Here is a 57,671-nt window from a genome sequence, read left to right as displayed (position 1 = left end):
CGCCGATCGCGATCCTCGACGAGGCCACGGCGGAGGCGGGCAGCGCGGGCTCGAAGGTCCTGGAATCGGCGGCCGCGGCGGCCCTGGAGGGCCGGACGGCACTGGTGGTCGCCCACCGCCTCACCCAGGCGGCGGCGTCGGACCGGATCGTGGTCCTCGACGAGGGCGCGGTCGTGGAGTCCGGAACCCACGACGACCTGGTCGCCGCGGGTGGCCGGTACGCGAAGCTGTGGGAAGCGTGGTCCGGCCAACGCGCCTGATGCCACGGTGCCGGCCGATCCCGGCCGGCACAGCGAACACGGTCAGGCGATGGCGAGCTGCCACTTCTGCCAGTTCGCCGGGGAAGTGCGCTCATAGGTCGAGATGTTGCCGCCGCCGCTCGGCGTGAGGTAGGTCCCGCCGGCGACGTTGCGCACCCGGAACGTGCCGATCAGGTCCGGCTCGACCTGCCACTGCTGCGCCGGGTCGTCGGAGGCGCAGGCGCTCACCAGATCGACGCGCGGCGATCCGGACGACCCGGTGCGCAAGCAGGTGCCGGTGGTGAGGTTGCGCAGCTGGACCACGCCCCCGCCGAGCTCGACCCGCTGGAACTTCTGTTCCGCCACGGCGGCGCAGTCGGCCTGCTTCGCGGCGGTGCCGACGGCCGCGACGCACTTGTGTTCCGACACGCTCTCGATCCGGACCACCCGGCCGCTGGTGTCCGGCGGCGGGACCGGCGCGCTCCCGGTGACCCGGAACTGCCACCGCTGGTAGTCGCTGCGGCCGGCGTTCTGCAGGAAGACGCCGAAGTTGTCGTACAGGACGGTGTCGGCCACCCGGCCCGTCTTGGCGTGCGTCAGCTTCTCGCCGGCGAGCACCCAGTACTGCTCGGCGTCCTCGTCGTCGCATTCGTAGCGGACGACGTTGTCGATTCCTTTCACGCAGGTTCGGTCGCCGAGGTTGCGGAGAATCACTTTCTCGCCGTCCACGGGGATGCGCTCCCACTGCTGGGTTTGGGCGCCGGTGCAGGTCTCCACCGTCACCCAGGCATAGGTCGGCGCCCCGACGCCGAGGCATTTGCCCATGGCGACGTTCTTGATTTCGAGCGTCTGATTGGTTTCTGCCATCGCCGGAGCCGTGACTCCCGTTCCCATTGCCCATGCTGCCGCGATGACGACGAAGATGCGCGATCCGAGTTTCACCTGGCGGACGATAGCGACTCCGCGAGGAAGGGGGACACCGAATTGATTCGTGACAGGGCTGAATGGACGACACGCCGGGAGCCATTCGGCTTCCGGCGTGTCGTGCGGGAGGGTGGTCAGGCGTCCATGGCGTCGGCCAGGGACTTGGGGCGCATATCCGTCCAGTTCGCCTCCACGTGGTCCAGGCACTCCTGGCGGGAGGACGGGCCGAAGGCGACCGTCCAGCCCGCCGGGACGTCGACGGACTGCGGCCACAGGCTGTGCTGGTTCTCGGCGTTGACCAGCACCAGGTACGTCCCGGCCGGGTCTTCGAACGGGTTGGTCATCGCGGGCCTCCTCAGGCGGTGATGTCCGTGCGGGCACCCTTGACCAGCGCGGTCAGCTTCTGGATGACCGGCGTGGCGAGCAGGTGGTTGAACCGCGGCTCGGCCGACCAGTCGCCGAGCTGGTTCGCCTTCACCGCGGGCAGCTGGTTCCAGGTCGGGAACTGCGTCATCTGGGCGCGCGGCATCGCGTACGAGCGCGAGTCGGTCAGGATCAGGTCGGCCGGGTACTTGCCCGCCTGCTCCCAGGACAGCTGCTCCCAGTAGTCCTCGCTGCCGCCGCCGGAGACGATGTCCAGGCCGAGCTCGCGGTAGTACGCCAGGTCGGCGAAGAAGTCCGGCTTGGCGATGTACAGGCCGTCCTTGTCGCCGTAGAGCACCAGGACCTTCAGGCCGGCCTTCTCCTTGGCCGCCGCGCGCAGGTCCTCGGACGCTTTGTCGAAGTCCTCCTTGGCCTTCTTCATGGTGTCCGAATTCGCGTCGCCGCCCAGGGCGACGGCCAGCTGCGCGTAGCGCTCGATCACCTTGGGCAGCGTGACCTTGTACTCCGACAGCGCGACCACCGGCGCGACCTGCTGCACCTTGGGGCCGAGGTCGCCGGTGAGCACCCACATGTCCGTCGGCTTGGTGCCGGTGAGGCCGGTGACCACCAGGTCCGGCTTGAGGGCGGCGAACTTCTCCATGCTGAAGTCGTCCCACGCGTTGCCGATCGAGGTGACGGCGTTCAGGTCGATGTTGCCGGCCTGGATCTCCTTGCCGCCGTCGGCGGTCTTCTGCGGGCCGAACACGCCGACCGGGCGGACGCCGTAGTCCCAGAGCGCCGCGGCCGAGCTGGCGTAGGCCACCACCCGCGTCGGACGCTGGTCGCGCGCGGCCTTCTGGCCGCGGTCGTCGGTGAACTCCCACGGGCCGGAAGAGCCCGCCGCCGGCTTGTCGCCGCCGCTGCCGCACGCGGTGAGGGCCGCGGCGGCCGCGAGGCCACCCGTCCCGATCAGGAAGCCACGCCGGCTGAGCCCGGCATTGGGGAACACGGACATGAGCACCTCTCGCAGACCAGCAGTTACTTAGGCATACCTTATTTAGGTAAGCCTCTCAAAAGCAACTGTGTCAGCGCCCACGGCCGGACAGCTGCCCGACCGCACCCGGCACCGGCTCGGCCGGGTCGTGTCCGAGGTGGACCTGCCGGTTGTCCGCGTCGACGTGCACCACCCGCGGCCGGTGCCCGGCGCGCTCGGCCTCCTCCACCTGGGCGTAGGTGATGATGATGACGAGGTCGCCGGGGTGCACCAGGTGCGCGGCCGCGCCGTTGACGCCGATCACGCCGGACCCCGGCTCGCCGGTGATGGCGTAGGTCTCCAGCCGGGCGCCGTTGGTGATGTCGACGACCTGGACCTTCTCGCCTTCGACGATGTCCGCGGCGGCCATCAGGTCGGCGTCGATGGTCAGCGAGCCGACGTAGTGCAGGTCGGCCTGGGTGACGGTGGCGCGGTGGATCTTGGCGTTCATCAGGGTGCGCTGCACGACTGGTCCTCGTCTCGGGTCACCAGCGCGGCGAGGCCCGCCGCGGTGGGGGTGCGGAAGAATTCGGCGATCGGCAGCTCGGTCCCGAACCGCTCGGTGATCCGGTTGCGCAGGACCACCAGCAGCATCGAGTGGCCGCCGAGGGTGAACAGGTCGTCGTCGGCGCCGACGGCGGCGACGTCCAGCACCTCCGCGAAGATCTCGCAGAGAGCCTTTTCCAGCGGCGTTTCCGGCGCCCGCCCGCGCGTGGAGAACTCCGGCACCGGCAACGCCGCCCGGTCGAGCTTCCCGTTGCGTGTCACCGGGAACGCGTCCAGGGGCACGATCGCCGCGGGCACCATGTACTCCGGCAGTGACCGGGCCAGGAACTCCCGCAGCTCCCCCGGATCCGCGGTCGCCGGGGTCGTGTAGGCGACCAGCCGCTCCTCGCGGACGACGACCAGTGCCTCCGTGACGTCGTCGTGCCGGGTCAGCGCCGTCTCGATTTCGCCCGGCTCGATGCGGAAGCCGCGGATCTTGACCTGGTCGTCGGTGCGGCCGAGGTACTCCAACTGCCCGTCCGGCCGCCAGCGCACCAGGTCGCCGGTGCGGTACATCCGCTCCCCCGGCTGATGCGGCGAAGCGACGAACCGTTCGGCGGTCAGCGCCGGCCGCGCGTGGTAGCCGCGGGCCAGCCCGGCGCCGGCCAGGTACAGCTCGCCCGGCACCCCGGCCGGGACCGGCGAAAGACCACCGTCGAGGACGTACGCGCGCGTGTTGTGCACCGGACGCCCGACCACCGGCCGGTCGGCGTCGCCGAAGCGGCCGACCAGAGCGTCCACAGTGGCCTCGGTCGGGCCGTAGAGGTTGTACGCCTCCGTGCCCGGCATCGACGACAGCGTCTCCCACAGCGCCTGCGAAACGGCTTCGCCGCCGACGCCGACGACACCCAGCGCACACGCGCCGTCCGCGATCACCCCGGCCGCGGCCAGCTGCGCGAAGTGCGACGGCGTGAGTTCGAGGAAGTCGAGCTCACGCTCGCGCACCACCGCCGCCAGCCGCGCAGGGTCGCGGCGGGTCTCGTCGTCGACGACGTGCACCTCGTGCCCGTCGAGCAGCCACAGCTGCGGCTGCCAGGACGCGTCGAAGAAGAACGCCCACGCGTGCCCGACCCGCAGCCGCCGCCCGCCCGCGGCGGCGACGGCCGGGCGGTAGAGCGTCTCGCGGTGGCTGTGGAACAGGTTGACCAGCCCGGAGTGCGGGACGACCACGCCCTTCGGCTTGCCGGTGGAGCCGGAGGTGTACAGCACGTACGCCGGGTTCGCGGGCGACGGCGGGACGAGGGCAACGGAACTGTCCACGGTGTCCTCGTGCATGTCCTCGACGCACAGAGCGCCCGGAACGGCCGAAGCCAGTGAGCGGCTGGTGAGCACCAGCGAAGCGCCGGAGTCGGCCAGGATCGCCGAGATCCGCTCCGAGGGCTGGTCCGGATCGATCGGCAGGTACGCCGCTCCCGTCTTGAACACGCCGAAGATCGCCTCGACGACCGCCGCCGATCGCGGCAGCACCAGCGCCACGACCTTCTCGGGAGCTGCACCTCGCGAAGCCAGCCACCGGGCGAGGCGGTCGGTCCGTGCCGCGAACTCCGCGAACGTCAGACTCGAGGAGGCGTCGCTCAGCGCCATCGCGTCCGGGGTCGCGGCCACCTGCGCGGCCAGCCGGTCGACGACCGTCGGAGCCGCGAGCGTCAGCGGCGCTCCCGCACCCCAGTCGCGCAGGATGCGGTCCCGCTCGACGGTGTCGAGGACGTCGATCCGGCTCAGCGGCCGGTCGGGGTCCGCGACGACCGCCGCCAGCACCCGGACCAGGCGCTCGGTGAGCGTCCGGGCGGTCGGCTCGTCGAAGAGGTCGAGGCTGTATTCGAGGTCGCCGTCGATGCCCTCGGCCGTCTCGACCAGGTCGAAGGACAGGTCGAACTTCGCCTGCCGCAGCCCAGTGTCCCGGTAGGCCGCGTCGAGTCCCAGCAGCCGTTCCGGCTCCGAACCCGAGTGGTAGACGGCGAGCATGACCTGGAACAGCGGGTGCCGGGCGAGCGACCGCGGCGGGTTGAGCAGTTCGACGAGGTGCTCGAACGGCAGGTCCTGGTGGGCGTAGGCGGCCAGGTCGGCTTCGCGGACGCGGGCCAGCAGCTGCCGGAACGTCGGGTCGCCGCCGGTGTCGGTCCGCAGGACGAGGGTGTTGACGAAGAACCCGGCGAGGTCTTCCAGCGCGTGGTCGGAGCGGCCGGCGACCGGTGTTCCGAGGGGGATGTCGGTGCCGGCGCCGAGCCGGGTCAGCAGCGCGGCCAGCGCCGCCTGCAGGACCATGAACGTGCTGGTGTCGCTGCGGTGCGCCAGCTCGCGGAGTCCGCTGTGGACGGAGCAGGGCACGGTGAACGGCACGGCGGCGCCGCGGTTGGTCGACCGCGCCGGGCGGGGCCGGTCGGCCGGGAGCGCCAGTTCGTCGGGGAGCCCGGCGAGGGTGTCCCGCCAGAAGGCCGCCTGACGGCCGAGGAGGCTGTCCGGGTCGCCGGCGTGACCGAACATTTCGCGTTGCCACAGCGTGTAGTCCGCGTACTGCACCGGCAACGGCGTCCACTGTGGGGGCCGGCCGCGCAGCCGGGCCGCGTAGGCGGTGTCGAGGTCCCGCTTCAGCGGTGGCAGCGACCAGCCGTCACCCGCGATGTGGTGCACGAGCAGCACCAACACGTGCCGGTCCGGCCCCGCCGAGACGAGGGTGGCCCGGATCGGGATTTCCGCGTCGAGGGTGAAGCAGTACGACGCCGCCGCGGTGACGCGCTCGTCGAGGTCGGCTTCGGCCACGGATTCGGTGACCAGCACCGGGACGGCCCGGTCGAGCACGACCTGCCGCGGTGTGCCCCGCTCCTCGACCAGGAGGGTCCGGAGGACCTCGTGCCGGGCCACGACGTCCCCCAGCGCGGCCCGCAGCGCGTCGATGTCGACCGGACCGGTCAGGTCCCACGCCCACGGGATGTTGTAGGTCGCGGACGGCCCGTCGAGGCGGTCGAGGAACCACAGCCGCTGCTGGGCGAAGGACAGCGGCAGGACGTCCGGCCGCTCGGCCCGGACCAGCGCCGGACGCACGCCCCGGCCCGGGTCGAGGGCCTCGGCGAGCCGGGCCGGCGTCGGCGCGTCGAACACCGCCCGGATCGGCACCTCGACGCCGAGGAGCGCGCGGATCCGGCTGACCAGCCGCGTCGCCAGCAGGGAGTGCCCGCCGAGGGCGAAGAACCCGTCATCCGGGCCCACCGACGGAACACCGAGGACGTCGGCGAACAGTCCGCACAGCGCCTGCTCGGCCGGGGTCCGCGCGAGCCGTCCGGAGGCGCGCACCTGCGGGTCGGGCAGGGCGGCGCGGTCGAGCTTGCCGTTGGCGTTCAGCGGCAGCGCGTCGAGCACCACGATCGCCGACGGCACCAGGTACTCCGGCAGGCGCTCGGCCACCCGGGCCCGCAGCGCGCCGGGGTCGCCCGACGGCGCCACGTAGGCGATCAGCCGGTTCTCCCGGGCGAGCACGGCCGCGCGCGCCACCGAGGCGTCCGCCATCAGCACGGCCTCGACTTCGCCGGGCTCGACGCGGAAGCCGCGGATCTTGAGCTGCTGGTCGGCGCGACCGAGGAACTCGTACGCCCCGTCGGCGCGGCGGCGGACGAGGTCGCCGGTGCGGTACATCCGCTCCCCCGGCTGGTGCGGCGAGGCGACGAACCGTTCGGCGGTGAGCGCCGGACGGCCGAGGTAGCCCCGGGCGAGCCCGGCGCCGGCGAGGTACAGCTCGCCGCGCACGCCCGGGGGCACCGGGCGCAACGCGGCATCGAGGACGTACGCGCGGGTGTTGGCGATCGGCCGTCCGATGGCCACCGGCCCGCAGACCTGGGCCAGGCTGTCGCCGGCGACTTCCGAGCAGCCGTAGAGGTTGACCAGTTTCGCCGACGGCCACCGGGCCGCGACCTTCTCGGCCAAGGCCTCGGAAAGGGGCTCGCCACTGGTGATCCAGGTGGTCACCGAATCGAACGCCCCGGCCGGGGCGTCCTCGGCGAAGGTGTCGAGGAGGCTCGGGACGACGGTGAGCACCTGCGCGCCGGTCTCGCGCACGAATTCGGCCAGCTCGAGAGGGTCGGTGGCCGTCGTGTCGTCGGCGAGGACCACCGGGTCACCCGCGACGAGCCCGCCGAGCAGTTCGGTGGAGCCGTCGATGAACGTCAGTGCGCTCTTGGCCATGCGCACGCCCTGGGCGAGTTCCCGGCCCCAGTGCAGCCGGTTGGCCAGCGCCCGCTGGGTGCCGGCGACCGCCTTCGGACGTCCGGTCGAGCCGGACGTGAAGATCACGTACGCCGGGTGGTCCGGGTGGATCGTCGGCCAGGCCGGTTCGGGCCCGGTGTCGCCGGGCCGGACGAGCCGGTCTCCGAAGCCGTCCGACGCGATGACGAGGTGCGGTCCGGCATCGGTGAGCATCAGCTCGATGCGGTCGGCCGGGTGGTTCAGGTCCAGGGGGAGGTAGGCGGCGCCGGTCTTGAGCACCGCCAGAAGGGCGACGACCAGGTCGACCGACCGCGGCAGCGCGACCGCCACCACGCGTTCCGGGCCCGCGCCGCGGGCGAGCAGCGCCCGGGCGAGAGCCGTGGCCCGTGCGTCCAGCTCGGCGTAGGTGAGCCGCTCGGAGCCGAACACCAAGGCCGGCGCGTCCGGCGTTCGCGCGACCTGGGCCGAGAACAGCCCGGCGGCCGTCTCCGCGGGCAGCGGGGTCGCGGGGTCGGCGGCCGGCTGGTCGTGCTCGGCGGCGGTGAGCAGGTCGACCGCCCCGATCCGGGTGTCCGGGTCGGCGACGACCGCGGCCAGGAGGGTCCGGAGCCGCCCGAGGATCGCCTCGACGGTCGTGCGGTCGAAGACGTCGCTGTTGTACTCGGCCGTGCCGCGGATCCCGGCCTGGTGCCCGGGCCGTTCGCCGACGAAGAACGTCAGGTCGGCGCGTGCGGTACCGGTGCGGACCGGCTCCTCCACGACGGTGAGACCCGGCAGCACGAGGTCGGCGACGGCGTTGTTCTGCCAGGCGATCATCGTCTGGAACAGCGGGTGGTAGGCCAGCGACCGCGCCGGGTTGAGGGCTTCGACCAGCCGCTCGAACGGGACGTCCTGGTGGGCGTAGGCGTCGAGGCTGCGCTCCCGCACCCGGGACACCAGGTCGCGGAACGACGGATCACCGCCGGTGTCCACGCGCAGCACGAGGGTGTTGACGAAGAACCCGACGAGGTCGTCGAGGGCGGCGTCGGTGCGCCCGGCGATGGACGTGCCCAGCGGGATGTCGGTGCCCGCGCCGAGCCGCGTGAGCACTGCGGTCAGCCCGGCGTGCACGACCATGAACACGCTGGCGCCGCAGGCGCGGGCCAGCTCGACGAGTCCACTGTGGAGCTCGGCGTCCCAGCCGAAGGCGAACTGTTCGCCGCGGTAGGACGCCTCCGCCGGGTGCGGCCGGTCGGTGGGCAGCTCGATCCGTTCCGGCAGCCCGGCGAGGGTCTCCCGCCAGTAGGCCAGCTGCGGCTCGATCACCGGCTCGCCGAGGACGTCCCGCTGCCACAGCGTGTAGTCCGCGTACTGCACCGGCAATGGCGTCCACTGCGGACGTTCACCGCCGCACCGCGCGGTGTAGGCGGTCGCGAGGTCCCGCCACAGCGGCGCGGTCGACCAGCCGTCGGAGGCGATGTGGTGGAACACCAGCACGAGGACGTGCTCGCGGGCGCCGAGGCGCAGCAGCTGCGCCCGCAACGGCAGCTCCGACTCCAGCACGAACACCGTGCCCGCCGCTTCCGACACCGCGTCGGCGAGGGCGGCCTCGGTCACCGTGCGGACCGGCAGCGGGATCGTGACGTCGTCGAGGACGTGTTGCCGGGCTTCCCCGTCGATCTCGGGGAAGACCGTGCGCAGGGCTTCGTGGCGGTCCACCACGTCGGACAGCGCCGTGCGCAGCGCGTCGACGTCGAGGACGCCGGTCAGCCGGACCGCCGTCGGCATGTTGTAGGTGGCCGACGGGCCTTCGAGGCGGTGCAGGAACCACAGCCGCTGCTGGGCGAACGACAACGGCAGCACGTCCGGCCGCGGGTCGGCGCGCACCAGCGCCGGCCGGGCCGAGGTGTCCGAAGTGGCCAGCGACGCCGCCAGCCCGGCCACGGTCGGTGTCTCGAACACCGACCGGACCTGCAGTTCGACGCCGAAGACCGCGCGCACCCGCGCGACCAGGCGGGTCGCCATCAGCGAGTGCCCGCCGAGGGCGAAGAAGTCGTCGTCGACGCCGATCGACGCGGTGTCGAGGACCTCGGCGAAGAGACCGCACAGGACTTCCTCGACCGGGGTCCGCGGGGCGCGGCCGGCGGTGACCGCCTGCTTGCCGGGGCTCGGCAGCGCGCGCCGGTCCAGCTTGCCGGACGCCAGCAGCGGCAGCCGGTCGAGCACCACGAACGCCGAGGGCACCATGTACTGCGGCAGCCGGTCGCGGACGTGCGCGCGCAGGGCCGTGACCAGCGCGCTCGTGTCCCGCTGCCCGGACGGGTGGTTGCCGAGCGTGTCGAGGGCGGCCCGGGCCGGGCGGCCGCGGTGGATCCGCTGCGGCTCACCGGTGGTGAACACGACTTCCAGCTCGCCCTCGTCGGCGGTGAGGGTGGCGTACACCCGGTAGCCGTGCCGCTCGCCGAGTTCGTGCAGCGTCTCGGGGTCGACTCCGGACCGCTCCGCCAAAGAGGACAGTGCGGTCTCGGCGTCGCCCGCAGCCAGCGCGGCGACGGCGGCGAGTTCACCGGACAGCCGGGCGTTGGGCACGCCGGTCACGCGCAGCCGGGCCGGCCGGGCGGCCAGGGCCGGTTCCAGCTCGTCCAGGGCGACGACCTGCTCTTCCGGAGTGTCGGGGCGCGGTGCCTTGCGCAGGACGACGTCGTAGCGGTGGCGGGTCAGCTCGTTGTGGGCGCGGCCGCGCTTGACCCACACGTCGACGTCGGCGAAGCCGTCGAGTTCCAGGGCCCGGAAGAAGTCCGGGTCGAGGACCAGCTCGCCCTCGCGCGCGATCGCCTGGTCCACCGCGGCGACGTCCCGGCGGCCGTGGCGCAGTTCGGTCGCGGTCCGGAACGCCCGCAGCGACCGGAGGTTCCGGATGTCGCCGAGGAAGATCACGCCGCCCGGCCGGACGTGCGCCGCGGCCGTGCGGAGGACTTCGGCGAGGTAGCCGACGCTCGGGAAGTACTGCGCGACCGAGTTGATGATCACCGTGTCGAAGTCCGGCAGCTCGCCCAGGTCGTGGGCGGGCCGCGCGGCCAGGTGGACCTTGCTCGCCAGCGGCGTCGCCGCGAGTTCGCGCCGCAGGTTGGCGATGGCCTTTTCGGACAGGTCGACGCCCCAGTACTCCTCGGCGTCCGGCGCGATCCTCGAAAGGATCAGGCCGCTGCCGACACCGATCTCCAGGACGCGCTTCGGCCGCAGCGAGCGGATCCGATCGATCGTCGCCGCGTGCCACTCGCGCATCTCGGCGAGCGGGATCTCCGAGCCGTCGTAACTGGAGTTCCAGCCGGTGAAGTTCTCCTCCAGCCCGCCGGAGGCGGCTTCGGTGAAGACGTTCTCGTGCAGCTCACGCCACTCGCCGACGTGGTCCAGCTCGGCTTCTTCGTCGCGCCCGGCCGCGGGCACGGCGTAGGCGATGAGCCGTCCGTCCTGGGCGACGACGACGGACTGCCCGACGCCCGGGTGCTCGGCCAGCACGGACTCGATTTCGCCGAGTTCGATCCGGTAGCCGCGGATCTTGACCTGGTCATCGGCCCGGCCCAGGAACACCAGCCGCCCGTCCGGCAGCCACTTCACCAGGTCACCGGTCCGGTACAGCCGCCCACCCGAACCGAACGGGTCGGCCACGAACCGCTCCGCCGTCAGCCCCGGCCGCCCGAGATAACCGCGGGCCAAGCCGGAGCCCGCGAGGTACAGCTCCCCCACCACGCCGGGTGGCACCGGCCGCAGGCCGGCGTCCAGGACGTAGGCGCGGGTGCCCGGGTCGGGGACGCCGATCGGGACGACCGTCGCGTCCGCCAGCTCGGCAGGGTCGCTCTCGCCGAGGGTCGAGTTGGTGGTCGCTTCGGTCGGGCCGTAGGCGTTGAACATCCGGCGGCCCGGCGCCCAGCGGCGCACCAGCTCGGGCGACACGCGTTCGGTGCCCGCCAGCAGCACGCTGTCCCGCGGCAGGTCGAGGTCCGCCGGCAGGGCGTCGAGCAGGGCCGGCGGGAGGATCATGAAGTCGACGCCGTGGGCGTGCGCGTACTCGGTGAGTGCCGGGCCTGCGACCCGCCGCTCGGCCGGGACCACGACCAAGCGGCCACCCGAGAGCAGGCCGAGGCACAGGTCCCAGAAGGCGACGTCGAAGCTCGGCGACGCGAACTGCAGCACCCGGCTGTGCGGGCCGACGCCGAAGCGTTCGACCTGGGTGGCGACCAGCTTCGCGACGCCGGAGTGCTGGAGGACGACGCCCTTCGGCCGCCCGGACGAGCCGGACGTGTAGAGCACGTACGCCGCGTTCTCCGGCACGATCGCGACCTGCGGGTCCTTTGTGGACGCCGTCTCGAGCGCCGGGTCGTCCAGGAGCACCCGGGGCAGTGGCGCGGGCAGTTTCGCCTCGACGTCCCGGGTCGTCACCACGCAGACCGGGGCCGCGTCCTCGACCATGAAGGCGATCCGGTCGCCCGGGTAGTCGACGTCGATCGGCAGGTAGGCGGCACCGGCCTTGAGCACCGCCAGCTCGGCGACGATCATCTCCGCCGACCGCGGCACGGCCAGCGCGACGACCCGCTCCGGCCCGGCACCGCGGGCGAGCAGCAGGTGCGCGAGGCGGTTGGCGCGGGCGTTCACCTCGGCGTAGGTGAGTTCGACGTCCTCGAAGACGAGCGCCACCGCGTCGGGCGCCTCGCCGACACGCCGGGCGAACAGGCCGGGGAACGTCTCCGTGCCTGCCGGGTCGATGGAGCCGGCCCATTCGGTGAGCACGCGGTCGCGCTCGTCGCCGTCGAGCAGGTCCAGGGCCCCGACCGGGCGGTCCGGCTCGGCCACAGCCGCGCGCAGCAGCACTTCGAGGCGGCGCAGGATGGCGTCCGCGCCGGCGTGGTCGAAGACGTCGGCGTTGAACTCGAGGACCCCGGCGATGCCGGCGTCGCGCTCGGTCAGCGAGATCGACAGGTCGAACTTCGAGGTCCCGGTGGTCACCGGCACCTCGGTGACGGCCAGGCCGGGCAGCGTCGCTTGCGCGCGGACATTGTTCTGGCCGGCGATCATCACCTGGAACAGCGGGTGGTACGACAGCGACCGCGCCGGGTTGAGCAGCTCGACCAGGCGCTCGAACGGGACGTCCTGGTGGGCGTAGGCGTCGAGGTTGCGCTCGCGGACCCGGGCCAGCAGCTCCCGGAACGTCGGTTCGCCGCCGGTGTCCACGCGCAGCACGAGGGTGTTGACGAAGAACCCGACGAGGTCGTCGAGGGCGGCGTCGGTGCGGCCGGCGATGGGCGAGCCGATCGGCACGTCCGTGCCCGCCCCGAGGCGGGTGAGCAGGGCGGCGAGGGCCGCGTGCACGACCATGAACACGCTGGCGCCGCTCTCGCGGGCCAGTTCGGCCAGGTGCGCGTGGAGCCCGGCGTCCCAGGTGAAGGTGTGCAGCTCGCCGCGGAAGGTCGCGGTCGCCGGGTGCGGCCGGTCCAGCGGCAGCTCGATCCGGTCGGGCAGGCCGTCGAGGGCGTCCCGCCAGTAGTCCAGCTGTGCGCTCAGCACGCTGTCCGGATCGTCTTCGCGGCCGAGCAGATCCTGTTGCCACAACGTGTAGTCCGCGTACTGCACGGGCAGTGGCGTCCACTGTGGAGCCTCGCCGGACCGGCGGGCGGCGTAGGCGGTGGCGATGTCACGCCACAGCGGCGCCATCGACCAGCCGTCGGAGGCGATGTGGTGGAACACGAGGGCGAAGACGTGCTCGCGAGCACCGAGCCGCAGCAGCTCCGCGCGCATCGGCGCGTGCCGCTCCAGGTCGAACGAGCCGCGGACCAGACCGGTCAGGGCCGCGTCGACGTCGGCGACCTCGCGGACCGGCAGGTCGACCTCGCTGGGCGGGAGGATGTCCTGGCAGGGCACGCCGTCCCGCTGCGGGAAGCGGGTGCGCAGGGCCTCGTGGCGGGCGACCACGTCCGACAGCGCCCGGCGCAGCGCTTCGACGTCGAGGTCGCCGTCGAGCCGCATGACCAGCGGGACGTTGTAGGTGGCCGACGGCCCTTCGAGGTGGTGCAGGAACCACAGCCGCTGCTGGGCGCCGGACAGCGGGACGAAGTCCGGGCGGCGCGCGGGGACCAGCGGCGGCCGGGCAGTGCCGCGGGCGGTGGCGAGCGCCTCGGCCAAGCCTGCCGGGGTCGGCGTCTCGAAGACTGCCCGCACTTCGAGTTCGGCGTTCAGGGTCGTGCGGACGCGGGCGATCAGCCGGGTGGCCAGCAGCGAATGCCCGCCGAGAGCGAAGAAGCTGTCGTCCGGCCCGACCCGCGGCAGGCCGAGGACGTCGGCGAACAGCGCGCACAGCTGTCGTTCGACCGGTGTGCGCGGTTCGCGGTCCGAGACCGGCGCGCTCACGTCCGGGGCGGGCAGGGCACGGCGGTCGAGCTTGCCGTTCGCCGTCACCGGCAGCGCGTCGAGCACGACGATCGCCGAGGGCACCATGTGCTCGGGCAGCCGTCCGGCGGCGAAGGTGCGCAGGTCCGCCGGGAGCGCCGAGCTCCGGCGCGAGCGCCGCGGGTTGCCGGTGTAGCTCAGGATCGAGCCCGGGCCGGGGCGGAACGCCCCGGCCGGGTCGTCGGTGAACAGGACGTCGACCGAGCCGTCACCGGATGCGGACCAGGTGACGACCGCACCGAGTGCGTACCAGTCCTCCGGATCCACGCCTTCCGTCAGCCGCCCGTTGGGGACGCCGTCGACGCGCAGGCCGTTGCGGCGGCGCGCGGCCACCTCCTCCACTGTGGACACATCGGTGCCCCACGTCAGCATCTCGGCTTCCGAAGGTCCGGCGGTCCCCGGACGGAGGACGACGTCGTAGCGGTACCGGGTGAGTTCGTTGACCGCCCGGCCGCGCTTGACCCGGATGTCCGCGGCGACCCCGTCGATGCCCGCGAAGAACTCCGGTGCCACCAGGAGTTCCTTCTCCCGCAACAGCCGCTGTTCGACGTCACCGCCGCGGGCCTCGGCCACGGCGGTGTGGAACGCCCGGACCTGACGCAGGTCACGGACGTCCCCGACGAACAGCGAGCCACCCGGCGCCAGGAGGTCCAGGGCCTTGCGCACGACGTCGAGCAGGTAAGCCCCGCTCGGGAAGTACTGGACGACGGAGTTGAGCACGATCGTGTCGAAGAACCCCGACGGCAGGCCGGTGACGTCGGCGGCGTCGCCGGTGCGCAGCTCGACGCGCCCGGCGAGCGCCGGGTCGGCCGCGACCCGCTCCCCCAGCGACGCGATGACCTCGGCGGAGAAGTCCGTGCCCCAGTACGTCTCGCAGTCCGGGGCCAGTCCGGTCAGCAGCAGGCCGGTGCCGACGCCGATTTCCAGCACCCGCTTCGGCCGCAGCTCGCGGATCCGCGTGACGATCGCGTCCCGCCACTCGCGCATCTCCGCGCGCGGGATCGGTTCCCCGGTGTAGCTGGAGTTCCAGCCGGCGAACTCGTCCTCGGCCGCCGAGTACATCGAGTCGTAGAGCTCACGCCACTCCCCGACCTGCTCGGTTTCCTCTTCGGCCGAGCCGGCGGTGTCGGCGGGCACGACGTACCCGACCAGGCGGACGTCGCCGGGCCGGTCTTCGCGGGCGACGACGACGGCGTGGGCGACGTCGTCGTGCGCGGCCAGGGTCGCGGCGATCTCGCCGGGCTCGACGCGGAAGCCGCGGATCTTGACCTGCTCGTCGCCGCGGCCGAGGAATTCGAGGACGCCGTCGGGGCGGAAGCGGGCGAGGTCGCCGGTGCGGTACATGCGCGTGCCCGGCGCGCCGAACGGGTCGGCGACGAACCGCTCGGCGGTGAGCCCGGCCCGGCCGAGGTAGCCGCGGGCGAGCTGGACGCCGGCCAGGTACAGCTCACCGGGGGTGCCCGGCGGGACCGGGCGCAGGGCGGCGTCGAGGACGTAGGTGCGGGTGTTCCACACCGGACGTCCGATGGGGACAGAAGTGTCCTCGGTGGACGTCCTTTGTGCGGTGACGTCGATCGACGCTTCGGTGGGGCCGTAGAGGTTGTGCAGCTCGGCGTCCAGGACCTGCCCGAACTGCGCGACAGCGTCGAGGGGCAGGGCTTCGCCGCTGCAGAGCACCCGGCGCAGGCTCGTGCACTCCCCCGCCGCCGGTTCCTGCAGGAAGACCTGGAGCATCGACGGGACGAAGTGGACGGTCGTGATGCCGCGCTCGCGGATCAGCCGGGTGAGGTAGGTGGGATCCTTGTGCCCGTCCGGCCGGGCGAGCACCTCGGTGGCGCCGGTGAGCAGCGGCCAGAGGAACTCCCACACCGAGACGTCGAAGCTGGACGGCGTCTTCTGCAGCACGCGGTCGTCGGCGGTGAGGCCGTACTCGTCCTGCATCCAGAGGAGCCGGTTGACGATCCCGGCGTGCGGGACGACGACCCCCTTGGGCCGGCCCGTCGAGCCGGACGTGTAGATGACGTACGCCGGGTTCTCCGGCCGGAGGACGACGTCCAGGGACGCGTCCGACACTCCGGCCAGGGTTTCGGGGTCGTCCAGAAGCAGGGCACCGTCGACGGCGGTGCCCGCGACGGCCAGCACCAGGGCCGGGGCGGCGTCTTCGAGCATGAACGCGATGCGGTCGGCCGGGTAGCCGGGGTCGAGCGGGAGGTAGGCCGCGCCCGTCTTGAGCACCGCGAGGATCGCGGTGACCAGGTGCGTCGAGCGGGGCAGGGCCAGCGCGACCACGCGCTCGGGCCCGGCTCCCCGCGCGGCCAGCACGCGGGCCAGGCGGTTCGACAAGGCGTCGAGCTCGGCGTAGGTGAGTTCCTCGTCCTCGAAGACCAGGGCCGGGTGATCGGGCGTGCGCGCGACCTGGGCGGCGAACAGCTCGGGCACGGTGACCGCGGGGACGTCCTCGACGGCTCCCGACCAGCTCTGTTCGAGGCTGTCGCGCTCGGCCGGGGTGAGCACGTCGAGGCTGCCCAGGCGGCGGTCCGGGGCGGCGGCGACCTGCCGGAGCAGGGTTTCCAGGCGGTCGAGCAGGCCGGTGACGGTCGTCCGGTCGAACACCTCGGCGTTGAACTCGGCCTGGCCGTGGAGGCCGTCGGCCCCCTCGGTGAAGGAGAACCAGAGGTCGAACTTGGCCGTGCCGGTGCCGACCGGCTGCTCGGTGACGGTCAGCCCCGGCAGCTCGACGCCGGCGCCGGGGGTGTTCTGCCAGGCGAGCATGGTCTGGAACAGCGGGTGGTGCGCCGGCGAGCGCGCCGGGTTGAGCGCTTCGACCAGCCGCTCGAACGGGACGTCCTGGTGGGCGTAGGCGTCGAGGCTGCGCTCGCGCACCCGGGCGACCAGGTCGCGGAACGCCGGGTCGCCGCTCGTGTCGACGCGCAGGACCAGGGTGTTGACGAAGAAGCCGACGAGGTCGTCGAGGGCCGGGTCGGTGCGGCCGGCGATCGGGGTGCCGATCGGGATGTCGGTGCCCGCGCCGAGCCGGGACAGCAGGGCCGTCAGGCCCGCGTGCACGACCATGAACGGGCTGGCGCCGCAGGCGCGCGCGAGGTCGGCGATCGCCGTCTGCAGCCCGGCGTCCCAGGTGAAGGTGAAGAAGCCGCCGCGGTAGGCCGAGACCGGCGGGTGCGGCCGGTCGAGCGGGAGCGCGATCCGGTCGGGCAGCCCGGCCAGGGTTTCCCGCCAGTAGGCGAGCTGGGCGGCTTCTTCGGTGTCCAGGAGGTCACGCTGCCAGAGCGTGTAGTCCGCGTACTGGACCGGCAGCGGCGTCCACTGGGGAGCATCGCCGCGGAGGCGGGCGCGGTAGGCCGCGGCGATGTCCCGCCACAACGGGGACAGCGACCAGCCGTCGGCGGCGATGTGGTGGATCACCAGGACCAGCACGTGCCGCCGCGGGCCGGCGGTGAGCAGCTCGGCGCGTACCGGCACGCCGGCGTCGAGCTCGAACACCCCGCGTACCAGAGCGTCCACTTCGGAGTCCACATCGGACACGGCACGGACGGCGAGCGCCACCGTCCCTTCGGGCCGGATCTGCTGGTACGGGACGCCGTCGACCACCGGGAAGACCGTCCGCAGGGCCTCGTGCCGGGCCACGACGTCGTTGAGCGCTTCGCGCAGCGCGTCGACGTCGAGCTCCCCGGCCAGCCGCATGACGAGCGGGACGTTGTAGGTCGCGGAGCCGCCTTCGAGGCCGTGCAGGAACCACAGGCGCTGCTGCGCGAACGACAGCGGCAGCCGTTCCGGCCGCTCGGTGACCCGCACCAGCGGGCGCCGCTCGCTGGCGGTGACCTCCCCGGCGAGCAGCTCCGCGAGCGCGGCCGGCGTCGGCGCGTCGAACACGGCCCGCACCGGTACCTCGGCACCGACGGCCGCGCGGATCCGCTGGATCAGCCGGGTGGCCAGCAGCGAGTGGCCGCCGAGGGCGAAGAAGTCGTCGTCCGGCCCGGCCTGTGGCACGCCGAGGACGTCGGCGAACATTTCGCACAGCAGCTGCTCGACGGGATGGCGCGGCGCACGGCCGGGCCCCGCGGTGAACCGTTCCGGGCTCGGCAGGGCCTTGCGGTCGAGCTTGCCGGAGGCGAGCACCGGCAGTTTGTCGAGCACGACGAACGCCGACGGCACCATGTACAGCGGCAGCCGGTCCCGCACGTGCGCGCGCAGCGACGCCACGAGGGCCCCGGTTTCGCGGCGGGCCGCGGGGTTGTTGGCGTACGACCCCGGTGCACCCGTCGGCCGCACCGGGCGGTAGGCCGGGCCGTCTTCGCCCCTCGAGAAGACGGCTTCGAGGCCTTCGGCCGCCAAGGTGACCGCCACGCGGTAGCCGGCCCGCTCGCCGAGCGCGTACAGCGCTTCCGGGTCGATGCCGTCCCGCCGGTCGAGCGCGGCCGAGGCGGCCGAGGCGGCCGATGCGTCCCCGGTGTCCAGGGCGCGGACCGCGGCCAGCTCGCCGGCCAGGCGGGCGTCCGGGATCGCGGTGACCCGCAGCCGCTCCGGCGTCTCGGCGGCCAGGAACCGTTCCACCGCGTCGAGGCCGCCGAAGGCGACGACCTGCTCGTCCGCCGGTTCCGGCCGAGGTGCCTTCCGCAGCACGACGTCGTAGCGGTGGCGGGTCAGCTCGTTGTGGGCGTGGCCGCGCTTGACCCACAGGTCGACGTCCCCGAAGCCGTCGAGGCCGCGCGCCAGGGCCGGGAAGAAGTCCGGGTCGAGGACGAGCTCGCCCTCCCGGGCGATCGCCTGGTCCACCGCGGCGACGTCGGCCCGGCCGCGGTGCAGCTCGACCGCGGTCCGGAACGCCCGCAGCGAGCGGAGGTTCCGGATGTCGCCGAGGAAGATCGTCCCGCCCGGCGTGAGCAGGCCTGCGGCGGTCTTGACGACTTCGGCGAGGTAGTCCGCGCTCGGGAAGTACTGGGCGACCGAGTTGATGATCACCGTGTCGAACCGCGGCAGCTCCCCGAGATCGTGCGCGGGCCGGGCCGCCAGGTGCACCTTGTCCGCGAAGGGCATGGCGGCGACTTCGCGGCGGACGTTCTCGATGGCGCTCTCGGAAAGGTCGACACCCCAGTAGGTTTCGGCGTCCGGGGCGATCCGCGACAGGATCAGCCCGCTGCCGACGCCGATCTCCAGCACCCGCTTCGGCCGCAGGGCGCGGATCCGGTCGATCGTCGCCGCGTGCCACTCGCGCATCTCGGCGAGGGGGATCTCCGAGCCGTCGTAGCTGGAGTTCCAGCCCGCGAAGTTCTCTTCGATGCCGCGAGAACCGGCGAGCATCTCTTCGTGGACGTCGTGCCATTCGTCGACGTGCCCCTGCTCGGCCGCCGGGTCGCGGTCGGGCACCGGCACGGCGTAGGCGATCAGCTGCCCGTCCTGCGCGACGACGACCGACTGGCCGACCCGCGGGTGCTCGGCCAGCACCGACTCGATCTCGCCGAGCTCGATCCGGTAGCCGCGGATCTTCACCTGGTCGTCGGCCCGGCCTAGGAACACCAGCCGCCCGTCCGGCAGCCACTTGACCAGGTCACCGGTCCGGTACAGCCGGCCACCCGAACCGAACGGGTCGGCCACGAACCGCTCCGCCGTCAACCCGGGCCGCCCGAGATAACCGCGGGCCAAGCCGGATCCGGCGAGGTACAGCTCCCCCACCACCCCGGGCGGCACCGGGGCCAGGTGCGCGTCGAGGACGTACGCGCGGGTGCCGGGGTCCGGCACGCCGATCGGCACGGCCGAGCCGGGGGCGATCTCCGGGTCGCAGAGCCCGAGCGTGGAGTTGGTCGTGGCCTCGGTCGGGCCGTAGGCGTTGAACATCCGCCGCCCCGGCGCCCAGCGGCGCACCAGCTCCGGCGACACCCGCTCGGTCCCGGCCAGCAGCACGCTGTCCCGCGGCAGGTCGCAGTCCTCGGGGAACTCGGCGAGCAGGGCGGGCGGCAGGATCATGAAATCGACGCCGTGGGCGTGCGCGTACTCGGCCAGTTCCGGGCCGGGCACCCGGCGTTCGGCCGGGACGATCACCAGCCGGCCACCCGAGAGCAGCCCGAGGCACAGGTCCCAGAAAGCCACGTCGAAACTCGGCGACGCGAACTGCAGCACCCGGCTGTGCGGGCCGACGCCGAACCGCTCGGACTGCGTCGCGACGAGCTTCGCCACCCCCGCGTGCGAGACCACGACACCTTTGGGACGGCCGGTGGAACCCGACGTGTAGATCACGTAGGCGGCGTTGGCCGGGACGATCGCGGCGGCCGGGTCCGTCGCCGGGCCGTCGGCCAGGTCCACCTCGTCCAGCAGGAGGAGGTCGCCGTCGAAGCGGTCGGCGAGTTCGCCGGTCGTCACCACGCACACCGGGCGCGCGTCGGACACCATGAAGGCGATCCGTTCGGCCGGGTAGTCCTGGTCCAGCGGCAGGTACGCGGCCCCGGCCTTGAGCACCGCGAGCTCGGCCACGATCATCTCGATCGAACGCGGCACGGCGAGCGCGACCACCCGCTCGGGCCCGGCACCGCGGCCGATCAGGACGTGGGCGAGCCGGTTGGCGCGCGCGTCCAGCTCGGCGTAAGTGAGCTCCTCGTCTTCGAAGACGAGCGCGACGGCGTCCGGGTTTTCGCGGACGCGGGCCGCGAACAGCTCCGGGAACGTGGCCGGCGGCGTGGCCAGGTCCGTGGCGTTCCAGCCGGCCAGGATCTCGTGTCGTTCCTCGGCGGTCAGCAGGGCGAGCCGGTCGACCGGCCACTGTGGACGCTCGGTCGCCTCGGCGATGAGGTGGCCCAGGTGGCCGAGCATGCGCTCCACAGTGGACTCTTCGAGCACGTCGGCGCGGTAGCGCAGCCCGTCCGCGGTCAGGTTCAGATCCAGCGGCAGGTCCGTTTCGGCACCGAAACCGACGTTGACGAGCAGCGAGCCCCCGCGACCGGGCTCGGGGTCCAGTTCGGCGACCAGGTCGGCGAAGGGCACCTCGTGCGCCAGCGCTTCCTCGCGTGCCTCGCGCACCCGGGCCACGACCTCGGCGAACCCGGGCGAGCCGCCCAGGTCCACCCGCAGCGGCACCAGCGAGCCGATTCCCAGCCGGACGTCGACGGTTCCCGTGTAGCGGGACAACAGCACCGTGAACGCCGCCAGCAGGGTCGGCTCGTCGGCCTCCGGCACCGGGCGGCCGAGCACCACCGGGGCGGCGGGCTCCGCCGGGTACGGCCGGTCGACCGGCAGCGGCAGCTCCTCGGGCGCCGATGCGAGGCGGTCCCGCCAGAACCCGAGCCTCGACACCTGCTGCTGCACAGCGTCACCGTTGCTCACCGGTAGACCAGCCTCCCGCTGCTCACGGCGCCCTGATCGGGGCGCGAACTTAGGTGACCCTAACAAACGGATGGTGAGGATGCACTCCTGTACCATCGGTTAGCCTTACCTAAAATCAGTACCAGTCGGAGGTGCGGTGCGAACAGACCCCGGAGGGATCGCTCTCAAGCGACGCCCGCCACACACGGGCCGCGCGCTCGGTCTGCTGGCCGCTCTCGGAGTGCTGGTTTTCCTCTGCCTGCTGAGCATCTGGCTGGGGTCGAAGGAGATTTCGTTCGGCGCCGTGTGGCAGGTGCTCCGGCACGACGACGGCTCGGCCGACGCGGTGATCATCCACAGTGTCCGGATGCCGCGGACCCTGCTCGCGGTGCTGGTCGGTGCGGCACTGGGCCTGTCCGGCACCCTCATGCAGGCCCTGACCCGCAACCCGCTGGCCGAGCCGGGCCTGCTCGGCATCAGCGCCGGCGCCGCGTTCGCCATCGTCTTCTCCATCACCGTGCTCGGCGTCAGCTCGCTCTACGGCTACGTCTGGTTCGCCTTCGCCGGCGCGCTCGCCGCGACCGTCGTCGTCTACTTCCTCGGCACCCGCGGCCGCAGCGGCTCGAGCCCGGTCAAGCTCGCCCTCGCCGGAGCCGCCGTGACGGCGCTGCTGGGCTCGTTCACCAGCGCGATGGTCCTGTCGGACCCGGTGGCGCTCAACCGCTTCCGGTTCTGGTCGGCCGGGTCGCTCGCCGGGGTCGACGGCGGTTCGCTGCTGCGGGTCCTGCCGTTCCTGCTCGCCGGGTTCGTGCTGGCGATCGCCAGCGGGCCCTCGCTGAACAGCTTGGCGCTCGGCGACGACGTCGCGGTCGCGCTCGGACGGCGGCTCGGCCCGCTGCGGCTGCGCGGCGCCTTGGCGGTCACGCTGCTGACCGGCGCTTCCGTCGCGGTCGCCGGCCCGATCGTGTTCCTCGGCCTGATCGTCCCGCACGCCGTGCGGTTCGTCATCGGGCCCGACCACCGGTGGCTGCTGCCCTACACCGCCGTGCTCGCCCCCTGCCTGCTGCTCGCCGCGGACATCCTCGGCCGGATCATGGCGCGGCCCGGCGAAGTCCGCGCCGGTGTGATCGTCGCCTTCCTCGGCGCGCCGTTCTTCATCTGGCTGGTCCGCCGCCGCAAGCTGGTGGAGTCCTGATGAGCCTGCTGCAGCTGCGGCGTGACCGCGTCACCTTCCGCCTGGCGAAACCCCCGGTGTCCGGGCAGGTCCGGTTCCGGCTGGTGGCCGTCTCGCTCGTGCTCGCCGTGCTGGCGTTCGCGTTGTTCTGCGTGGGCATGACGATCGGGGACGTCCCGCTCGGCGTGTCCGACGTCCTGTCGGCGGTGTTCGGCGGCGGGGACAGCGGCACCGGGTACATCGTGCAGGAGCTGCGGCTGCCGCGGGCGCTGACCGGACTGCTGGCCGGGCTGGCGTTCGGCGCCTCCGGCGCGGTGTTCCAGACCGTCACGCGCAACCCGCTGGCCAGCCCCGACATGATCGGGATCAACGCGGGCGCGGCCACCGCCGTCGTCGCCGGGATCTCGTTCGGCTTCGGCGGCGGCCTCGGCACCACCACGCTCGGCCTGCTCGGCGGGCTGCTGACCGGCCTGCTCGTGTACGTCCTCGCGTGGCGGCGCGGCACCACCGGCTACCGGATCATCCTGGTCGGCATCGGCATCTTCGCCATGTGCACCAGCCTGACCGACTACCTGCTCAGCCGCGCGCAGATCACCGAAGCGCAGGCGTCGATCGGCTGGCTGGTCGGCAACCTCGCCAACCGCGGCTGGGAGCACGTCGTCCCGCTGGCGTGCGCCTTGGCGGTGCTGCTGCCGCTCGTGCTGGCCCTGTCCCGGTGGATGCGCACGCTGCAGCTCGGCGACGACGTCGCGGCCGGGCTCGGCACGCCGGTCCAGCCGGTGCGGCTGGGCCTGCTGCTGGCCGGCGCCGGGCTGGTCGCCTTCGCCACGGCTTCGGCGGGCCCGATCTCGTTCGTCGCACTGACCGCACCGCAGATCGCGCAACGCCTGGCGCGTCAGCCGTCCCCGCCGCCGGCCGCGTCCGCGCTGACCGGCGCGGTCGTGGTGCTGGGCAGCGACATCCTGGCCCGCACCGTCACCGCGTCCCCGCTGCCGGTCGGCATCGTGACCGGCGTGCTCGGCGCCCCGCTGCTGCTCTGGCTGCTGGCCAGGGCCAACCGATCCGGCTCCGGAGGCTGAGAAGATGACACCGTCGTTGCGGGTGCAGGACCTGCGCGTCGCCTACGCCGACCGGGTCGTCATCGACGGCCTCGACCTCGAGATCCCGCCCGGCCGGATCACCGCGATCGTCGGCGCGAACGCGTGCGGGAAGTCGACGCTGCTGCGCACGCTGGCCCGGCTGCTGACGCCGAAGTCCGGCGGGGTGTACCTCGACGGCCGGTCGATCCAGGACCTCCCCACCCGCCAGGTCGCCCAGCAGCTCGGCATCCTGCCGCAGTCCCCGGTGGCGCCCGAGGGCATGACGGTGGCCGACCTGGTCGCCCGCGGCCGCGCCCCGCACCAGAGCTGGTGGCGGCAGTGGTCCACATCGGACGAAGGCGCGGTCGCCGCGGCGCTGGCGGCGACTTCGCTGACCGAGCTGGCCGACCGGCCGGTGGACGAGCTTTCCGGCGGCCAGCGGCAGCGGGCGTGGATCGCGATGGCCGTCGCCCAGGCCACCCCGGTGCTGCTGCTCGACGAGCCGACGACGTACCTGGACCTGGCCCACCAGATCGACGTGCTGGACCTGGTGGTCGACCTCAACCGCGGCGAAGGCCGCACGGTGGTGATGGTCCTGCACGACCTCCCGCAGGCGTGCCGCTACGCCGACCACCTGATCGCGATGAAGCAGGGCCGCGTGGTCGCCGCCGGCGACCCGGCCTCGGTGATCACCGAGGAGCTCGTCGAGACCGTCTTCGACATCCGCTGCCGAGTCACCCCGGACCCGGTGAGCGGGACCCCGCTGGTCGTCCCGATCGGCAGGCACCACCCGGCACCGGTGCACCCGGTCTGATCCTCGGGCAAGCTGGCCCCATGTACGCGCTGCCCGAAAAGACCACCGGCTCCGAGCGTGAACTGCTCGAAGCCATGCTCGACCGCAACCGGCTCGCGCTCGTCGAGAACGCCAGGGGCCTGTCCGAAACCGACGCCCGGCGGCGGCTGGTCTCGTCGCTGACCACGCCGATCGCCCTGGTCAAGCACGCCGCCGTCGCCGAGCGCCGCTGGTTCCAGTGGCTGATCGCCGGGCTCGACGAGGCCGAGATCGACGGCCCGTCGACGCCGGGGGACCCCAGTTTCGTGGTGTCCGACGAGGAAACGGTCGACGACGTGATCGCCGAGTACGAGCGGACCAGCGCCCGCTCCCGCGAGATCGCGGCCGGCTTCTCACTCGACGACCGGTGGACGCACCCGGTCGTCGGCGAGGTGACCCTGCGGTTCGTCTACCTGTTCCTGATCGAGGAATTCGCCCGCCACACCGGCCACGGCGACATCCTGCGCGAACAGATCACCGCGGGCTGACGGCGTGGCCCAGGTCGCCGAGCGGCTGCTGACGATCCCGCCGGAGAAGCTGCGCGTCGAGCGGCTCTGCGTGCTCGAGTGGTCCGGCGGACCGGTCGAGGGCTATCTCCGCATCGCCGAACCCGGATCGTGCTGGCACTTCGAGATCGTCGCGGCGGCGTACCGGGAGAACGGGCCGGACGAGCGGCAGTACGCGCTCTCCGCCGCGCCGGACGACGTCTTCGACCGGCTCGGGCGGTTCCTCGAGCCGCCGTCGACGGGACGCGTCTGGGTGCCCACCGGATCGGGCGGCGCCGCGGCGAGCGACCGGGCACTGGACGACCTGAAGCAGGCCCTTCCCGGCCCGGCGCTCGTCGTGCGCTCGACGTACCTCTACACCGTCACCGCGGTGTGGCCGTTCACCGCGCGCTGACCGCGAACTCCCCCGCGGGCTCCGCGACCACCCGCCGGTCCACGACGGACTGCAGGATCTCCCCCACCCGCACCGCGGTGTTCGACAGCAGCGACGACGTGATGCCGTGCGTGTGCTCCGTGCCGCCCTGCAGGTAGATCCCGCCGCGGACGGGCGCGTCCGTCACCAGCCGGTAGTCGCGTTCGACGCGCAGGCGGCCTTCGTCGTCCCGCAGGCACCGCGGGCCCAGTTCGCCGAGCAGCGGCGTCGGGTCCGCGGGCCGGTAGCCGGTGGCGTACACGACCGCGTCGGCTTCGAGGACCGTGCGCTCGCCGGTGGTCAGGGACTCGACCGTCACCGTTCCCGCGTCGGTCACCTCGGCCGGGCGCGAGACGTTGAACAGCCGCAAGCGCGGCACACCGAGGACCTTCTCGCGGTAGACCCGCCGGTACAGCTCGTCGATCAGGTCGATGTCGACGGCCGAGTAGTTCGTGGCGCCGTGGTAGCGCATCAGGCGGTCCTTGACCGGCTCGCCCGCGCGGTAGAACTGGTCGACGGCTTCGGGGTCGAAGATGCGGTTGGCGAACGAGCTGTCGTCGGCCGGGCTGTAGCCGTAGCGGGCGAACACCGCGCACACCTCGGCGCGGGGGAACTCGTCGTGCAGCAGCGCGGCGACCTCGGCGGCGCTCTGGCCGGCGCCGACCACGACGAACCGCTGGGGATCGCTCTCGCGCATTGCGTCCACCCGGAACAGCAGCTCGCTGTTGTGCCAGATCCGCGGCCCGGCCGTGACACCCTCGGGCAGCTGCGGCCGCAGACCCGTGCCCAGCACCAGGTTCCGGGCGCGCAGGGAGGACCCGTCCGACGCCCGGACGTCGAAGTACGCGACCTCCGCGCCGTCGTGGACCGGTGTCACCGCGACGACCTCGGTGCTGTAGGAGACGACGTCGTCGACCTTCGCCGCGGCCCACTCGAAGTAGTCGTGGAACTCCACGCGCAGCGGGAAGAGGTTCTTGTGGTTGATGAAGTCGACCAGCCGCCCGGCCGCGTGCAGGTAGTTGAGGAAGCTGAACTCGCTGGTCGGGTTCCGCATGGTGACCAGGTCCTTGAGGAAGGACACCTGCATGGTCGCGGTGTCGATCAGCATGCCGCGGTGCCAGCCGAAGCGCGGCTGCCGCTCGAGGAAGTGCGCGGTCACCGGCTCCCCGGGGCCCGAGTTGTGCTCGGCGAGGGCGATCGCCAGCGCGAGGTTCGACGGTCCGAAGCCCACGCCGACGATGTCGTAGATCGGGACCTCTGCACTCATGTTGCTCCCTCGCGCGCTCCGGTACGGTTCAGGGAACCCTAACCTAACTTAGGCGAGCCTCGCCTAGTACGTTCGTGGTGATGTTCGTCCCCCGATCATGAAAGGCACTCTCGAATGCGCGTGGCGATGTTCGGCTACCAGACCTGGGGGCACCGGACCCTGCAGGCGCTCATCGACGCCGGCCACGAGGTCGCGCTCGTGGTCACCCACCCGAAGAGCGACCACGCCTACGAGCGGATCTGGGCCGACTCCGTCGCCGACCTCGCCGCCGAGCACGACATCCGCGTGCTGCTGCGCAACCGCCCGGACGACGCCGAGCTGCTGGCCGAGCTGAAGGCCGCCGACCTCGACCTGATCGTGGCGAACAACTGGCGCACCTGGCTGCCGCCGGAGATCTTCGAGCTGCCGCGCCACGGCACCCTGAACATCCACGATTCGCTGCTGCCGGCGTACGCGGGCTTCTCGCCGCTCATCTGGGCGATGATCAACGGCGAGCCCGAGGTCGGCGTCACCGCCCACATGATGGACGGCGAACTCGACGCCGGCGACATCGTGCTGCAGCGCGCGATCCCGGTCGGGCCGGCCGACACCACGACCGACCTGTTCCACCGCACGGTCGACCTCATCGCCCCGATCACCGCCGAAGCCATCTCGCTGATCGAGACCGGCTACACGCCGGTGCCGCAGGACCGGTCGAAGGCCAGCTTCTTCCACAAGCGCGCCAAGCGGGACAGCCTGATCGACTGGACGCTGCCGCCCGCGGACCTCGAACGGTTCGTCCGCGCGCTGTCCGACCCGTACCCGAACGCCTTCGCCTACCACCGCGGCGAGGAGCTGCGGATCCTCAAGGCGTCGGTGTCGCAGGGCCACTACGGCGGCACCCCGGGCCGGATCTTCATCCGCGAGGGCGACGGCGTGGTGATCGTCGCCGGGCCGCACGCGCGCAGCGGCCGGGCGCCCGGCCTGCTCGTCGAGCGCGTCCGCACCGCCGACGGGACCGACCTGCCCGCGCACGAGTATTTCAAGACGATGGGCGGCTACTTGACCGACCGTCCGTGACCGGTCAGCGGGACATCCCTTGGCGGCGGGCGCGCCGGTGAGCAGGATGTCCCGCATGGCCGGGATCAGCTTCCTCGAGGACCACCGCACGTGGGTGCTCGGCGGGGGTTCGAGCACGTACGCGCTGCGGCTCGACGAGGACGACGTCCCGGTGCACGTCCACTGGGGACCGCCGCTGGCCGACACGGACGTGGCCGAGCTGGCCGGGAAATCGCTTCCGTGGTGGGACGGGTTCAACGACCCCAACGAAGGGCTCGACGAGCTCGCCGCCGACGGCGGCACCCGGTACTGGACGCCCGCCCTGCAGGTCCGGTTCGCCGACGGCACGCGGGCCCTCGAATGGCGGTACACCGGCTTCGAAGCGGCCGACGATCACCTGCGGCTGTTGTTCGCGGACCGGCACTACCCCCTGCGGATCACGCTGCACTACCGGCTGCGCGGCGCCGTCCTCGAACGCTGGACCGAGCTGAGCGCGGACACCGACGTCGAGGTGGTCCGGGCCGACTCGGCGACCTGGGCGCTGCCGGTATTCGAGGACTACCGGCTCAGCCACGTCACCGGCCGCTGGGCGGCGGAGACGCAGCTGCACCGTTCGCCCGCGGCGCACGGTGAAACCGTGTTCGCGAGCCGCCGCGGGATCACCGGCCACCACGCGAACCCGTGGGTGATGGTCGACGACGGCACGGCGACCGAGCGCCACGGCGAGGTCTACGGCGTCGCGCTGGCGTGGAGCGGGTCGTGGCGGCTGACCACCACGCGCTCGTCGACCGGGCGGCTGACGGTGAGCGGCGGCTTCGGGCAGGACGGCGTCGTCCACCGCGTCGGGCCGGGACGTCCGCTGGTCACCCCGGTTTCGGCCGGGCTGTACACCGACGGCGGGTTCGGCGCGGCGAGCCGCGCGTGGCACGCGTACGTCCTCGCGCACGTCCTGCCGCACCCGGAAGAGCTGCGGCCGGTGCTCTACAACTCGTGGGAGGCCACCGGGTTCGACGTCACCGAGGCCGGGCAGCGCGCCCTCGCCGAGCGGGCGGCCGCGCTCGGTGTCGAGCTGTTCGTGATGGACGACGGCTGGTTCGGCGCCCGCACCGGCGACCACGCCGGGCTCGGCGACTGGGAGGTCAACCGCGCGCGCTTCCCGGACGGGCTGAAGCCGCTGGTCGAGGCGGTGCACGGGCTCGGCATGCGGTTCGGCATCTGGGTGGAGCCGGAGATGGTCAACCCGGACAGCGACCTCTACCGCGCCCACCCGGACTGGGTGCTGCACCACCCGCACCGGCGCCGCTCGGAGCTGCGGCGGCAGCTGGTGCTCAACTTCGCGCGCCCGGACGTCGCCGCCTGGGCGCACGAGTGGCTCGACCGGCTTGTCGGCTCGCACGGCGTCGACTTCCTGAAGTGGGACATGAACCGGCCGTTCAGCGAAGCGGGCTGGCCCGGCGAGCCCGACCAGGACCGGCTGTGGGTGGAGCACACGCGGGCGGTGTACGCGCTGCTCGACCGGCTGCGCGCGGACCACCCCGGGCTGCGGATCGAGTCCTGCTCCGGCGGCGGCGGGCGGATCGACCTCGGCGTGCTCGCCCGCACCGACCAGGTCTGGACTTCCGACAACACCGACGCCCTCGACCGGCTGCGGATCCAGCACGGCTACGGCCAGCTCTACCCCGCCCGCGCGATGTCGGCGTGGGTCACCGACAACCCGAACTTCGTGACGGCGCGGTCGGTCCCGCTGCGATTCCGGTTCCACGTCGCCATGGCCGGCGTGCTCGGCCTCGGCGGCGACATCGTGCACTGGCCCTCCGAAGATCTCGCGCTCGCCCGGGATCTCGTCGCGCTGTACAAGGACGTCCGGCCGGTGGTGCAGCACGGCGCGCTGTACCGGCTCCGGCCGCCGGTCGACGACGGCGTCACCGCCCTGCAATACGTCCACGGCGATCGCGCGGTCGTGTTCGCCTACCGGCAGTCCGCGCACTTCAACGCGCCGGAGCGGCCGCTTCGGCTCGACGGCCTCGACCCGGCCGCACGCTACCTCGATCCGGCTTCGGGCCGCACGCACAGCGGGGCGGTGCTGCTCGCGCACGGCCTGCCCTTCGACTTGCCCGCCGGGGACTTCGCCAGCACCGTCGTCCGACTCGAACGCATAAAGATCTGATCTATCTCCCGCTTTCCGCGGTTCCCGTGGCGCCGGACGCTTGACATCGCCGAATAGGTCCGATGAAATGCGTCATACATCACATATGGTGGAAGGTGGCTTGGACATGAGACGGTCCCTGGCGCTGGGAGCAGCGGTGCTCCTGGCGGTGAGCGGGTGTTCGGTCGGCTCGAACACCGGCAGCGGCGGCGACGCGGAGATCACCTTCCTGACGTTCGAGACCCCGAACCTCACCCCGGCCTACTGGGACGCCGCGATCAAGCGCGTCACGGACAAGAACCCCGGCATCAAGGTCAAGAAGCTCGTCGCGCCGACCGCCGACGGGCGGACGTCGTACGCGAAGCAGCTGCTGCAGTCGGGGCAGTTCCCGGACGTGATGATCGCCGTGGACTCGGCCGGCTTCGCCGAAGCGGGCAACCTCTACGCGTGGACGCCCGAGGAGCTGAAGGACTTCCAGTTCCCGCAGGCCAACCCGGTGAACGGCAAGTACTACCAGCTGCCGGCCAACACCCAGACCATCCCGCCGGTCTACTACAACAAGAAGATGTTCGCCGACGCGGGCATCGCGGCGCCGCCGAAGACGTGGGACGAGCTGGTCGCCGACGCCGGCAAGCTCAAGGACAAGGGCTTCTCGCCGTTCACCATCGGCGGCGGCAAGGACGGCTTCCCGTCGTCGATGATCCTCTCCGGCCTGGTCAGCACCGAGGTCTACAACACGGTGCCGGACTGGCTCACCCAGCGCCGTGAGGGCAAGGTGAAGTTCACCGATCCGGCGTTCCAGCACGCGTTCTCGAAGCTCGCCGACCTCGCGGCGAAGGGGTACGTGGACAAGACCAGCGTCTCGCGCGACTACGCGGCGACCGAGCAGGCGTTCCTCGACGGCCAGAGCGCGATGTACCCGATGGGCAACTGGTTCGCCGCCAACGCCGACTCGAAGAAGCACGACTTCGAGGTGGGCGTGTTCAACTTCCCCACCGAGGACGGCAAGCTGGTCGTCCCCGCCTACACCGGCGGCGGCATGATCGTCAACGCCAAGGCCGCGAACCTCGACGCGGCGCGGAAGTTCGCCCTCGGCTTCCAGCTCGACAAGGACCAGCTGGACGCTTCGGTGAAGGCCGACGGGCTGTTCCCGGCGATCAAGGGCTACACACCGCCGTCCGACGTCGGGCCGACGTTCAAGGCCGGGTACGACCTGTATTCGCAGGCGGTGCAGCAGAACGCCGTGGTGCACGCCTTCCGGTGGGAGACGGCCGACGACGGCCTGCTGCCCGGGATGAAGGACAAGGTCGACCAGGCCGCGCAGGACGTGATCACCGGCCGCAAGCCGGTGGCCGACGCGTGCGCGTTCCTGGACACCGAGTGGGCGAAGGCGGGCTGACGTCCTTGACCGCCGTCGTCTCCCGCCCGGCCCCGCCCCGCCCGGTCGCGTCCCGCCGCCGACGGCGGCCGGTCCTGCCCCGGCTCACCCACTTCGCGTCGTTCGGCGCGCCGGGCGTGCTCGTGTACCTGTGTTTCGTGATGGCGCCGATCCTGATCAGCTTCGGGTACAGCCTGACCGACTACAACCCGTTCCACCCGCCGGTGAAGTTCGCCGGCTTCGCCAACTACCGGCTGCTGTTCACCGACTCGCAGTTCCTCACCGCGCTGCAGGTGACCACGATCCTGACGTTGATCGTGGTCATCGTGCCCAACCTGCTGGGCTTGGGGGTGGCGTTGCTGCTGGACCGGAAAGGGTGGCTGTACAACGCTTTGCGGAGCGTGTTCTTCACGCCGGTGATCCTCAGCTCGGTGGTGGTGTCGATCGTCTGGTCGCGCTTGCTCGACGACCGCGGGCCGCTGAATTCACTGCTGCGGGCGGTGGGTGTCGAGCACCCGCCGGGCTGGCTGTCCGACCCGGACGTGGCGCTGTATTCGGTGGCGTCGATCGTGTGCTGGCAGATGCTCGGGTTCTGCGTGGTGGTCTACCTGGCCGGGCTGCAGGGCGTGCCCCAGGAGCTGCTCGAAGCCGCGGAGATCGACGGGGCGGGGCCGCTGCGCCGGTTCCGGGCGGTGACGTGGCCGCTGCTGGCGCCGTCGCTGACGATCAACACGGTGGTGCTGCTGATCTCGGCGTTCAAGACCTACGACTACGTCAAGGTGATCACCAACGGCGGCCCGGGCTCGGGCGCGACGGCCACCATCGCGTTCGACGTCCTGCAGACGGGCTTCGACTCCAACCACGTCGGTTACGCGTCGGCGATGGCGGTGGTGATGCTGGTGATCGTCGCCGTCGTCACGACGATCGTGCTGGGTTTCCTGCGCCGCCGGGAGGTTGACCTGTGACCCGCGCGTTGGCCCGCCCCACGGCGGCCGTCCTGGTCGGCGCGGCGTTCTTCGTGCCGCTGTACCTGGTGCTGGCGAACGTGTTCAAGCGGGGGGACTTGATCGCGAAGGAGCCGGCGTCGCTGCCGTGGCCGCCGACGCTGTCGAACATCCACGCGGTGCTGACCCGGCCGGACGGCCTGTTCTGGGTGAGCCTGACGAACAGCATCGTGGTGACGGTGCTGTCGATCCTGGTGCTCGTGGTGCTGTCGGCGATGCTGGGCCACTACCTGGCGCGCTCGGGCAAGCGGTGGACGAAGGTGCTCACGCTCGTGCTGCTCGCCGGGTTGATGATCCCGCCGCAGGTGATCCTGATCCCGATCACGGACGTCCTGCGGATCACCCACCTGATGGCGACGTTGCAGGGGCTGATCCTGTTCAACGTCGGGTACTACGTGCCGTTCGGGGTGTTCGTGTTCACCGGGTTCATCCGCGGGGTGCCGGTGGAGCTCGAGGAGGCGGCGTTGCTCGACGGCGCAAGCCGGATGCAGGTGTTCTGGCGGGTGGTGTTCCCCTTGCTGCGTCCGGCGACGGCGTCGGTGTTGATCTTCCTGGGCGTGTGGATCTGGAACGACTTCATCGACCCGTTGATCATCCTCGGGCCGAGCCAGGGGACCACGATCACGACGGGGATCTACCGGTCGATCGGGCAGTACCAGGCGGACCTGGGGAGCGTGTTCGCGCTGATGTTCCTGGCTACGCTGCCGGTGTTGATCTTTTACCTGGCGTTGCAGAAGCAGTTCGTGAAGGGGTTGACGGGCGGGGCAACGAAGGGGTGAGCGGCGCCCTCGCGCGAGAGCACCGCTCCAACCCTGGAACAGTCAGCGCTCTGTTTTGAGAGCACCGCTCACCACGACGCCAGAGCGGCGCGCGCAGTTGAGAGCACTGCTCACCGGGCGGCGCGAGCGGCGCTCGCGTCCGAGAGCGCCGCTCTCTAGTTTTTCCCGGGTGGCGCTCCGCTTCAAGAGCACCGCTCTCGCCTTCAAGAGCACTGCTCTCGCCGAGGAAGAGGCTGTGCTCCGTTCCATTAGCACCGCTCCGTGCTCGCACCAGAAAGCATTCACCCCAAGAGCGCTGCTCGCACATGCTGAAATCCGAGGGCGCCCGCTGCCACCCAACCCCCGATCGCAGCGGTGGACCCGCGAGCGAACATCAAACTGAGAGCAACGCTCGCTCACGCCGACGAGCGGCGTTCACATGCGAGAGCACTGCTCACAAACTGATCGTCCCTGCACTCCCAAACCGAGAGCACTGCTCACTTCTCGGCGCGAGCAGCGCTCACCCCCCAGAGCACCGCTCACCACGACGCCAGAGCGGCGCACACAGCCGAGAGCACTGCTCACAAAGCGATCCCCTCCGCTCTACGAACCGAGAGCACCGCTCACCAAAGCCCACTCCGCGCGAGCACCCCAGGCTCACAACTCGCTGACCTTGCCCCCATCAACCACCAGCCGGCGCGTCACCTGCACCGCATCGAGCATCCGCCGATCGTGCGTCACCAGCAACAACGTCCCCGGATACTTCTCCAAAGCCGCCTCCAGCTGCTCGATCGCCGGCAGGTCCAGGTGGTTGGTCGGCTCGTCGAGCACCAACAGGTTCACCCCGCGCGCCTGCAACAAGGCCAGCGCCGCTCGCGTCCGCTCCCCCGGCGAAAGCGTCGCCGCCGAGCGCAGCACGTGTGCCGCCTTCAAGCCGTACTTCGCTAGCAGCGTCCGGACCTCGGCGTCGGCCAACTCCGGCACCTCCCGCGCGAACGCCGAAGCGAGCGGCACGTCACCCAGGAACAACCGCCGGGCCTGGTCGACCTCCCCGACCACCACACCCGGCCCGAGCGCAGCGGCCCCGGACTCCAGCGGAACCCGCCCCAGCAAAGCGGCCAGCAGCGTCGACTTGCCCGAGCCGTTGGCCCCGGTGATGGCGACCTTGTCCGCCCAGTCGATCTGCAGGTCCACCGGCCCGAGCGTGAACGACCCCCGCCGCACCACCGCGCCGCGCAATGTCGCGACCACCGCGCCCGCCCGCGGGGCCGCGGCGATCTCCATCCGCAGCTCCCACTCCTTGCGCGGCTCCTCGACGACCTCCAGCCGTTCGATCATCCGGTCGGTCTGCCGCGCCTTCGACGCCTGCTTCTCCGTCGCGTCGGCGCGGAACTTGCGGGCCGCCTTGTCGTTGTCGGGCTGCTTCCGGCGAGCGTTCTTCACGCCCTTCTCCATCCATGCCCGCTGCATCCGCCCCCGCGCCTCCAGCGACGCCTTCGTGTCGGCGTATTCCTCGTACTCCTCGCGCGCGTGCCGCCGGGCGACTTCGCGCTCCTCGAGGTACGCCTCGTACCCGCCGCCGTAGACGTTCACCTGCTGCTGGGCCAGATCCAGCTCCACGACGCGATCCACCGTGCGGGCCAGGAACTCGCGGTCGTGGCTCACCAGCACCGTCGCCGCGCGCAGGCCGGACACGAACCGCTCCAGGCGGGCCAAGCCGTCCAGGTCGAGGTCGTTCGTCGGCTCGTCGAGCAGAAAGACGTCGTAGCGGCTCAGCAGCAACGACGCGAGCCCCGCCCGCGCCGCCTGGCCGCCCGAGAGCGACGTCATCGGCTGGTCAAGGTCCACGGCCAGGCCGAGGTCGGCGGCCACTTCGGCGGCCCGTTCGTCGAGGTCGGCGCCGCCGAGGGCCAGCCAGCGGTCGAGTGCCGTGGCGTAGCGGTCGTCCGCGCCGTCGTCGCCCGCCGTCAGGGCCTCCGTCGCCGAGTCGAGGTCGGCCTGGGCCGCCGCGACGCCGGTGCGCCGAGCCAGGAAGGCCCGCACCGACTCGCCTTCGCGGCGTTCCGGCTCCTGCGGCAGGTGCCCGACCGTCGCGGCCGGCGGGTTCAGCCGGACCTCGCCGCTGTCCGGCTTCGCGAGCCCGGCCAGGGTCCGCAGCAGCGTCGACTTGCCGGCACCGTTGACCCCGACCAGGCCGACGACGTCCCCCGGCGCGACGACCAGATCGAGACCGGAGAAGAGGATGCGATCACCGTGGCCCGCGGCCAGGTCCTTCGCGACGAGAGTTGCGCTCATGAGGTAGCCGAGTCTACGACCTCGTGGGGAACTGTCAGATCAAGGTCAAAACCACCGACAGTGTGTGTCCTGTGGCGCTTTGATCACTCACTGTGGGTACCCTGTTCGGTTGTCGGTGCCACAACTCGTCAGCGCAAGAACACAGAAGTGCCACGAACACAGTGAGGTCGGTGAACAGCATGGGCGAGCCCGCTCCCCCGGTCACCCTCGGCCGCAGGCCGAAACCGAGGGAAAGCCGCCCGTCCGCGCCCCGGCCCACGGTGAGCCGGCGCCGCGAGGTCAGTCACGCGAGCGCGCGGTCGCTGCTGATGACCGTCCTCGGCGAGTACGCGCTGCCGCGGGACAAGCCGGTGTGGACCTCGATGCTCGTCGAGGTGCTGGGCATCCTCGACATCGAGGAGAAGTCGGCGCGGCAGGCGCTGGCCCGCTCCGCCGCCGAGGGCTGGGTGGTTTCCGAGCGCGTCGGGCGCCGCGTGCGCTGGTCGCTGACGCCGCCGGGGCGCCGCCTGCTGACCGAGGGCGCCGACCGGATCTACGCGTTCGGCCGCGAGGAACGCCGGTGGAACGGCCAGTGGCTGATGCTGATCGTCTCCGTGCCCGAGTCCAAGCGCGACCTGCGGCACCGGCTGCGCACCCGGCTGACCTGGGCGGGCTTCGGCTCGCCGGTCGCCGGCGTGTGGGTCAGCCCGGACCTGTCGCGGCAGCGGGAGGCCCAGCAGATCGTCAGCGAGCTCGGCCTGGACGCGCAGGCGATGTCGTTCACCGCTGCCTACGGCGAGGTCGGCGAGCAGGAGTCGATGGTCGCGCGGTCCTGGGATCTGACCGACCTGAAGGACCGCTACGAGGACTTCATCGACCGGTTCACCGGCCTGCACCCCACCGGCGGCCGCGCGGTGCTGCGCGCGCAGACCGAGCTGGTCCACGAATGGCGGCGGTTCCCGTTCCTCGACCCGCAACTGCCGGCCGAGCTGCTCCCGGCGAAGTGGAGCGGGACGAAAGCGGCGGAACTGTTCCATCACAAACACGTCGACTGGCGCCCCGAGGCCCAGCAGTATTGGGACGACATCGTCGAAGCCGAAGAAGCAGGGTGAACATGACCGACCAGGTCCGCCTCGATCGTGACGGCGGGCTCGCCGTCCTGACCGTCGACGCTCCGCCGCTGAACCTCTACACGGCCTCGCTGCAGTCCTCGCTGGGTTCGGCGATCGACGAGCTGGAGGCCGAACCCGCGCGGGCGCTGCTGGTCCGCGCCGAGGGCAAGATCGTCAGCGGCGGCGTCGACGTCTCGCTGTTCGACGCCCAGGGCTCGCCCGCCGAGGCGAAGGTGCTCTTCGACCAGATGCTGGCGGTGCCGGACCGGGTCGCCGCGCTGCCGTTCCCGACCGTCTTCGCCGCGCACGGCCTGTGCCTGACCTGGGCGTTCGAGGTGGCCGTGGCCTGCGACATCATCCTGGCGGCCGACCGCGCGAAGTTCGGCCTGGTCGAGAAGGTCGTCGGCCTGACCCCGACGATGGGCGGCACCCAGCGGCTCGCCGCGCGGGCCGGCGTCGGGCGCGCCAAGGAGTTCGTGATGACCGGCGACACCTACGACGCGGCAACCCTGGAGCGCTGGAACGTCGTCAACCGGGTCCTGCCGAGCGACGGCTTCGACGACGCCGCGCGCGCCTTCGCCCGCCGGCTGGCCGAGGGGCCGACCCGTGCCCACGTGGCGACGAAGCGCGTCCTCGACCACTTCGCCGCCGGCGGCGTCCCGGAGGCGAACGCGCACATCACCACGATCGCGGCCGAGCTGTTCGAGACCGAGGACCTCCGCAACGCCGTGAAGTCGTTCCTCGCCGACGGACCGGGGAAGGCGACCTTCTCCGGGCGTTAACCGTCCGTTCGGACACCGGTTGCCGCCGTTCGGGCCTGCGCGGTTCTCCCCGCACCAGGTTACATTCGATGTGGTCTAGACCACATCGTCCCCCGCCTCGTGCCGCTTGGAGAACCGCCATGAGACGCACTCCCGCACGACTACGCTCCGCACTCGCCGCCTTGCTCATCGCGCTCGGCGGCACCGCGGCGCTCGCGCCACCCGCCGCCGCAGCCGGTTCGCTGACCGCCACCCTGGCGTTGAGCGGCACCACCGGCACCTACACCGTCGCCAACACCGGGACCACGTCGGTGAGCAACTGGGCGATCACCTTCACGCTGCCCGCCGGGGTCACCGCGTCGACCGGGGAAAACGGCACGGTGACGCAGAACGGCACCCAGGTCACGCTGACGCCCGCGTACTACATCGCGACGCTGGCGCCGGGCCGGAACACCTACCCGTACAGCCCGACGTTCCGGCTCAGTGCGGCCGCGACGCCGACCCAGTGCCGCGTCGACAACGCCAACTGCGACGGTTCACCGGACACGCCACCGGGCGCGCCGTCGAACCTGCGTCTCGTCACGAAGACGACCAAGACGGTCGCGCTGGCGTGGAACGCGTCGGTGGCCGGCTCGCTCCCGGTGACCGGGTACGACGTCTACCAGGGCGCCTCCCTGGCCGCGTCGGTGACCGGGACGAGCGCGACCGTTTCCGGGCTCGCCCCGGGGACGGCCTACACGTTCACGGTGAAGGCCAAGGACGCCAAGGGGAACACGTCCCCGGCGAGCACTGCCCTGTCCGTGACGACGAACAGCCCGGCCGACGACACGCAGCCACCGTCCGCCCCGACCGGGTTGCGCTCGACGGCCGCCGACTCCGGCAGCGTCTCGCTGGCCTGGACGGCGTCGACGGACAACACCGGCGTGATCGGCTACGACGTGTACCGGGGATCGGTGCTGGCCACGACGGTGACCACGACGTCGGCGGTGGTGACCGGCCTGGCACCGTCCACTTCGTACACGTTCACGGTCCGCGCCCGCGACGGCTACGACAACGTATCGGCGCCGAGCGCCGCGGTGACCGCCCGGACGGGTGACATCGTCTCGGGGTACGCGAAGGTCGGGTACTTCGTGCAGTGGGGCATCTACGGGCGCCAGTACTTCGTGAAGAACCTGGAGACCTCGGGCGCGGCGGCGAAGCTGACGCACCTGCTGTACGCGTTCGAGAACATCGATCCGGTGAACCTGACCTGCCTGTCCGGCGTCACGAAGGGCACCACGGCGAATCCGCAGGACCCCAACCAGGGTGACGGCGCCGGTGACGCCGAGGCCGACTACTCGCGGCCGTTTTCCGCGGCGCAGTCGGTGGACGGCGTGGCCGACACCGGTTGGGAGTCGCTGCGCGGCAACTTCAACCAGCTCAAGAAGCTGAAGGCGAAGCACCCGAACCTGAAGGTGCTGGTGTCGCTCGGCGGCTGGACGTACTCGAAGTACTTCTCCGACGTCGCGGCGACGGACGCGTCGCGCAAGAAGTTCGTTTCGTCCTGTGTGGACACCTGGCTGAAGGGCAACATCGCGCCCTACGGCGGTGCGGGCGGACCGGGCACCGCGGCCGGCATCTTCGACGGCATCGACCTCGACTGGGAGTGGCCGGCCAGCGGCGACGGGCACCCGGGCAACCACTGGAGCCCCAACGACAAGGCGAACCTGACGGCGCTGCTGGCCGAGTTCCGCACGCAGCTGGACGCCTACGGCGCGACGACCGGCAAGCGGTACCAGCTGCACGCGTTCACCCCGGCGGACCCGGCGAAGGTCGCGGCCGGCTGGGACCTGTCGAAGGTGTTCAGCTCCCTGGACGTGGCCAACGTGCAGGGGTACGACTTCCACGGCTCGGGCAGCGACAACTCGTGGGAGCCGAACCGCACCGGCCACCAGGGCAACCTGTACGCCGACGCGGACGACCCGTACAATTTCCACTTCAGTGCGGAAAGCGCGATCAATGCGTACACGAACGCGGGCGTCGACCCGCGACGGCTGACGCTCGGCCTGGCCTTCTACGGCCGCGGCTGGCAAGGCGTGGCCGACGGCGGAAAGTTCGGCGAATGGCAATCGGCGAACGGTGCGGCGCCGGGTCAGTTCGCCGAAGAAGCGGGCACCCGCGGGTACGCGAACCTGGTGGCGAGCGTGCCGAACTGCACGGTCCACCACGACACGGCCGCCGTCGCGACGTCGTGCTACACGGGCAACGGCGGGCAGTGGTGGACGTTCGACGACGCGTGGTCGATCGGGCTGAAGACCACGTGGCTCAAGTCGCGCGGGCTGCTCGGCGTGATGGCGTGGGAGATGTCGGGCGACACCGGCGCGTTGATGAACGCGGTGAGCGCCGGGCTCGGCTGAGGGATGTGCGTTCAGCCCGCTGAACAGTTCCGTTCAGCGGGCTGAACCCTTTCTTTGGGACACAAAGAAAAGCTTGACCAGTCATGGTCTGGACCATGACACTGAGCCGGCGCGCGTCCCCAGACACCGTCGTCTCGAGGAGAGCAATGTCCCGATTCCGCAAAGTGCTCGCGCTGATCCCCCTGCTCGTGGGCCTGGCCGCCGTCCCGGCCCCGGCTTTAGCAGCCCCGGCTGCGTTCACCCACCCGGGCGTGTTGGTGAGCCGGCCGCAGCTCGACTTCGTCAAGGCCAAGGTGAACGCGGGCGCCCAGCCGTGGAAGGCGGCGTACGACCAGGCGCGGGCCAGCTCGTACGCGTCCCTGTCCCGGACGCCGAAGCCGCGCGCGGTGGTCGAATGCGGCTCGTATTCGAACCCGAACTACGGCTGCACGGACGAGCGCGAAGACGCACTGGCGGCGTACACGGACGCCCTGATCTGGTACATCACCGGCGACACGCGCTACGCGCAGAAGGCGATCGCCCTGATGGACGCGTGGTCGGCGGTGATCACGAGCCACACGAACAGCAACGCCCCGCTGCAGACGGGCTGGGCGGGCTCGTCGTGGCCACGGGCGGCGGAGATCATCAAGTACACGTATTCGAGTTGGCCGAATTCGGGCCGCTTCGCCACGATGTTGCGCAATGTCTACTTGAGCAAGGTGATCAACGGCAGTAACAGCAACGGCAACTGGGAACTGTCCATGATGGAGGCCGCGGTCGGCATTTCGGTGTTCCTGGAGGACAGGACGAGCTACGACAAGGCGGTAACCCGCTACCGCAACCGCGTCGCGGCGTACGTGTATTTGTCATCGGACGGCGCGCTCCCGAAGACGGTCCCGGGCAGTGGCCTGTCCTCTCGCGACCAGATCGTGAACTATTGGCAGGGCCAGTCGACGTTCGTGGACGGCCTGACCCAGGAAACCTGCCGCGACTTCACCCACACGGGCTACGGAATAGCGGCCATAGCGGACGTGGCCGAGACACTCCGCATCCAGGGCGAAGACGTGTACCCGACGGAGATCGGCACCCGCCTGCGCCAGGCGTTGGGCTTCCAGTCGAAGTACCAGCTGGGAGCGGCGGTGCCGTCGTGGCTGTGCGGAGGCCACCTGAACCTGGGCCTCGGCCCGGTGACGGAGGTGGGCTTCAACGCCCTGAACACCCGGCTGGGCATCGCGATGTCGAACACCCAGACCTTGACGGAGCGCCAGCGCCCGGCGGGCTCGAACAACCTGTTCGTGGCATGGCAGACCCTGACCCACGCCGGCAACCCTGCGTAAGCCCCGTCCCCAGTCCTTTTGAGGTGTTTTTGCAGGTCAGAGGGACTGGGGACCCTGCTTGCAGGGCCGTTCGAGGGGCACGCTAGAGTACTTCTCACGCACTCAGGGAGTGCGGGTCCGGGCTGTGGCGCAGTTTGGTAGCGCACTTGACTGGGGGTCAAGGGGTCGCAGGTTCAAATCCTGTCAGCCCGACGGACAAGCCACGTTTACGCAGGTAGACGTGGCTTTCGTCGTATCAGGGGTCCGGTCAGACGCCGACCCGGGGCATGCCGGACTGACCGAACTGTTCCGGTACGAGGCCGCGCTGAACGACTTCACCAGCCGCTACCCGCAAGCGATCCTGTGGGTCTACGACATCACGCGGTACCGCGAGAACATCGTCTTCGACTTGCTCAAGACCCCACCCGCAGGTGCTGATGTGCGGCGTGCTGCCGGAGAACCCGTACTACCTGCCCCCGGCGCCCCTGGCAACGGGGCGTGCCTCCACCCACGTCCGGCGGGGGGGCGAGGCCGGCGACACGGTCATAGCCGCCGTTGCGCCCCAGTCCAGCAGCCGGTTCGCCAACCCCGACCGCGGAGTCAGGCGTTCACTGCGGTCGGGGCGGCCCCCTTTTTGATCGCGCTGTCCATTGCGGATTCGTTCGCGGCGAGCGGTAATGGCGAGAGCGGCAGCGAGCACGGACAGGATCTCGTACTCCAAGACTGGGAAGTCCGACGAGGGCTCACGCTGCAGCTCGGCCGATCTCGCCACGGGACGGTCGTTAGAAGGCCTTCGCCGCGGCCTCGGCCACCGTCTGGTCCTGCTCTCAGCGGCCCTGGCCTCCCCCGCGACGGCAACCCGCCGGGCGTCCTCCAGCGACACGGACTCCGACCTGACGATCATGGCCAGGTCCCTTCTGCCGTGGATACGCGGTGGTGAACCCCAGCGTGGTGCCGTCCGGCGTCGGGCACCTCCGCCCGGCAGGCCGACAACCGCGGTCGATCTCGGGCCCGGCGGGCCGAAGCCCCGCCCGCCAGCCCGCCCGATGCTGGGACCGGTCCGGAGACCGAACGAACCGCAGGAGGCAGACATGGCCGTCACGGTGGGACTGCTCGTCACGCTGGAGGCACAGCCGGGCAAGGAGGCCGACGTCGAAGAATTCCTCAACACCGGCCGCTCGCTGGTCGAGGACGAGCCGGACACCTACCCCTGGTTCGCCGTCAAACTCGGACCGACGACCTACGCGATCGTGGACTTCTTCCCCGACGACGCCGGCCGCACGGCCCACCTGCAGGGAAAAGTCGGCCAAGCCCTCGGGGCGCAGGCCGACGAGCTGTTCTCGAAGCCGCCGGACATCGCGCAACTCGATGTGCTGGCCGCGAAGCTGAAATAAGGAGAGCCGAACACAGCGCTCGTCATCGTCGAGGGCAGCGCGACGAAGACGACGGTGAGGCCCGCCGAGGTGCTGCACGCCGTGATCCAGCATCGGTCGAGCCTGTCGAGCCGGGGCCCGTCGGCTCGCAAGGGTGCTCGAACCCGGCATTCCAAGCTGCTCCCGCCGCGTATCTCGTCCTCGACCGCGACCTCAGGATCCACGCCGCCGATCCGGCCTACACCACGGCCACGCTGACCAGCGCGACCGACCTGGCCAGTCGCGAGAGACGGCGGACGGGCCTGATCAGGCAGTGACAACCCGCGCAGCCGGCCGCGAACCCCGGCGCAGGGAAACGGCAAATGCTCGGCGGGGCGCCCGGGGTCAGCGGCGGATGAGCCCCAGGTCCGTCGCGGTCGCCACGGCGGCGGTGCGGGAGTCGACGCCGAGTTTGGTGTAGCAGCGCGCCAGATGCGACTTCACCGTGCCTTCGGTGAGGTGCAAGCGCTGCGCGATGGCCCGGTTGGACAGCCCGTCGGCGACCAGGGTGAGGACCTCCATCTCCCGCCGGGTGACCGCGACATCGGGTCGGCGCATCCGGTCGAGGAGCCGGTCGGCGACGGTCGGCGCCAAGGTGGTGCGCCCGGCCGCGGCGGTCCGCACCGCGGCGGCCAGTTCGTCGGGATGGGCGTCCTTGAGCAGGTACCCGGTGGCCCCGGCCTCGATGGCGGGCAGGGTGTCGGCGTCGGTGTCGTAGGTGGTGACGACCAGGACGCGGGGCGCGCCCGGCCGCGCGGTGATCGCCGCGGTCGCGTCGGCTCCGGTCATCCCGGGCCCGAACTGCAGGTCCATCAGGACCACGTCGATGTCCCCTTCGGCTGCTCGCGCCACGGCGGCTTCGGCTGTCGCGGCTTCGGCGACCACCACCAGGCCGGGCTCGGTCTCCAGTACCGCGCGCAGTCCCGCCCGCACGACGGGGTGGTCGTCGGCCAGCAGCAGCCGGATCGGGGTGCCGGTCACGACCGGGCCTCGAGCCGGGTATCGCCGGGCAGGGGAAGCCGGGCGGCCAGCGCCGTGCCGCGACCGGGTGCCGACTCGACGGCGAAGGAACCACCCAGCGCCTGGCTGCGGGTACGCATCGCCGCGAGCCCGAACCCGCCTTCGCCGGGATCGGCCACCGGCAGTGTCCCGTCGTCGAAGCCGGCCCCGTCGTCGACGACGTCGAGGGCGACCTCGTCACCGAGGTAGCTCAGGGTGACCTCGGCCGTGGCGGCGCCGGCGTGCCGGACGGTGTTGGCGAGCGCGGCCTGGGCGATGCGCAGCAGCGCGACCTCGTGCGCGGCCGGCAGCGGGACCGGGTCGCCGGTGACGTGGAAGCTCGCGGTGAGCCGGTGCCGGGTACTGGTGGTGGCGCACAAGCGTTCCAGCGCACCGGCCAGCGTGGTGTCGTCGAGCGCCGGCGGGGTGAGCGCGGCGACGAAGCGGCGCGCCTCGGCGAGGTTGTCCGCGGCGGCCTGGCGGGCCTGCTCCACGTAGCGGGCGGCATTGCCCGAGCCTTCGGGCAGGGACCGGCCGGCGGCGCGCAGCAGCAGCTGGATGCTCGACAGCCCTTGAGCGAGGGTGTCGTGGATCTCGCGGGCCAGGCGCTCCCGCTCGGCCAGCACCCCGGCGGTGTGCTGCGCCTCGGCCAGGTCGGCGCGCGTTTCGGTCAGCTCCTCGATCAACCGCTGACGGCGTTCGCTTTCCCGGTACAGCGCCTGGTAGCCCCACACCACGGCGACCGCGACGGCCGCACCGAGCGCCGGGCCGATCGCGGCTGCCGGGCTGAACCCACCCTGGTGGGCGGCGAAAGCGGTGATCGCGACCACCGCCGTCGCGATCACCGCGGCCGGCCCGAAGCGCCGCGGCAACAGGTGCAGCTGCAGGAAGTACAGCGGGAACGCGACCCACACCCCGTCGGCGGTCAGCACCACCAGCACGAGCCACCCGGCGTTCAGCAGCCCCAGCCACGCCGCGGCGGCCCACCGCGACGCGCGAACCCGCGGCAGCAGCGGCCCGGCCGCGTACACGACGGCGCACGCCACCACCACCGCGACGACTGCGGCGGTGTGAGCGCGGCCCCCGGCCACGGCCCGCACCGCCGCCAAGGCGAGCAGGGCGAGCACCAGCAGGTGCAGGCACCAGGTCAGCACCCGGCTGGTCGGGGTCAGGGCAGGAGCGGTGTTCACAGTGCTTCCCAGCCTACGGAGCCGTGGCTCGAGCCACCTCTATCGAAAGGTGGAGACGGCGCGCCGCAGTCCGGCCCGGGAAGTGCCATCCCCGGCCCGATGCCGCAGCGGTGGTCCGCGACGACGATCGACGCCATGTTCGTCGCCTGGAGAGACCTCAAGTTCGCCAAAGGGCGCTTCGCCCTGATGGGCACCGTCATCGTGCTGATCACCCTGCTGGTCGGCCTGCTGTCCGGACTGACCGCCGGGCTCGGCCGGCAGAACGTGTCCGCCATCACCGGCCTGGCCGCCGACAAGATCGCCTTCGCCGCCCCCGGCGGGGGCCAGAGCCTGTCCTACGCCAACTCCGCCGTCACCCGGGCGCAGTGGCAGCGGTGGTCGGCCACACCCGGGATCACCAGCGCCGAACCGCTGGGGATCACCACCACCAAAGCCGACGCCGGCGACCGCAGCACCGGCGTCTCGGCTTTCGGTGTCCTGCCCGGATCCAGCCTCGCCCCCGACTCCGGCCGGCTCACCGAGCACTCCGTCGTCCTGTCCGAGACGGCCGCCGCCGACCTGGGCACTCGGCCCGGCGGCAGCATCACCCTGGCCGGACGGCGGCTCACCGTGGCCGCGGTGTCCGGCGACGCCTGGTACAGCCACACCCCCGTCATCTGGACCACCCTCGCCACCTGGCGGGCGATCGCCCCGCCCACCGGCGGAGACGCGACAGTGATCGCCCTGACCACGACGCCCGGCGCCGACCTCGATACCACCGACCACGCAGCCGGCACCACCACGGTCTCCCGGGACGACTCCCTGGCCGCGATCGGCTCCTACACCTCCGAAAACGGCTCCCTGCAGCTGATGCGCGGCTTCCTGTTCGCCATCTCCGCCCTGGTCATCGGCGCCTTCTTCACCGTCTGGACCATCCAGCGCAGCGCCGACATCGCCGTCCTCAAGGCACTGGGCGCCACCACGTCCGGACTGCTCAAGGACGCGCTCGGCCAGGCCGTCGTCCTGCTGGCCGGCGGCACCCTCGCCGGCACCGGGCTCGCCGCCGCACTCGGCGCCGCGCTCGCCGGCACCGCGATCCCCTTCGTCCTCACCCCCGCCACCGTGCTCGTTCCCGCCGCCGCCATGGTTCTGCTCGGCGCGCTCGGCGCCGCGCTCGCCATCCGCCGCATCACCTCCGTCGACCCGCTGACCGCACTCGGGAGCGCCCGATGAGCCTCGCCCTGACCGACGTCACCCTCACCTACCCCGACGGCGACACCCGCCTCACCGCACTCGACCGTGTCACCCTCGACGTCCCCCGCGGCACCCTGACCGCGCTGGTCGGCCCGTCGGGGTCGGGCAAGTCCAGCCTGCTGGCCGTCGCTGCCGCACTGATCACGCCCGACTCCGGCACCGTCGTCATCGACGGCACCACCGCCACCGGGCTCCCCCGCGGCGAACTCACCGATCTGCGCCGCCACAAGATCGGCGTCGTCTTCCAGCAGCCCAACCTGTTGCCCGCTCTCACCGCCGCCGAACAACTCCAGGTCATCGCGGCCATCGACGGCCGCTCCCCGGCCAAGGCCCGCACCCGCGCGCTGGACCTGCTCGACGCCGTCGGCCTCGCCCCTCAGGCCGGCCGCCTCCCGCACCAGCTCTCCGGCGGCCAGCGCCAGCGCGTCAACATCGCCCGCGCCCTGATGAACGACCCCACCGTCCTCCTGGTCGACGAACCCACCAGCGCCCTCGACCAGGAGCGGGGAGCCGCCGTCCTCGACCTCATCACCCGCCTCACCCACCAGCGCGCGACCGCGACCGTCCTGGTCACCCACGACCGCACCCACCTCACCGCCGTCGACCGGATCGCCGAAGTCCACGACGGCCGCGTGACGACCGCATGAAGGGGTCCGCGGCCTGCCCCGGCCGGCTCACCGGGTCACGTCCCGTCGCCTGACGGCCGCGCACAGCGCTGCCCCGGCCAGGAGCAGCACGCTCGCCAGGCCGAGCAGCCTGCCCACGTCCGTGCCGGTGACGGGGAGCCGGTGCGGGCCGCCGGTCGGTGCCGGTGCGGGGACTACCGGGACGACGGCGACCGCCTGCCCGGCGGGGACCGGCGATCCGTCGGGCCCGGTGCCGGCCGCGGTGGCGACGTTGCGCACCCGGCCTGCGGCCACGTCGGCGGCGGTGACCGTGTGCGCGGGCACCGTGCACGTCATCGCCTGGCCCGGCGCCAGCTCGGTCGCGGGGCAAGTCGCCACGCCTGCGGACGGGTCGTCGACCCGGATCTCCCGGACGGTGACCGCACCGGTGTTGCCGACGGTGACCGTCCACTCGATCCGGTCGCCGGCGCCGGTCACGCCGTCGCCGTTCACGTCGACCGGCCGGGCCGATTTGGTGATCGCGAGTGCCGCGGCGGCGGTGACCCGCACCGTCGCGCTCGCGGGCACCGAGTCCACCGCGGGTCCACCCGCCGGCGGGATTCCCGACGCGACCGCGGTGTTGTCGATCCGTCCGGCGTCCACATCGGACTGCGTGACCCGGTAGGTCGCGGTGCACGTCACGTGCTGCCCGGGCACCAGCGGACCGGCCGGGCACACCGCAACCGGTGCCCCGCCGCTGCCGGTGAAGCGGGTTTCGCGGATCGACAGCGCGGAGAGCGTCACGTTGCCGGTGTTGGTGACGACGAACGAGTAGGTGACCTCCTGCCCGGCCGCGGACACCGTACCCGGCGAGGCCGTCTTCGCCCGGGTGAGCGCGGCGTCCGGCGGCGTCGGCACGACGACGGTCGACGGATCCGAAACCGGCGGGTCGCCCTGGGGCGGGGTACCGGTGGCGACGGCCGTGTTGGACACGTTTCCGGCGTCCACATCGGACTGTGTGAGCACGTAGGCTGCGGTGCACACCGCCTGCTCCCCCGGAGCCAGCGCGGCCACCGTCGCGCCGCCGCCCGGACAGGACAGCGGGGACAGCCGTCCGGTGCCCGAGAACGCCGTCTCGTGCACCTCGACCGCGGTCAGCGTGCGGTTCCCCGTGTTGGTGACCACGAAGGAATAGGTGACCGTCTGCCCGGCGCGGAAGTGCCCGTCGTCAGCCGGGTCGGCGGACTTGACCAGCGACAGCCCCGGCTTGCCGGGCACGGTCACCCTCGCCCGCGACGGGCCGGAGGTGACCGGTTCACCACCGGGGGCGATGCCGGTCGCCTCGGCGGTGTTGGTCACCGTGCCGGCGTCGGCGTCGGCCTGGGTCAAGGTGTAGGTGGCTGTGCAGGTCTGCGCCTGCCCGGGCGCCAGCGTCCGCGACGGGCATTCGACGACCGGCGCCGGGCCGGTGCCGCTGAACGCCGTCTCGCGCACGGACACCTCGGCGAGGGTGCGGTTTCCGGTGTTGGTCACGGCGAAGCGGTAACTCACCGTCTCGCCCGCGCCGGCCACGGTAGCCGGTTCGGCGGACTTGACCAGGGTGAGCGCGGCCCCGCCACCGGCGGTCACGACCGCCGTCGCCGGCGGCGTCGTCACCGGCGGCAAGCCCGCGGGCGGGGTGCCCGCCGCCGTGGCGCTGTTGGTGATGCGACCGGCGTCGAGGTCGGCCTGGGTCACCGCGTAGTCCGCCGTGCAGGTGACGACCTGGCGGGGTGCGAGCACCGCGCTCCCGTCCGGGCAGGTGATCGCGCCCAGCGGCCCGCTGCCGCTGAAGGCGCCCTCGGTGATTTCAACCTCGGTCAGCGTCACGGTGCCGGTGTTCTCGAGCGTGAACGAGTAGCGAATCGGCTCCCCCACAGACGTCACGACAGCCGGCCGGGCGGACTTCACCAGGGCAAGGGCGGCCGAGCGCGTGGCGGTCACCTTCGCCGACGACGGCTCTGACGTCGTCGGTTCCGTCGCGCGGGGTGGCGTTCCGCGCGCGACAGCGGTGTTCTCCACCGCGCCCGCGTCGACGTCGGCCTGCGTGACCGAGTAGGTCGCCCGGCACGTCTGCGCGGCGCCCGGGGCGAGCACCGTCTCCGGACAGGCGACGACGGGCGCCGGGCCGGAGCCGGTGAAGCGGACCTCGTCGACACCGACGTCCCGCAACGTCACGTCACCGGTGTTCGTGACCACGAACGTGTAGCCGACGGACTGGCCGGCGCGGTCGACGGTCGCCGGATCGGCGGTCTTGACCAAGGTGATCGCCGGGTGCGCGGGCGTCGGGATCGAGACGCTCGAAGGGTTCGACGTGGTCGGGACCCGCGAGCCGGGCTGCTTGCCGTTCGCGGTGGCGGTGTTGTCCAGCCGGCCCGCGTCGACGTCGGCCTGGGTCAGCACGTAATTGGCCGTACACGTCGTGCTCGCGCCGGGAGCCAGCGTGGCGACCGGGCAGACGGCCGTGGACAGGACACCGCTGCCGGAGAAGGCGGTTTCGTCGATTGCGAGCTCGTTCACCGGCACGTTGCCGGTGTTGGTCACCCGGAAGGAGTAGGTGATCGGCCGGCCGGCGGTGTACGCGTCCGGGTTGTCGGGTGAGGCCGACTTCGTCAGCGTCAGCGCGGGGGCGGGCTTCTCGGTCGGGGTGCGGGTCGACGACGGGTCGGACGTCACCCGGGTGGCATTGCCCGGAGGCAGCCCGGAGGCCGTCGCGGTGTTCACCACCACTCCGCCGTTCTCGTCGGCCGGAGTGATGACGTACGGCGCCTGCGCGGTGCAGGTCTGCGACTCCCCCGGTGCGAGGCTCGGGCGGGGGCACGTGACCGGCCCGGCCTTCGCGTCCGTCACGGCGATGTCGTGCAGTTCGAGCGCGCCGGTGTTGGTGACGGTGAAGGTGTACCCGATGGTGTCGCCCGCGTCGGTGATCCCGTTGCGGTTCACGTCGACCGGTGCCGCGGCGTGCTTCTCCAGCTTCAGCTTCACGGGTTTCCCCGTGTTCGTGACCGTGCAGGACACGAAGTCGCCGATGCCGACGTGCACCCGCGCCGAGTCACCGGCGTCGCCGGCGGGCAGTTCCCCGTCCGCCTTGCCGTTGCGGGTGCAGGACCACGCTCTGTCGTAATTGGACTCCAGGCCCGAGGTCGCCGTCTCGCGCAGGGTGTAGTCACCACCACGGGCCCCGGCCAGCACGGTGACTTCGCCGGTGCTCGCGGAGTTGCCGCCGCCGGTGTCGGCCGAGGCCAGCACGCTGCCACCCGGCGCCGCGACCGAGACCGCGAACGAGTCGCCGGGGAAGCCCCGCACGACCTTCTTGGCCAGCTGGAGACTGGAGACCAGCACGCCGAACCCGACTGCCTGGCGCCCGCCGCCCACCATGCGCTGGCTGAACGACGTGGGGTCTTCGGCGGAGATGATCGCGGTGCCGGTCTTGTTCGCGCCCGTGCGACCGGTGCAGCGCACGGTCCGCGTGCCGATGCCGGTGTACCCCCCGCCGCAGGCGTTCCCGATCCCCGGATCGGTTCCCGTCGCGGTCAGTGATTCGAGTGCCGAGGACGAGGTCCACTCGATCGACTCGCCGGCGTCGGTCGACTCGGCGTCCGCGCCGACCAGCCCGTACCCCTGCACCACTGCTCCGGTGCTGTCAGTGGCCACGATGTCGGTCAGCGCGGCCACCGTCGTCGTGCCGAAAGAGGTCTGGTAGAGCGCCGGGCGTCCGGGCACACCCGTGTAGTGCCCGGAATTGCCCAGGTAGGCCGCGGAATACGTCGGCAGCCGGTTCGCGGCCACGGGACCGCCGGACACCTTGAGCGTGACCGCGAGCCGGTAGCCGCCGGGCAGCGCGAAGGTCAGCCGCTGGCCCGCCGCGGAGGTGGCCTCCGCGGCGTCGTAGCCGGACAGGTCGAACCAGCACAGCGTCCGCGCGTAGGTACCGGTGCCCGCCGAGGCGAACCCGCAGTCGTGGGTCGCGGCGGCGGCGCGCGTGGGCGGCCCGAACGCGGACACGCACCACGCGAGCAGTGTCGCCACCACCAGGAGCGCCGGCACCTTCCGCCACGACACGCCACTCATCGACCGACCTCCACCTCGGCTGCTGCTCAGGTCATCGTGCGCGACCGACCGGAAACCAGCTGGCAGAAAGATGATCATTCAATCGATCGTGGCGGGCGTGCAGGCGCGGCCGGAGACTTACTCGTCCAGCACGACCACCGCGCCGACCGGCGGCTCGACGGCGACCAGACTTTCCTCGGCCGCCTCGGGAGCGCGGCTGCCCCAGGTTCGCGGCAGGCAGGTGATCGCCTGAAGCGATTGGCTCCTCCGGCCTTTGTGCATGGAGGTGAAAGCCCGACAGGGTCGTCCACCGGCCTCCCGGCGTGAACCAACCGACGCGCAACCGATGCATCCGCGTCTCACGGCGAATTCAGGGCCTGCATTCGCTCGCTCGAGCAGCTAGTCTTGAGCTCGACCTGCTGTCGAGCGGCGATGGGGTGAGGAGCCCACCACCTGGGGGTGCTCTGCTGATGTGAAAAATCTACCCGCTTCGGCTCCGGATAACACAGCCTGGCTCAGTGCGCCCTCGCCCGCGTTGCAGGCGCGGGACAATCGATGCATCGCGCTCAACGCCGCCGCGCGGGTGCTGTTCCCGGCGTTGCAGGCGGGTGACCTGCTCCTTCCGGCGGTGCCCGGTTGGCTGGCCGACCCATCGGAACCCGCGGCCGGAGGCCGGATCGGCGACCGCTGGTTCGCCAGCCACCGTGTGGACCAGCTCGACGGCTCGGTGCTGTGGTGGCTGTCCGAGGTGACCGACAGCCACAGAGCCAGGCAAGAGCTGCTGGCGGAGCGCGACCACACCGCACTGCTGGCCCGGTTGTCCGCGGAGTTGTCGTCGGCGGACGAGTTGCGCTGCCAGCGGATCACCGCGGAGCTGGCCGGTACGCACCTGGCCGATGTCGCCCTGGTCGTGGCACCGGGCGAACTACCGGGTGAGCACGACGTGACCCGGTCGATCCGGGGGCAGCGCGCCCGGGCGCGTTCCCTGCCGATCGACCCGGAGACGATGCCCGGGCTGGCGGAGGCGCTCACCGGGTTCCCCCCGATCCCCTCGGCCTGGATCGACCCGGCGCTGGTGCCGCCCTGGCTGGCGGCGCCAGGCCTCGGTCCGGTCACCTCGGTCGCGGTGACCTCGTTGCCCGGGCACGGCACCCCGGTCGGTGCACTGGTGCTGTTGCGCGGCACAGCCCGGCCGGCCTTCTCCGAAGACGACGAACGTTTCGTGCGTTCCTTCGCCGCCCGGGCCGGCCTGGCGATCTCCACGGCGCGGCTCGTCGCCAGGGAAACGGCGGCCGCCGCCACCTTGGCCAGGCAGCTGCGTCCGCCCCGGGTCGGCCGGATCAACGAAGTCGACTTCGCCGGCCGCTACCAGGCCGCGACCGACCCCGACCGCGTCGGAGGTGGCTTCTACGACGTCTACCCACGCTCCGGCACCACCGCAGAGCCGGTCGCCGTGCTGGGGGACGTGTGCGGCAAGGGACTCGAAGCCGCGGTGCTGAGCGGGAAGGTCCGCACCGCGCTGCACGCACTGCTACGGCTGGTCAGCGATCACCACCGGATCCTGAACCTGCTGAACGACGTCCTCCGCCACGACGGCGACGCACGGTACGTCACGCTGGCACTGGCCTCGGTTTCGCGGCACGGCGCATCGGCCCGCGTACGGGTGACGGCCGCCGGCCAGCTGCCGCCTCTGGTGGTACGCGTGGACGGCCGGGTCGAACCCGTCGCGACGTCCGGTACGTTGCTCGGAGTGCTACCGGCCGTCGAGGCCACCACGGCGGAGGTCCTGCTGGCCCCGGGTGAGACGTGCCTGCTGTACAGCAGCGGGATCACCGAAGCCCGCGGCGGCCCATTCGGCGACGCCATGTTCGGCGGAGAGAGGCTCGCCGAAGCGCTCGGCGCGTGCGCGGGAATGCCCGCCGAGGCAGTCACGGAACACATCCACATGCTCGCGTCCGAATGGGCGCGTTCCGGCCGGCACGACGACTTGGCCGTCCTGGCGATCACCGCACCTCAGGTGCACCGCCCGATCACGGGCTGACGTCCTCGGCTCGGCCGCCGTCGCGCGCCCGGCGGTCGACCTGCAGTCCAGCTTCACCGCCGCAGGCCGGGCGAGCCGGGTCCGAGCTCCGGACGAACGTCAGGCCATGATCCACTTCGCGGCCGCGCGGACGCCGTCGAGTGTGATCTGGTGGCCGCCGGGGTGGCGCTGCGTGACGACGTCGGCGCCGCGCTCGCGCAGCAACCGGATCAGCTCCTCGGTGGATGCCAGCGGGGCCATCGGGTCGCGTTCGCCGTTGGCCAGGAAGACCCGCGTCGCGCTCAGGTCGTGCGACGGCGGCTCCGGCACCGGTGACATCGCGGCGAACAGCACGGCTTCACGGACGACCTCCGGCCGCAGCAGCGTGACCGCGGCCGCGATGTTGGCGCCGTTGGAGAACCCGACGGCGACCAGCCGCCGGTCACCGAGCCCGTACTTTTCGCGGGCTTCGACGACGAAGTCCGCAAGCTCGTTCGCGCGCTTGACGACGTCTTCGTGGTCGAACACGCCCTCGGCAAGCCGCCGGAACCAGCGTGCGGCGCCGTGCTCGGACACCGGGCCGGCCGGGGCCAGCACCGCGGCGTCCGGGCTCAGCTCGCGCGCCAGGCCGAGCAGGTCCTCCGGGCTGCCGCCGGTGCCGTGCAGCAGGAGCAGCAACGGCGCGTCCGGTGCGCCCTCGACGTACTTGTGCTGCAGCGTCATGACAGCTCCGGGTTGTTCTCGGCGGGGAGGTTCAGCTTGGGCAGCATGTGCTGGATCTCTTCGCGGCGCGGTTCCAGCCACGGCGGCAGCTTGAGCGCGCGGCCCAGCTCCAGCAGCGGCTCGTCGATCGCGAAGCCCGGCTCGTCGGTCGCGACCTCCAGGAGCGTGCCACCGGGCTCGCGGAAGTAGATCGAGCGGAAGTACTGACGGTCCAGGATGGTCGTGACGTGCACACCCCGGCCGACCAGCTCCTCACGCCAGGTCTTCTGGGTCTCCTCGTCCGGCGCACGCCAGGCGACGTGGTGCACGGTGCCCGCGGCGACCAGCCCGCGCGGCGCGTCCGGGGTCACGAGGACGTCGACCAGCGCACCCGGCCCGCCGTCGCCGGCGGCGAAGCGGAGGCGGTTGCGGTCCTGGCCCGCGAAGGTGAGACCGAGGCCGTCGGTCAGCATGCCAGCGGTGGCGTCCTCTCCGGACACCGAAAGCGTCACCGAATGCAGGCCGCGGATGGCGTGCGCGGCGGGAACCAGTTCGGTGTCCCAGGGATCGCGCGGGTCGCCCTGCGGGTGCGCGACCAGAGCGAGCTCGAGGCCGTCGGGGTCGCGGAAGGTGATCGTTTCCTCGTTGTCGGCGTTGCGGACCTGGCCGGTGTCGACGCCGCTGGCAGCCAGGTGCTGCTTCCACCAGCCGAGTGACGCCTCGGGGACGGAGAACGACGTGGTCGTCGCCTGACCGGTGCCGCGGCGGCCGCTCGGCGCGTCGGGCCACGGGAAGAACGTCATCAGCGAACCCGGCTTACCGGCGCTGTCGCCGTAGTAGAGGTGGTACGTGCCCGGGTCGTCGAAGTTCACGGTGGTCTTCACCAGCCGCAGGCCCAGGGTCCGCAGGTAGAAGTCGGCGTTGCGCTGCGGGTCGCCCCCGATCGCGGTGACGTGGTGCAAGCCGGACGTCTTGATCGACATGGTTGCCTCCTCTGCTTAAGGTAACCCCCTAACCTCTCGCTCGCAAGATATATTCCGTGCAGACATTCGTCAGGGTGGGACACCGAGGACCTGCCGGCGTGCTCCGTGGGTGACGCGTGTGTCCGAGGGCGGTCACCTCGACCGGATCGAGGTGACCGCCCGGCTCCGGGATTACCTTTCCGTCGCCAGCCGGAACTCCACGCCACCGAGGTCCTCGTCCCCGGCGGACTGGGAGACCCGGACGACGAACTCGGTGCCCGCCGCCGCGTCGGTTGCCGTGAACGTCAGCGCCGTCTCCAGGCGCTCGCCCGGCTGGATCAGCAGGCCCTGCAGCGCCGCCTGCTTGCCTCCGGTGAATTCGACCTGCGTCTCCCCCACCTGGCGCACGCCGAACCCCTTCTGGCCGCTCTGGCGCCAGCGCTCGGCCAATACCTTGCCGAGGTCGATGACCACCTTGCCGGGGCCGCCCGCGAACGGCTTTCCGGGCTGGGTCAACAGCAGGTCCGTCCGGGTGGCCCGGTCCGGGGCCGGGTTGCCGAGGGTGAACGGGTGGGTCACCGGCTTGCCCGGCGTCAGCTGGACCGTGTCCACGTTGTGCCACGCGATGTTGTTGTTGTTGCGCGTGTTGACCAGCGTGTTCGAGCCGGTCAGCTCGGGGGCGGTCATCGGGTCGGTCGCCGAGATCCACCGGGCCAGCAGGCAGAAGTGACCCGGGCCGGGCACCGACGGCCACTTGACCGCCACCTCCGTGGTGCCCGCCGGTACGGTCACCGTCGGCGAAGATCCGATCAGCGTCCAGTCCGTCGGCCACAGCGCCGCCCCGCCCTGTGCGGTGTAGGAAACCTCGACGTGGCCGGTCGACGCGCCGGAGCCGCCCGGGCCCGGGTTGTTCAGCGTCACGACCACGTAGCTCGTCCCACCGACGACCGGGGTGGTCGCCGCACACGGCGGCAGGGTGGCGCACACCTTGATGTCCGGGCTCGTCCAGATCGGGTCCAGCCCGTGCGGCGCGACGCCGGTGTCGCCCGGCGCGTCCTTGATGAACACGTCGGTCCTGCGGCAGTTCTTGAGCGCGTCGAGGATCGCCGCGCCCGCACCCGCGCCGCCCGCCGGCGTCGCCGTGTACGTGCCGCCGGTAGTGGTGGCGTAGTCCTGCATGATCGGCGCGATGCCGGGCAGCCCCGTCGTCTGGACGTAGACCGACGAGACCTTGATGCCCTTGTTCGCCGCCTCCACCGCCCGCTGGTGGGCGTTGGCCTGGTCGGCCGCGGTGAAGGCGTCGTCGAAGCCGCCCGGGTGGGCGTCGGTCACCAGGATGACCATCTTCGTCGCGTTGCTCCGCCAGGTCCCGGAGAAGTCGCCGGTCTGCGGGCGCCCGGCGGCGGGCAGGCTGTTCACGGCGGTGTTGACCGCTTCGTCGGAGGCTTCGGGCTCGTTGGCGCCGCCCGTCGCGGCCAGCGCGGTGATCTGCGGGGTGACCGCGGCCAGGTTCAGCGGCGCGAGGTCGGTCCGGACCGTCACGTCGTCCTTGAACGTGACGAGGCCGAGCTGGTAGTCGTTGCCGGAAGCGGTCTGCACGGCCGTGGCGATGCTGCCGAGGTCGCTTTTGATGGTGGCCAGCGCCGGGCCCATGCTGAAGGTGTCGTCGATGACGAACGTGACGTCGAGCGGCCCGCACGGGGAGTTGGTCCCCGGCGCGCCGACCGGGGCCGCGGCCGCGGGGACCACGGGCAGGAACGCGGCCGCGGCGGCGAACGCGAGTGCGGCGATCAACGGTCTGCGGCGCCGGGGCCGCGATCTGGTGTTCATCCGGATTTCCCCTCGGAGAGTCGGAACGGGAACGGAAACCGAGCGTCACCGCGTCCGGTTGTGAACCGGTTGTCGCGGTCACCGCGGATCGGCTGGTTGGCTGTTTTCGCACTCCGCCACGCTCGTTACGCTCGCTGAGCGGTCGTGCCGCGCGGGAAGGAGCTGGGGTGTCCCAACCCGGTGAGCTGCGTGTGCTGGGGCCGGTCGAAGCGGTCGGCCCGGCCGGACCCGCGACCCTGCACGGGACGCGGCAGCGGGTCGTGCTCGGCGTGCTGGCACTGCACGCGGGCACCGTGCTGCCGATCCCGCGGCTGGTCGACGTCCTGTGGGGCGAAGATCCGCCGCGCACCGCGGTCAAGACGCTGCACAGCCACGTCGCCCGGCTGCGCCAAGCCCTGGAAGGCTGCGGGTTCCCGGGTGTGCTGGTCACCCGCGAACCCGGCTACCTGCTGACCGTCCCGCCGGTGACGGTCGACGCGTACCGCTTCGAGCAGCAGGTCCGCGCGGGCGCGGCCGACCTCGCGGCCGGCGCCGTCGAGCGGGCGGCCACCACCCTGCGCGCGGCGGTCACCCTCTGGCGCGGGGACGCCTTCGCCGACGCGGTGCCGTCCGGCTGGGGCCGGCGCGAGGTCGACCGGCTGCACGAACTGCGGCTGGGCGCGATGGAAGACCTCTGGGACGCCGAACTGCGGCTGGGCCACCACGAACAGGCCGTCCACGAACTGCCGAGGCTGCTCGCCGCCGCCCCGACCCGGGAACGGCTGACCGGGCTGCACATGCTCGCGCTCTACCGCTGCGGACGGCACACCGACGCGCTCGACGCCTTCCAGCGGCTGCGGCGGCGACTCGCCGACGAGCTCGGCGTCGACCCCGGCCCCGAGCTGCTGGCCCGGCACACGGCGATCCTGCGGCGGGACCCGGCCCTGGACCTCCGCCCGGCCGTGACCGGGCCCTCGCAGCTGCCCGCGGGCGTCGGGTACTTCACCGGACGCGAAGCCGAGCTCGCGGCGCTCGACGCCGTGCTCGACGAGCCGGAGCGGCCGGTGGTGGTGCTCTCCGGCGCGGCGGGCATGGGCAAGACCGCGTTGGCGCTGCACTGGGCGCACCGGGTCGCCGCCCGCTTCCCGGACGGCCGGCTGTTCCTCGACCTGCGCGGCGAGGACCCGGACGAGCCGCTGCCGGCTTCCCTGGCGCTGACGCAACTGCTGCGCGGCCTCGACGTGCCCGAGGAGAACATCCCGGGTGACCAGGCCGGGCGGGCCGCGCTGTACCGGTCGCTGCTGCACGGACGCCGGTGCCTGGTCGTGGTGGACAACGTCGCCGGCCTCGAGGACGTCCTGCCGCTGATCCCGGGCACCGGACCGGCCCTGCTGGTCGTCACCAGCCGGCAGCACCTCGCCGCGCTGGGCACCCGCCACGCCGTGCGCCCGATCGCCCTGGACGCCTTCGGGCACGCCGAGTCCGTCGCGCTGCTGGACCGGGTGCTGGGCGCCGAGCGGGTGCGGCGCGAGCGGGGACCGGCCGCGCGGGTGGCGCGGCTGTGCGGCGGGATGCCGCTGGCGTTGCGCATCGCGGCCGCCCGGCTGGTGGGCGCGCCGAAGCGGCCGATCGCCGAGCTCGCCGCCGAGCTGGCCGGGGCCGGGCGGCTGGAAACCCTGGCCGTGGAAGGGGATTCCCGCACCGTCCGGGCGGTGTTCGCCACGGCCTACCGGCCGCTGGCCGCCGCGCAGGCCCGGTTCTTCCGCCGGGCCGCCCTCGGCCCCGGGGCCACGTTCAGCGCCGCGCTCGGGGCCGCGCTGTGTCAGGTTCCCCGTGGCGACGGCGACCGCGCCGCGGCCGGGCTCGCCGCCGCGCACCTCGTCACGGCCGCCGGCGCGGGCCGGTTCCGGTTCCACGACCTGATCCGCGAGTTCGGGCGGCAGTGCGCGCGGGCCGACGAGCCACCGGCCGCCCACGCGGAGATCGCCGACCGGCTCGTCGACTGGTACCTGGTGGCCGCGGCGGCGGCGAACCGGGCCATCGACCCCGACCGCGACCTGGTCACGCCGTCACCGCGGTTCGCCCCGCCGGCCCTGCGCTGGCTGCCGGACGAAGCCCGCGTCGAGGACGCACCGCGCCCGGCGCAGACCAGCGCCGCCGTCCCGGCGCGTGTCCTGCTCGCCGA

The 57,671-nt window shown here is 72.1% G+C and carries 34 protein-coding genes and 1 tRNA gene (1 of these 35 running past the window's edge); 22 read left to right on the top strand and 13 right to left on the bottom strand.

The features are described from left to right. Positions 1-260, top strand: the 3' end of a protein-coding gene (locus ABZX11_RS24190) for an ABC transporter ATP-binding protein (protein WP_354916575.1). It extends 1,492 nt beyond the left edge of the window; 260 of the gene's 1,752 nt are visible here — the last part of the coding sequence; the start codon falls outside the window, past its left edge; the stop codon is at positions 258-260. Positions 261-302: 42 nt separating this feature from the next. Here ABZX11_RS24190 and ABZX11_RS24185 read toward each other — a convergent pair whose 3' ends face one another. From ABZX11_RS24185 to ABZX11_RS24165, 5 genes are all read right to left on the bottom strand, one after another. Next, a complete protein-coding gene (locus ABZX11_RS24185; RefSeq protein ID WP_354916572.1) occupies positions 303-1,106 on the bottom strand; it encodes an RICIN domain-containing protein in 804 nt (267 codons plus the stop codon). Between the two features lie 191 nt (positions 1,107-1,297). Then, positions 1,298-1,507 (bottom strand): MbtH family protein, encoded by a 210-nt coding sequence (locus ABZX11_RS24180; RefSeq protein WP_354916569.1) that lies wholly within the window; start codon positions 1,505-1,507, stop codon positions 1,298-1,300. A gap of 11 nt (positions 1,508-1,518) precedes the next feature. Next, complete coding sequence (locus ABZX11_RS24175) at positions 1,519-2,541, bottom strand: ABC transporter substrate-binding protein (protein ID WP_354916566.1); 1,023 nt, start codon at positions 2,539-2,541, stop codon at positions 1,519-1,521. Between the two features lie 70 nt (positions 2,542-2,611). Further along, complete coding sequence (panD, locus tag ABZX11_RS24170) at positions 2,612-3,025, bottom strand: aspartate 1-decarboxylase (RefSeq protein ID WP_176169367.1); 414 nt, start codon at positions 3,023-3,025, stop codon at positions 2,612-2,614. After that, positions 3,010-21,036 carry an amino acid adenylation domain-containing protein gene (locus tag ABZX11_RS24165; RefSeq protein WP_354916563.1) on the bottom strand — a complete coding sequence of 6,009 codons (18,027 nt, stop codon included), beginning with the start codon at positions 21,034-21,036 and terminating at the stop codon, positions 3,010-3,012. The genes panD and ABZX11_RS24165 overlap by 16 nt, the downstream gene beginning before the upstream one ends. Positions 21,037-21,190: 154 nt before the next feature. On the opposite strand from ABZX11_RS24165, the gene ABZX11_RS24160 reads away from it, so the two are divergent. The 5 genes from ABZX11_RS24160 to ABZX11_RS24140 are packed head-to-tail and all read left to right on the top strand — an operon-like array spanning position 21,191 to position 25,018. Then, complete coding sequence (locus ABZX11_RS24160; protein WP_354916560.1) at positions 21,191-22,228, top strand: iron chelate uptake ABC transporter family permease subunit; 1,038 nt, start codon at positions 21,191-21,193, stop codon at positions 22,226-22,228. After that, on the top strand, positions 22,228-23,286 hold the full coding sequence (locus ABZX11_RS24155) for an iron chelate uptake ABC transporter family permease subunit (protein WP_354916557.1): 1,059 nt from the start codon (positions 22,228-22,230) through the stop codon (positions 23,284-23,286). Before ABZX11_RS24160 ends, ABZX11_RS24155 begins: the two co-directional genes overlap by 1 nt. Before the next feature lie 4 nt (positions 23,287-23,290). Further along, positions 23,291-24,100 (top strand): ABC transporter ATP-binding protein, encoded by an 810-nt coding sequence (locus ABZX11_RS24150; protein WP_354916554.1) that lies wholly within the window; start codon positions 23,291-23,293, stop codon positions 24,098-24,100. A gap of 20 nt (positions 24,101-24,120) precedes the next feature. Beyond that, positions 24,121-24,606, top strand: a complete 486-nt coding sequence (locus ABZX11_RS24145) for a DinB family protein (RefSeq protein WP_354916551.1) — start codon at positions 24,121-24,123, stop codon at positions 24,604-24,606. 4 nt (positions 24,607-24,610) lie between these two features. Further along, positions 24,611-25,018 carry a hypothetical protein gene (locus ABZX11_RS24140; RefSeq protein WP_354916548.1) on the top strand — a complete coding sequence of 136 codons (408 nt, stop codon included), beginning with the start codon at positions 24,611-24,613 and terminating at the stop codon, positions 25,016-25,018. Here ABZX11_RS24140 and ABZX11_RS24135 read toward each other — a convergent pair. Next, positions 25,005-26,303: a lysine N(6)-hydroxylase/L-ornithine N(5)-oxygenase family protein gene (locus ABZX11_RS24135; RefSeq protein WP_176169360.1), complete on the bottom strand. Its 1,299-nt coding sequence runs from the start codon at positions 26,301-26,303 to the stop codon at positions 25,005-25,007. The two genes, ABZX11_RS24140 and ABZX11_RS24135, sit on opposite strands and share 14 nt — an antisense overlap. 114 nt (positions 26,304-26,417) lie before the next feature. On the opposite strand from ABZX11_RS24135, the gene ABZX11_RS24130 reads away from it, so the two are divergent. From ABZX11_RS24130 to ABZX11_RS24110, 5 genes are all read left to right on the top strand, one after another. Beyond that, the gene (locus tag ABZX11_RS24130; RefSeq protein ID WP_354916544.1) at positions 26,418-27,362 is read left to right on the top strand and encodes a methionyl-tRNA formyltransferase; all 945 of its coding nucleotides are present in this window, start codon (positions 26,418-26,420) and stop codon (positions 27,360-27,362) included. 55 nt (positions 27,363-27,417) lie between these two features. Continuing rightward, positions 27,418-29,508, top strand: a complete 2,091-nt coding sequence (locus tag ABZX11_RS24125; RefSeq protein WP_354916541.1) for an alpha-galactosidase — start codon at positions 27,418-27,420, stop codon at positions 29,506-29,508. Between the two features lie 106 nt (positions 29,509-29,614). Continuing rightward, the gene (locus tag ABZX11_RS24120; RefSeq protein WP_354916538.1) at positions 29,615-30,886 is read left to right on the top strand and encodes an extracellular solute-binding protein; all 1,272 of its coding nucleotides are present in this window, start codon (positions 29,615-29,617) and stop codon (positions 30,884-30,886) included. After that, the gene (locus ABZX11_RS24115; RefSeq protein WP_354916535.1) at positions 30,868-31,830 is read left to right on the top strand and encodes a sugar ABC transporter permease; all 963 of its coding nucleotides are present in this window, start codon (positions 30,868-30,870) and stop codon (positions 31,828-31,830) included. The genes ABZX11_RS24120 and ABZX11_RS24115 overlap by 19 nt, the downstream gene beginning before the upstream one ends. Further along, complete coding sequence (locus ABZX11_RS24110) at positions 31,827-32,648, top strand: carbohydrate ABC transporter permease (RefSeq protein ID WP_354916532.1); 822 nt, start codon at positions 31,827-31,829, stop codon at positions 32,646-32,648. The genes ABZX11_RS24115 and ABZX11_RS24110 overlap by 4 nt, the downstream gene beginning before the upstream one ends. A gap of 636 nt (positions 32,649-33,284) precedes the next feature. Here the strand turns inward: ABZX11_RS24110 and ABZX11_RS24105 are convergent. Further along, positions 33,285-34,922 (bottom strand): ABC-F family ATP-binding cassette domain-containing protein, encoded by a 1,638-nt coding sequence (locus ABZX11_RS24105; RefSeq protein WP_354916529.1) that lies wholly within the window; start codon positions 34,920-34,922, stop codon positions 33,285-33,287. 179 nt (positions 34,923-35,101) lie between these two features. Here ABZX11_RS24105 and ABZX11_RS24100 point away from each other — a divergent pair, with 179 nt between their 5' ends. The 6 genes from ABZX11_RS24100 to ABZX11_RS24075 all read left to right on the top strand — a co-directional run bounded on the left by ABZX11_RS24100 (position 35,102) and on the right by ABZX11_RS24075 (position 41,859). Continuing rightward, positions 35,102-36,013: a PaaX family transcriptional regulator C-terminal domain-containing protein gene (locus tag ABZX11_RS24100; RefSeq protein WP_176177604.1), complete on the top strand. Its 912-nt coding sequence runs from the start codon at positions 35,102-35,104 to the stop codon at positions 36,011-36,013. Positions 36,014-36,015: 2 nt separating this feature from the next. Continuing rightward, complete coding sequence (locus tag ABZX11_RS24095; protein WP_354916526.1) at positions 36,016-36,795, top strand: enoyl-CoA hydratase/isomerase family protein; 780 nt, start codon at positions 36,016-36,018, stop codon at positions 36,793-36,795. Positions 36,796-36,956: 161 nt separating this feature from the next. Then, a complete protein-coding gene (locus ABZX11_RS24090; protein ID WP_354916802.1) occupies positions 36,957-39,170 on the top strand; it encodes a glycosyl hydrolase family 18 protein in 2,214 nt (737 codons plus the stop codon). 146 nt (positions 39,171-39,316) lie between these two features. Then, positions 39,317-40,486 (top strand): alginate lyase family protein, encoded by a 1,170-nt coding sequence (locus ABZX11_RS24085; protein ID WP_354916523.1) that lies wholly within the window; start codon positions 39,317-39,319, stop codon positions 40,484-40,486. A 118-nt stretch (positions 40,487-40,604) separates the two neighbouring features. Further along, positions 40,605-40,678, top strand: a tRNA-Pro gene (locus ABZX11_RS24080). Positions 40,679-41,556: 878 nt separating this feature from the next. Continuing rightward, on the top strand, positions 41,557-41,859 hold the full coding sequence (locus ABZX11_RS24075; protein WP_354916521.1) for an antibiotic biosynthesis monooxygenase: 303 nt from the start codon (positions 41,557-41,559) through the stop codon (positions 41,857-41,859). A 363-nt stretch (positions 41,860-42,222) separates the two neighbouring features. On the opposite strand, the gene ABZX11_RS24070 is transcribed toward ABZX11_RS24075, so the two are convergent. Both ABZX11_RS24070 and ABZX11_RS24065 read right to left on the bottom strand, forming a co-directional pair. Beyond that, positions 42,223-42,858, bottom strand: a complete 636-nt coding sequence (locus tag ABZX11_RS24070; protein ID WP_354916518.1) for a response regulator transcription factor — start codon at positions 42,856-42,858, stop codon at positions 42,223-42,225. Next, positions 42,855-44,066, bottom strand: a complete 1,212-nt coding sequence (locus ABZX11_RS24065; protein WP_354916515.1) for a sensor histidine kinase — start codon at positions 44,064-44,066, stop codon at positions 42,855-42,857. The genes ABZX11_RS24070 and ABZX11_RS24065 overlap by 4 nt, the downstream gene beginning before the upstream one ends. Before the next feature lie 135 nt (positions 44,067-44,201). On the opposite strand from ABZX11_RS24065, the gene ABZX11_RS24060 reads away from it, so the two are divergent. Continuing rightward, positions 44,202-45,278 carry an ABC transporter permease gene (locus ABZX11_RS24060; RefSeq protein WP_354916799.1) on the top strand — a complete coding sequence of 359 codons (1,077 nt, stop codon included), beginning with the start codon at positions 44,202-44,204 and terminating at the stop codon, positions 45,276-45,278. Next, on the top strand, positions 45,275-45,946 hold the full coding sequence (locus ABZX11_RS24055) for an ABC transporter ATP-binding protein (protein ID WP_354916512.1): 672 nt from the start codon (positions 45,275-45,277) through the stop codon (positions 45,944-45,946). Before ABZX11_RS24060 ends, ABZX11_RS24055 begins: the two co-directional genes overlap by 4 nt. A gap of 27 nt (positions 45,947-45,973) precedes the next feature. Here ABZX11_RS24055 and ABZX11_RS24050 read toward each other — a convergent pair whose 3' ends face one another. Continuing rightward, entirely contained in the window at positions 45,974-50,014 is a 4,041-nt protein-coding gene (locus ABZX11_RS24050) for a CshA/CshB family fibrillar adhesin-related protein (RefSeq protein ID WP_354916509.1), read from the bottom strand. A 70-nt stretch (positions 50,015-50,084) separates the two neighbouring features. Here ABZX11_RS24050 and ABZX11_RS24045 point away from each other — a divergent pair, with 70 nt between their 5' ends. Together ABZX11_RS24045 and ABZX11_RS24040 are read left to right on the top strand one after the other, a co-directional pair. Then, positions 50,085-50,246 (top strand): hypothetical protein, encoded by a 162-nt coding sequence (locus tag ABZX11_RS24045; RefSeq protein ID WP_354916506.1) that lies wholly within the window; start codon positions 50,085-50,087, stop codon positions 50,244-50,246. 282 nt (positions 50,247-50,528) lie between these two features. Beyond that, entirely contained in the window at positions 50,529-52,034 is a 1,506-nt protein-coding gene (locus ABZX11_RS24040) for a GAF domain-containing SpoIIE family protein phosphatase (protein ID WP_354916503.1), read from the top strand. Between the two features lie 99 nt (positions 52,035-52,133). On the opposite strand, the gene ABZX11_RS24035 is transcribed toward ABZX11_RS24040, so the two are convergent. The 3 genes from ABZX11_RS24035 to ABZX11_RS24025 form a co-directional block, all read right to left on the bottom strand. Continuing rightward, positions 52,134-52,736 carry an alpha/beta hydrolase gene (locus ABZX11_RS24035; RefSeq protein ID WP_354916500.1) on the bottom strand — a complete coding sequence of 201 codons (603 nt, stop codon included), beginning with the start codon at positions 52,734-52,736 and terminating at the stop codon, positions 52,134-52,136. Further along, on the bottom strand, positions 52,733-53,698 hold the full coding sequence (locus ABZX11_RS24030; RefSeq protein WP_354916497.1) for a ring-cleaving dioxygenase: 966 nt from the start codon (positions 53,696-53,698) through the stop codon (positions 52,733-52,735). The genes ABZX11_RS24035 and ABZX11_RS24030 overlap by 4 nt, the downstream gene beginning before the upstream one ends. Before the next feature lie 171 nt (positions 53,699-53,869). Next, on the bottom strand, positions 53,870-55,507 hold the full coding sequence (locus tag ABZX11_RS24025; protein WP_354916494.1) for a vWA domain-containing protein: 1,638 nt from the start codon (positions 55,505-55,507) through the stop codon (positions 53,870-53,872). Between the two features lie 167 nt (positions 55,508-55,674). Between ABZX11_RS24025 and ABZX11_RS24020 the strand changes: the two genes are divergently transcribed. Beyond that, positions 55,675-57,671 (top strand): BTAD domain-containing putative transcriptional regulator (locus tag ABZX11_RS24020; RefSeq protein WP_354916491.1); only part of this gene is annotated, 1,997 nt, incomplete at its 3' end.

It is taken from the genome of Amycolatopsis sp. NPDC004169, assembly GCF_040610315.1.
Taxonomy (GTDB): Bacteria; Actinomycetota; Actinomycetes; order Mycobacteriales; family Pseudonocardiaceae; genus Amycolatopsis.
This window is presented reverse-complemented; position numbering and strand designations above follow the sequence as displayed.

Excerpts from the sequence above, each read along its gene's own strand:
- ABZX11_RS24145 (WP_354916551.1), top strand. The coding sequence starts at position 24,121 with ATGTACGCGCTGCCCGAAAAGACCACCGGCTCCGAGCGTGAACTGCTC.
- ABZX11_RS24095 (WP_354916526.1), top strand. The coding sequence starts at position 36,016 with ATGACCGACCAGGTCCGCCTCGATCGTGACGGCGGGCTCGCCGTCCTG.
- ABZX11_RS24060 (WP_354916799.1), top strand. The coding sequence starts at position 44,202 with ATGTTCGTCGCCTGGAGAGACCTCAAGTTCGCCAAAGGGCGCTTCGCC.
- ABZX11_RS24180 (WP_354916569.1), bottom strand. The coding sequence starts at position 1,507 with ATGACCAACCCGTTCGAAGACCCGGCCGGGACGTACCTGGTGCTGGTC.
- ABZX11_RS24150 (WP_354916554.1), top strand. The coding sequence starts at position 23,291 with ATGACACCGTCGTTGCGGGTGCAGGACCTGCGCGTCGCCTACGCCGAC.
- ABZX11_RS24130 (WP_354916544.1), top strand. The coding sequence starts at position 26,418 with ATGCGCGTGGCGATGTTCGGCTACCAGACCTGGGGGCACCGGACCCTG.
- ABZX11_RS24155 (WP_354916557.1), top strand. The coding sequence starts at position 22,228 with ATGAGCCTGCTGCAGCTGCGGCGTGACCGCGTCACCTTCCGCCTGGCG.
- ABZX11_RS24030 (WP_354916497.1), bottom strand. The coding sequence starts at position 53,698 with ATGTCGATCAAGACGTCCGGCTTGCACCACGTCACCGCGATCGGGGGC.
- ABZX11_RS24185 (WP_354916572.1), bottom strand. The coding sequence starts at position 1,106 with ATGGCAGAAACCAATCAGACGCTCGAAATCAAGAACGTCGCCATGGGC.
- ABZX11_RS24175 (WP_354916566.1), bottom strand. The coding sequence starts at position 2,541 with ATGTCCGTGTTCCCCAATGCCGGGCTCAGCCGGCGTGGCTTCCTGATC.
- ABZX11_RS24105 (WP_354916529.1), bottom strand. The coding sequence starts at position 34,922 with ATGAGCGCAACTCTCGTCGCGAAGGACCTGGCCGCGGGCCACGGTGAT.
- ABZX11_RS24085 (WP_354916523.1), top strand. The coding sequence starts at position 39,317 with ATGTCCCGATTCCGCAAAGTGCTCGCGCTGATCCCCCTGCTCGTGGGC.
- ABZX11_RS24025 (WP_354916494.1), bottom strand. The coding sequence starts at position 55,507 with ATGAACACCAGATCGCGGCCCCGGCGCCGCAGACCGTTGATCGCCGCA.
- ABZX11_RS24120 (WP_354916538.1), top strand. The coding sequence starts at position 29,615 with ATGAGACGGTCCCTGGCGCTGGGAGCAGCGGTGCTCCTGGCGGTGAGC.
- ABZX11_RS24055 (WP_354916512.1), top strand. The coding sequence starts at position 45,275 with ATGAGCCTCGCCCTGACCGACGTCACCCTCACCTACCCCGACGGCGAC.
- ABZX11_RS24035 (WP_354916500.1), bottom strand. The coding sequence starts at position 52,736 with ATGACGCTGCAGCACAAGTACGTCGAGGGCGCACCGGACGCGCCGTTG.
- ABZX11_RS24050 (WP_354916509.1), bottom strand. The coding sequence starts at position 50,014 with ATGAGTGGCGTGTCGTGGCGGAAGGTGCCGGCGCTCCTGGTGGTGGCG.
- ABZX11_RS24075 (WP_354916521.1), top strand. The coding sequence starts at position 41,557 with ATGGCCGTCACGGTGGGACTGCTCGTCACGCTGGAGGCACAGCCGGGC.
- ABZX11_RS24125 (WP_354916541.1), top strand. The coding sequence starts at position 27,418 with ATGGCCGGGATCAGCTTCCTCGAGGACCACCGCACGTGGGTGCTCGGC.
- ABZX11_RS24045 (WP_354916506.1), top strand. The coding sequence starts at position 50,085 with ATGATCATTCAATCGATCGTGGCGGGCGTGCAGGCGCGGCCGGAGACT.
- ABZX11_RS24135 (WP_176169360.1), bottom strand. The coding sequence starts at position 26,303 with ATGAGTGCAGAGGTCCCGATCTACGACATCGTCGGCGTGGGCTTCGGA.
- ABZX11_RS24100 (WP_176177604.1), top strand. The coding sequence starts at position 35,102 with ATGGGCGAGCCCGCTCCCCCGGTCACCCTCGGCCGCAGGCCGAAACCG.